The organism is Curtobacterium sp. NPDC087080 (genome assembly GCF_044745105.1).
GTDB lineage: Bacteria > Actinomycetota > Actinomycetes > Actinomycetales > Microbacteriaceae > Curtobacterium.
This window is the reverse complement of the sequence record NZ_JBIUZP010000005.1, coordinates 123,693-178,162: the sequence shown is the minus strand read 5'-3', so window position 1 is coordinate 178,162 and position 54,470 is coordinate 123,693. Positions and strand designations below refer to the sequence as shown.

Here is a 54,470-nt window from a genome sequence, read left to right as displayed (position 1 = left end):
TCGTTCCAGCGTGCTCCCCCGACCACCGGTGCGACCCAGGGTCGCGGGATCAGACCTCGATCGACGAACCGACGGGCAGGATCGATGCCGGGACACCACCGAGGCCCTCGGTGCCGAACATCCGGACGTTCATCTCCTGACCGCCCTCGCTGAGGAGCAGCTCGTGGATCTGCACCACGCGCTCCGGTGCGACCGCGCGGACGTAGTCGACGCCCTCGCCGGTCTTCGCCCACGGCCCGCTCGTCGGGACGAGCAGGGTCCGGACCGGGACGTCGGGCACGAGGTAGGCGTCGCCCGGGTGGAAGACGGCGTCGTTCACGAGGTAGCCCACGTTCGCGATGGTCGGGATGTCGCGGTGGATGACCGCGTGCTCCTCCCCGAAGACCCGGGCTCGGAAGGGTCCGACCTCGATCGTGTCGCCCGCAGCGACCGTGCGGACGCGGCCGTCGTGGTCGCCGAGCTGCTCGACGACCGACGCCGGGCCGTGGACGACGACGTCGGCGCTGCGCTCGAGACCCGCACGGATCGCGTCGACGGCGAAGTGGTCGGCGTGCTCGTGGGTGACGAGGACGACCGTGGCCCCGGCGACGAGGTCGGCGGACTCGGGCGTGAACGAGCCCGGGTCGATGACGAGCGAGGCGCCGTCCTGCTCGAGGACGACCGTGGCGTGGTTGTACTTCGTCAACTGCATGACACCAGTCAACGCCGGCCGCACCGGACCGCATGCCCTCGCGTCCTGAGGGCACGCTCAGTCCCGGCGGGCCGGACGACGGACGGGAGGCCCGTGGCGGCGTCGCCACGGGCCTCCCGTCCGTCAGGTGGTGACGTCAGCCGTTGCGCACGTCGTCGGCCGCGCTCTTCGCGTGGTCCTGGACGTCGGACGCGGCGCCCTGCGCCTCGTCCTTCACGGTCTGCGCGGCGTCCTGCGCGGTCCCCTTGAGGTCCTGCGCGTGCTCCTTCGCCACGTCGCCCAGCTGCGAGCCGACGTCCTTCGCCTGGGACTTCACGTCCTCGACGAGGGGCGCCGCCTTGTCCTTGAGGTCGCCGGCGAGCTGCTCCTCCTTGTCGGACGTCGGGATGAGCGACGAGGCGAGCCACCCGGCACCGAAGGCGATGAGCCCGACGGCGAGCGGGTTGCCCTTCGCCTTCTCGACGCCCTTGTGCGCGACGTCCTTCGCCTGGTCGGTCGCACCCGACGCCGACCCCGAGACGCTCGAACCGGCGGAGTGTGCCGAGCCCATCACCGAGTCGCGCACGTCCTGGAACCGCGTCCTCACCTTGTCGGTCTGACGGTGCGCGATCGAGGACGGGTTGACCTTGTCGGCCAGGGCGTCGACGTCGGAACCGAGGGTCCCGCGGGTGCGCTCGATGTCGGCGCGGATCTCTTCTGGGGTGCTCATGGCTTCCTCCCGGTGTTCGGCTTGAGTGCTTCGGGGACTTCCTTGACGGTCTCGACCGTCTGCGGGGCCCCCGTGATGTCCCGCATCTCCTTGCGCCCGCGGACCGCGAGGACCGCGGCGACGATCGCGTAGACCACCGCGATCACGACTGCGGACCACGCGTTGCCGATGAGGTACCCGAGGCCCCACCACGCTGCGATCGACAGGAACAGCAGGGCGAACAGTGCCGTCAGGCCGGCGCCGCCGAACATCCCGCCGGCCTTGCCCGCCTTCTTCGCGGACTCGGTCAGCTCCGCCTTGGCGAGTGCGACCTCCTGACGGAAGAGGCTCGAGAGGTCACGGGAGACGTCGGAGAGCAGTTCGCCCAGCGGGGTCGTGGCGGCGCGTTCCTCGGGCGTCGGCTCGCCCAGCGGGGTCGCGCCGGGGACCGACTGGCTCATACGCCGCTCCCGGTTCCGGTCCCGGTCCCGGTCGACGGGCCGTCGGCCTCCTTCTCGTGCTTGATCTCGGTCGCGAGTGCCTTGGTCAGGCGTCCGGCGAGGATGCCGGCACCCGCGGCGAGCGCGATGAAGGTCCCGGGCTTGCGCGCGGCGAAGGACTTGACCTCGTCGAGGAGCGAGCCCGGGTCACGGTTCTCGAGGTACCCGGCAGCGGAACCCGCGCGCTGCGACAGGTCACGGACGACCTTCGCGGCGAGGCCCTGCTCGTCGTCCTTGTCGGCCATGCGGCCGAGCTGCTCGCCCAGGGTGCGGAGCCCTCCGGCGGCGCGCTCCTGCTGGCCCGCGGCCTGCTCCTTGAGCGTGTCGCTGGCCTGCGAGTAGAGCTGCTTGGCGTGCTCGGTCGCCTCGGAGGCGACGTTCGACGCCTGCTCCTTGGCGGTGCCGGCGACGTCCGCGGCCTTGTCCTTCGCGTCGCCGGCGACGTCCTGCGCGGCACCCTTCGCGGCGTCGGCCTTGCCGCCGCCGGTGCTGTCGGAGCCACCGACGCTGCCGACGCCCGTGGACGAGGCAGCGGACGAGCCCGCGCTCGGGACGTACCCGGCGGAGGTGCTCGTGGAGTCGACCAGCGGTGCCGAGGCACCTGCGGCCGACGGGGTCGCGTGGACCTGCTCGTCGGCGGGCAGCGCGTCGAGCGGCTCGACGTCGTCGAAGCCCTCGGGGCGGGTGGCCGGCGTGTCACCGGCGTACGACGGCACGGTCACGCCCGGGTACACCTCGTGTCCCTCGGCAGCCGCCGTGCGGTCGTGGATGGGCGTCCCGGAGTCGTTCCCGGGTGGGTTCGTGGTCATGGTCGGCCTTCCGGTTCGGTCGCGGCGGGTACGGCACCCGTCGCGTGGACCGGACCGTGCGCGAGCACCGCTGCGCTGCGGCACAGGAACGTCGGAAGGCGCGGCCGGACCGTCCACGGAACGCGGCGGGACCGCGGTGGAGGCCTGCGAGCACCGAGCCCGACGGTCCCTCCAGCGCGGCTCCGGCAGGATCGGCAGGGTGCTCCTGGTCTCCGTCGTCGTCCCCGTGCTCGACGACGCCGAGCACCTCGCCCGCTGCCTCGACGCCCTGGCCGCGCAGACCCATCCCGTGCACGAGGTCATCGTCGTCGACAACGGCAGCACCGACGACAGCGCCGAGGTCGCCCGCGCCGCCGCGGCCGTCGTGCTGCACGAACCGGTGCGCGGGATCGCACGGGCCTCGGCACGCGGCTACGACCATGCATCGGGCGACGTCATCGCCCGGCTCGACGCGGACTCGGTCCCGCCACCCGGCTGGATCGCCGAGGCCGTCCGGCTGCTGGCTCGACCGGGTGTCGTCGCGGTGACGGGACCCGGTCGCCCCCGCGACGGCGGCGCGGTCCTCCGCCGGGTGTGGAGCGGGCTCTACATGGGCCCGTACTTCGTGCTGATGTGGTCGGCACTGGGACGTCCGCCGCTGTTCGGCTCCGCGATGGCCGTGCACCGTGCCACGTGGACGGCGGTCCGGGGTCGGGCGCACCGTGACGACCCCGAGGTGCACGACGACGTCGACCTCTCCATGCAGCTCGACCCCGCCTGGCACGTGGTGGCCGCCCGGTCGCTGACCGTCGAGGTGTCGGCGAGGCCGCTGTCCGGTGCGGCGTCGATGCTCCGACGGACGCGGCGGGCCTTCCACACGTTCCGGGTGAACGGACGCCGGGCGAACCCGGTGCGGCGGTGGGCGCGACGCGGCCGGGTGGCGCTCCGAGCGCGGGCGTCCGGGTCCTGGCCGCACCGCCGCTGACCGGCTGCGCCGTCCCCGGCCCGACGGCCGGCGGATCGGCAGTCCGGTAGTCCGGCAGACCGGCAGGTCGACCTCGGACGTCACGATCGGATCGCGATCCGGTCCCGATCCGAGCACGCCCCGCCGCCCGCCTCCCGGGCACGACTAGCGTCGTGGACACGTCGACCGGCAGCCGGGCGACGCACCTGAGGGGGGACATGCCACACGTGCGCACGACGACACTGCTCACCACGGTCGGACTCGCTGTGGGCCTGGCGCTCACCGTGTCCGGGTGCACGGGCGGTGACCGCGACGCCGTGACGCCGACCCCGAGCACGAGCACGACCGCGCGTGCGACCGGCACCCCGACCCCGACGGGCAGTGCCACACCGGGCCCGACCCCGGGAGCCGGTGCGTCGAGCACCACGACCACCCCCGCGACCGCTGCGGGCAAGGTCCCGGCGACGTGCGACGACGTGGTGACGCCGGGCGCGTTCGACTTCACCGACGTGATGCCGCTGAACGACCCCGCCGTCGTCGGCGGCATGGAGATCCCCCGCACCGCACTGACCCCGGCGGGTCGGTCCGACGGACAGCGGCTGTACTGCGTCTGGCGCGACCCGCGGGCGGACGTCTCGAACCTCACCGTCCTGGTGGAGGACGTCGTCCCGTCCCGCGCGACCGAGGCGCTCCGCGGGCTGTCCGGCTTCGACTGCTCGACCGTCGACGACGGCTTCCGGTGCCAGCAGGTCAGGCAGAACCAGCAGTACCCGGTGATCGACGGCGACACCTACTTCACGCGGGGCGGCATCGGCATCCACATCCACCAGTCGAACGTGCCGACGGACGGCCTGCTCGACGACGTCGTCGGGAACGTCTTCCGCTGAGTTCAGCCGGTCGGCCGTGACCGCACGTGCGCCCGCTCCCCCTGCGGCCCGTACAGGCACAACACCTCGGCGACCGCGTCCGAGGTGTTCCCGACCCAGTGCGGCGTCCGCGTGTCGAACTCGACGACCTCGCCCGGCCCGAGGTCGAAGTCGCGCTCGCCGAGCAGCAACCGCACCCGACCGGAGAGCACGTAGAGCCACTCGTAGCCCTCGTGCGTCCCCAGGGTGCGGTCGCCGTTCGCCGGCATCGGCGGGATGAGCTGCTTGAACGACCGCACGCCCCCGGTGCGCTTCGTCAGCGGGATCACCACGCGCCCGCCGTGCTGCTCCGGCTTGAGGTGGACGCGCGGGTCGCCCGTCTGCGGCGCCCCGACGAGGTCGTCGAGCGGCACCTGGTACGCCCGCGCGAGGGGCAGCAGCAGCTCGAGGGTGGGGCGCCGCTGCCCGGACTCCAGGCGGGACAGGGTCGACACCGAGATGCCGGTCTCGGCGGCGAGCGCCGCCAGGGTGACGTCGCGTCGTTCGCGCAGCCACCGCAGGCGGGGGCCGACCGCGTCGACCACCTGGGCCGTCGTCGGCGGGGTGGGTCGTGCCTCCAGAGCGTCCATGCCGCGATCTTGCCAGACCGGCAACGGATGTTGCCACCGACGGCTGGGCCGCCGCAGGATGCCGCCATGTCCGATCACTTCGACGTCATCGTCATCGGCGGCTCGGCCGCCGGCCTGTCCGCCGCACTCATCCTCGGACGCTCACGGCGCTCCGTCCTGGTCGTCGACAGCGGCGAGCCCCGGAACGCGCCCGCCGAGGGCGCCCACAACTACCTCGGACGCGAGGGCGTCGCGCCCGCCGAGCTGACCCGCATCGGCCGTGACGAGGTGGCCGCCTACGGCGTCGAGGTGACAGCCGGGAGGGTCGTGGCCACGTCCGCCACCGACGGTGACGGCACCGACCCGGTCGGCTTCTCGGTCGCGCTCGACTCCGGCAGGGCCGTCACCGCGCGCAGGCTGGTCGTCGCCTCCGGCGCCGTCGACGTCCTGCCCGACGTGCCGGGGCTCGCCGAGCAGTGGGGGCGCGGGGTCGTGCACTGCCCGTTCTGCCACGGGTGGGAGGTCCGCGACCAGCGCATCGGAATCCTCGTCACCACACCCAACGGGGCGCACCACGCGCAGATGTTCCGCGCGTTGAGCGACCGGGTGACGGCGTTCGTCACCGACCCCTCGCGGGTCGACGACACCGCCCGCGCCGGTCTCCGTGCCCGCGGCGTCGAGGTGGTCGAGGGAGCGGTGTCCCGTGTGCTGTCCTCGGACGGCGTCCTGACCGGTGTCGAGCTCGGCTCGGGGCAGGTCGTCGCGCTCGATGCGCTCGCGGCGGCGAGCACGGCGGAGCCGCGCGTCGGGTTCCTCGAGGGGCTCGGGCTGCGCGCGGAGGACGTCGTCGTGAACGGCTTCCGGTTCGGCGGTGGGCTCACGGTCGACGCCGTCGGCCAGACGGGTGTCCGCGGGGTGTACGCCGCGGGCAACGTCACGTCACCGATGGCCACCGTCATCGCGTCGGCAGCTGCGGGGACACAGGCCGGTGCCGCGGTGCACGGTGACCTCGTGCAGGCGGACATCGCGGCGGCGCTGGCCGTCGTTGCCGAGCCGGTGGGTCAGTCGACGCGGTAGCCGGCCTGCGCTGCCAGGAGCGGCGCGAGGGCGAACAGCTGGTCGGTGCCGATCGTCGCCCCGCGGAGGCCCTCGAGCCGCTCCACCCGGTCGAGGTCGGCGTCGCGCAGGTCCACGTGCTCGATGCGGGTGTCCGTACCCTCGACGGAGCGGATCCGCGTTCCGGGGAACGCCACGCGCAGCAGTCGGGCGTCGGCGACGTCGAGCTCGTCGACCACGCAGTCCCGGAACACCACGTCGGTGAGCGTCGAGCCGCGCAGGTTCACGAACCCGAGCTTCATCCCGACGAACTCGACACCGTTCAGCGTCGCGTCGTACAGCTCGGCGGAGCCCACCCGGCCGCCCGCGACCCGGACCTCGCGCCAGGCGCTGCTCGACGCGCGGAGCACCGGGGCGTCGAGCGTCTCGACGACCGAATCACGGATGCGCAGCCCGCGCAGGTCGGTGCCGTCCGCCCGGAGGGTGTCGACCACGCACTCCTCGAGCTCGAGGTCGGGCAGGCGCTCACCCGCCACGTCGAGCGTCTCGATGCGCTTGCCCTCGATCCGGTCCCCGGTCAGGACGTCACCGGGTGCCGGCGCCCAGTCCTCGAGGTCCCGCGGGTCGATCGGGGCGATGCGGGGGGCGGCGGTACCGGTCGAGGAGCGTGCCATGTGCTCAGTCTGCCGTGGCGGACCGACGCTCGAGCACGCTGTCGAGCCGGTGGTCCTTCGCCGGGCCGCGGGCCTCCCACCGGACCGTCCAGCGCTCGGCGTCGCCGGCGAGCACTCCGGCGTAGTGGTCCGGGGCGCAGGGGTGCTCGACCGCGACGCCCCAGACCCAGGGGTGGAAGACGCGGCCGTCGGCGAAGTGCACCGTCCAGCGGCCGTCCGGGCCCCGCCGGACGAACAGCGTCCGGGACACCGGGGTGACGAGGTCACCGAGGTGCATCGTGCCGGACTCGTCCCAACGCACCTCGTCCGGGGTCGTCAACGTCAGGCTCGTGGTCCCGGTGACGGTGCCGGTGACGCGCGCGAGCCGGTCGTCGATCGTGCGGCGGAGCGTCCAGTCCCCGAGCAGGTCGGTCGGCAGCGGTGGGTCCGTCGGCAGCACGGGCCCAGGCTACGCGCGGAGTGCCTCGGCCCGGGCGTCGCGGTGCTCGTCGTCGGAGATGACGCCGCGGCGGTGCAGGTCGTCGAGCTCGGCGAGCCGCTGCTCTCGTGACACCGTCGGGGCGAGCACCCCGCTCTGCATCGCCCGGTACGCCAGGTCCTCCTGCATCGTCCACGGGTCCTGTCCCCGGGCCGTCATCCGCCTCGCACGCAGGACCGAGACGACGACGATCGCGGTGATGCCGAGGAGCGTGACGATGCCGCCGACGGCCACGAGGGTCCAGACCAGGTCGTACACCGGCGGGATCAGCGGGTTGTGGGTCTCCCCGCCAGGAGCCCCGAAGTCGTCGATCGCCACGCCGCCCCTCCCCTGCCGGGCACGCTCGCGCCCTGGCCTGGAGCGTAGCGCGCCCGGTGCTTCCCAGAACAGGTGCGATTGCAGGCGTTTCCGGGCGTACTTGGTCGAACCGACGCACCAGGTACGCCCGGTTCCACCAGGCACGTCCGGTTCCGCCGGGTACGCCCGGTTCCACCAGGGATCCCCGAGCACGTCGAGCCCGCGCGGAGCCCGTCAGCCCCGCAGCGGCCCCGACGCCTCGACGTTCGCCCCGTCCGCGAACCCGCCCACGAGCTCGCGCAGCGCCTCCTCCGCCGTGTGCTGCGGCTCCCACCCGAGTTCGCGTCGGGCCCGGTCCGTCCGCATGATCGGCACACCGGCTGCGATGTCGAGCCACCCGGCGTCCGTCGGTTGGAGCCGGAGCCGCCAGGTGAGCGTGACGATCCCGCGCAGCAGCCGCATCGGCACCCGCACCGCCCCGAGCATCCCGGCCGCCCGCGCCATCCTCGGCGGGGTGAGCACCGGCGACGCGGCGATGTTGAACGCCCCGGCGGCCCGCCGGTCGATCGCCCGCCAGAACGCGTCGGCGAGGTCGTCGGCGTGCACGGCCTGGAACACGAACGGCAGTGGCAGCGGCAGGACCGCGAACCGGGCCGCCCGCACGATGGACATCGGCACGAGGTGCCCGAGGAACAGCCCCCGGAGCTCGGCCGCGACCCCGCGCTGGAACACCAGGCCGGGCCGGAGCCGGGTCACCACGACCTCCGGGTGCTGCGACGCGAAGCGGTCGAGAGCGGCTTCGTTCTCGGCCTTGTGGATCGAGTACGTCGCCGTCGGGATGCCGGTCGCCGGGAACGACTCGTCGACCGGGGTCCGCTTCCCCTCGACGTCGACGCCCCGGTAGGCCCCGACCGACGACGACACGACGACCTGCCCGACACCGGCGCGGGCGACCGCCGCGAGCACGTTCGCCGTGCCGGTGACGTTGGTGCGGTGCTGCGCCGGGATGTCGTGCGTCGGCTGCAGCGCCCACGCCAGGTGCACCACGGCGTCGGCGCCCTGGAACACCGCCGTCAACTCGTCGACCGCGCGCGGACCGCCGACGTCGACCGCGTGCCAGACGGCCACGTCGTACGGTGCGACGCGCGCGTCCGGCACCCGTCGGGCGACGCCGACGACCTGCAGGCCGTCCTCGTCGCCCGCGCAGCCGTCACCGGTGAGCCGTGCCGCCGCGAGCCGCCGCAGCACCGCGGTGCCGACGTTGCCGGTCGCCCCGACCACGACGACCCGCATCAGCGCGACCGTCCCGGACGCCGGCCGACGAGCGGCGACGGCCCGGTCATCAGGCGGCGGCCATCGACGGGTCGAGCACGACCTTGATGCAGCCGTCCTCCTTCTTCTGGAAGACCGAGTACATGTGCGGGGCGTCCTCGAGCGACACCCGGTGCGTGGTGAGGTCGAGCGTGCCGAGCGGGTCCGAGGGGTCGGACACGAGCGGCATGAGGTCGTCGACCCAGCGGCGGACGTTGCACTGTCCCTCGCGGATCGTGATCTGCTTGTCGAAGAGGGTCATCATCGGCATCGGGTCGGCCATGCCGCCGTAGACGCCGGAGAGCGACACCGTGCCACCGCGGCGGACGAGGTCGATCGCCGCGTGCACGGCTGCGAGCCGGTCGACGCCGGCGGTCTCGATGGCCTTCTGCGCGAGCTTGTCGGGCAGCAGGCCGGCCGCGCGCTGGGCGAACCCGGCGACGGGGTTGCCGTGCGCCTCCATGCCGACCGCGTCGACGACGCCGTCGGGTCCACGCCCGTCGGTGAGGTCGACGAGCTTCGACACCATGTCGTCGTCGAGGTCGAACACCTCGATGCCGTGCTTCTCCCCGAGGTCACGGCGGACCTGCTCCGGGTCGACGGCGAGCACCCGGTAGCCGAGGTGCTTGCCGATCCGCGCGGCGAACTGTCCGACCGGGCCGAGGCCGAGCACCGCGAGCGTGCCGCCCTCGGGGACCTCGGCGTACTGCACGGCCTGCCAGGCGGTCGGGATGATGTCGCTCATGAACAGCCACTGGTCGTCCGCGCCGGTGTCCGGCACCTTGATGGGGCCGTAGTCGGCGTGCGGCACGCGGAGGTACTCGGCCTGGCCGCCGGGGACCTGGCCGTACATCTTCGTGTACCCGAAGAGCGAGGCGCCGGTGCCGTACTCCTTCACCTGGGTGGTCTCGCACTGCGACTGGAAGCCGTGCTGGCACATCCAGCAGTGCCCGCAGGAGATGTTGAACGGGACGACGACGCGGTCGCCGACCTTCAGGTTCGTGACGGCGGAGCCGACCTCCTCGACGATGCCCATCGGCTCGTGGCCGAGGACGTCGCCCTTGTCGATGTAGGGGCCGAGCACCCGGTACAGGTGCAGGTCGGAGCCGCAGATCGCCGTGGAGGTGATCCGCACGATCGCGTCGGTCGGCTCCTGGATGGTCGGGTCGGGGACGGTCTCGACGGACACCTTCTCGGTGCCCTGCCAGGTCAGTGCGCGCACGTCGCGTTCCTCTCGTGGTCGCTTCGCGGCCGGCCGGGAGGCACGGCTCACGTGACCTCATCGCTACGCGCCCGCCCCGTGGTGCCCTCCCAGCCCCGTCCGCGGTGCGCGCTGCGGGCGGCGGTGGCGCGGGCCTCCCGTCCGCACCAGATCCGCGCGGAGGATGCCGATCAGCGCGAAGGATGCCGTTCCGCGCGAAGGATGCCGATCCGCGCGACGGATGCCGTTCCTTCCTGCTCCCGACGCGCGGAACGGTCCCCACTGCACGCGTGACGGGTCGGAAGGATGGCCGATCGGCCAGCCGGAGGTCCGTCCGACCGCCGATGCGCCGGCCCCGGTACCGCCGCCAGGCTCGGAGCGATGGACCACAGCACCACGCGCAGGGCACTCCTCGTCGGCGCGACCGGCTCCCTGGCGGCCGGGCTCCTCGCAGCCTGCACGCCCGGCGTCGACGCACCCCGGGGCTCCGCGACCCCGACCGCGACGTCAGCTCCGACACACAGCCCGACACCGACACCGACGCCGACACCCACCCCGACACCGACGCGACCCGCGCTGACGAAGGTGCCCGTGCCGCACGGGACCGTGACGGGACTGCCGGCGGGGACGCCGGGGATCGCGTGGACCGTGGACGACGGGGCCTCGTCCGAGGTCGTCGAGGCCTACGCCCGCTTCGCCGCCGAGACCGGCACGCGCCTGACGTTCTTCGTCAACGGGGTCCGGCCGTCGTGGACCGAGCACGCCGACCTGCTGCGCCCGCTCGTCGACTCCGGGCAGGTGCAGCTCGGCAACCACACGTGGGACCACCCGGCGCTGACGAAGCTGGGCGACCAGGCGATCCAGGACGAGCTGATGCGGAACCACGAGTTCCTCGAGCGCACGTTCGGGATCGACGCCCGTCCGTACTTCCGACCGCCGTACGGCTACCACGACGCCCGGGTCGACCGGGCCGCCGCCGCGGTCGGGTACACCACGCCGACGCTCTGGTACGGCTCACTGGCCGACTCGGGGGACATCTCCTCGGACCAGATCGTGGGGTTCGCGGAGCAGTGGTTCCAGCCGGCGCACGTCGTCATCGGGCACGCGAACTTCCCGGGGACGATCGGTGCGCTGCCCCGGCTGCACGCCCTGCTCGAGCAGCGCGGCCTGGCGACCTTCACGCTCGACGACGTCTTCACGCGCTGACGTCCGGCCGGCTTCCGGGTTCCGGGTCCGCCGGTCCCGCAAGACGCAACGTCGGCGGCTGCTCGCAGCGCTGTACCGCTGCGAGCCGTCGCCACGGTTGCGTCTTGCGGGGAACGGGGGCGGGGTGGGGCAGAGGCGGGGTCAGGCGGGCTCGGCCAGGGCGAGGAGTGCGTCGCGCGCGACCGCGAGCTCGCGGGCGTCGAGGTAGGGCGGGACGGACGATGCGGCTGCGAGCCCCTCGGCGGCGTGCCGCACGACGAGCGAGCGACCCTCGGGCAGTCCGTCCCGGGCGAACAGGGTCCGCCAGTGCTCGGCGTCCGCCGCCACCACCGGTTCGATCCCCGGCACCGACATCAGGCCCGACCACAGCGTGTTCGGCGAGCACACCGCCATCGCCCGTTCGCTCCCACCGCACAGCGTCCTGACGTAGGCGCGGAGGACCTTGCCGGGGCGGTTCTCGGCGAGGTCGACGTGCCGCACCACCTCGTCGACGAAGGTCTGCAGGCCGTGCTCGGCGACCGCCACGAGCAGGGCGTCCTTCGACGGGAAGTGGTGCAGCAGTCCGCTCTTCGACACCCCCGCGGCCGCGGCCACCTCTGCGACGCTCACCCGGGTGCCGCGTTCGCCGAGCAGCCGCTCCGCAGCCTCGAGCACGGCCGCCCGGGTGCGCTCGCGGTCACGGGTGCCGTCAGTGCTCACGGGGACCATCCTGCCGGTTCGGGATCACCCGCAGGGCCACGACCGACGCGACCGCGAGCAGGACGGCGGCACAGACCGAGGCGAGCTGCATGCCCCCGGTGAACGCGTGCTGCGCCTGCGCGAACGTCGGCGACGACGGGTCGAGCACCTGGGCGGCGCCGGCGAGCGACTCGCGCACCCGGTCCGGCGCACCGGCGTCGAGGTTCGCCCGGTAGAACGCGGTCTGGAGCGACCCGAGGACCGCGATGCCCATCGCCACGCCGAGCTCGTACCCGGTCTCCGAGATGGCGCTGGCCGCACCGGCTCGCTCGCGCGGCGCCGCGGCGACGACCGCGTCGGTGGCGAGCGTCATCGAAACCCCGACGCCGAGCCCGACCACCGCCAGGGCGATCGCGATCCCGACGTAGGTCGGCAGCCCCTCGGCGAACGCCAGACCCGCCATGCCGACCGCGGCGACCGCGAGACCGAGCCCGATCGAGCGACCGGCTCCGACGCGACGGGTGAGCAGCCCGATCACGGCGATGACCGCGATGGACGCCACCGTGGCCGGGAGCTCCGCGGCTCCGGCGAGCAGGGGCGAGAACCCGCGCACGAGCTGCAGGTACTGCGAGAAGAAGAACAGCAGCCCGGTCAGGGCGAACACCGAGAGCGAGTTCGCCACGACGGCACCGGAGAACGCCGGGATCCGGAAGAGCTGCAGGTCGATCAACGGCGTCGTGAGCCGACGCTGCCGACGCACGAACCACCAGCCGGCGCCGATGCCGGCGACCGCCGCGACGGGGACGGTCCAGTCGGCGCCGTGCCCGACGAGGTGCTTCACGGCGTACACCACGGGGACGATCGCGGCGACGGAGAGCACCGCCGAGAGCAGGTCGATCGGGGTCCGGCCCCCACCCTTCGACTCGGGCAGCAGGACCGTACCGGCGACGACGATCACGACGATGACGGGGATGTTGATGAGGAAGACCGAGCCCCACCAGAAGTGCTCGAGCAGTGCCCCGCCCACCAGCGGACCGGCGGCGGCTCCACCGGTCGCACCGGCCGACCACACGGCGATCGCCCGCGTGCGCTGCCGGGGGTCCCGGAAGATCCCCCGCACGAGCGAGAGCGTCGACGGCATGAGGGTGGCGCCGGCGATCCCGAGCAGCGCCCGCGCGGCGATGAGCGCCTCCGGGCTCGGAGCGAAGGCGGCACCGGCCGAGGCGATCCCGAACGCGACCGAGCCGATGAGCAGCAGGCGCTTCCTGCCGATCCGGTCGGCGACGTTGCCCATCGTGACGAGCAGGCCCGCGAGTGCGAACGAGTACACGTCGCCGATCCAGAGCACCTGCGTGGCCGTCGGCGCGAGGTCCGCGGTCAGGGCGGGCACGGCGAGGGCGAGGACGGTGCCGTCGATCGCGAGCAGCACGACGGCGAGGGTGAGGACCCCGAGGGCCGCCCACTCCCGCGGGGTCGCACGGTGGGTCGAGGTGACCGTGGTCTGCGTCATGCCCCGACCCTAACCGACCGAACGGTCGGTCGCGCCGACTGCACAGTCAGTGCGCAGGACCACCCCACACGAGTCAGGCGCGGAGGCGGTCCCGTTCGACCGGTGGCAGGTGCTCGGTCGCGGTCGCGCGCGCTGCCGGGCTCAGGAAGCGTCCGTTCCGCTCGAGGAAGGTCACGAGCGCCGCCTCGGACGCGCGCTTCCCGGTCTCGCGCAGCACCCAGCCGAGAGCGGACTGCACGGTCTCACCCCGTTCGCGGACCAGGCGTCCGGCGATCGCGAGCGGCACCTCGGCATCGCCCTGCTTGGCGAAGGCGAGCGTGGCCACGACGGCGATCCGACGGACCATCGACACGTCGGACTTCGCGAGCGCGAACAGCGGTCCGGTCGAGCCGCCGAGGAGCGGGGCACCGACGAGCTCCTCGGCTGCGACGTCGACCAGCACCGTGTCCTCGAACCGCTCGGTCTTCGCCGCGGCGAGGTACTCGTCGGTCAGCTCCGGATCGGGGTGCGCGCGCATCGCCTGCACCAGGAGCACGACGGCGACCAGCCGCGCCCCTGCGTCCTCGCTCCAGAGCAACGCCGAGCGCTCCCCCTCGTCGAGGTCGGCGAACTGCCGCGCGACCCGGCGTGCCCCTGCGACGTCGCCGGGAGTGCGGGCGAAGGCTGCCAGCACCGCCTCGGCACCGTGGACCTGCATCGGGCCAGCCTACGGCGACGGATGCTCGGACCGGTTTCACACGATCGAAACACGATGTGTACAAAGCAGCGCTGACACCTGTGATTGTATGCAATCACCGCACTCCTGAGCGTGACTCCACAAGAGTCACCACGCACACCAGCAGCTCCAGGAACACGATGTCCCAGACCTCCGCTCGACGCCGCCGGACACTCCTCGCCGTGCCCGCCGTCGCCCTGGCCGCCTCGCTCGCGCTCACCGCCTGCGTGCCGGTCCAACGCTCGAAGGCCGGCGGCGCGACCGCCGGCACCGTCACCACCGTCGCGATCGGCGACCAGCAGGTCCGCGAGGGCGGTGACCTCGTCATGGCCCTCTCCGCCGAACCAGACCGCCTCGACCCCACCACGTCGTCGTCGCTCTACACCCGGTACGTCATGGAGACGATGTGCCAGAAGCTCTACGACATCGACGCCGAGGGCACGGTCGTCCCGATGCTCGCCACCGAGCTACCGACGGTGTCCGACGGCGGGAAGACCGTCACGTTCCCGGTGCACACCGGCTACCGCTTCGCCGACGGGACGCCGTTCGACGCAGACGCCGTCGTGACGACGCTCGAGCGCAACCTGACGAAGGACGACTCGAGCCGGAAGAGCGAGATGGGTCCGGTGTCGAGCATCGAGGCGGTCGACGACCACACCGTGCGACTGCACTACGCGACCCCCTTCGCCCCGATCACCGCGGCACTGGCCGACCGCGCGGGCATGGTCATGTCGCCGACCGCACTGGAGCAGGAGGGCGACGGGTTCGGCGACCACCCGGTCTGCATCGGCCCGTACAAGTTCGTCGAGCGGGTGCCGCAGACCTCGATCACCGTCGAACGCGACCCGCAGTACCACGACCCGGCGAGCGCGCACTTCGACCGGATCACCTACCGGATCATCACCGACGCCAGCATCCGCGCGCAGAACCTGAAGTCCGGGGACGTCCAGGTCGCCGACACGATCTCCACGCAGGACGTCGACGAGCTCCGGAAGCGGAAGGACCTCAGCGTCCTGCGCACCGGTTCCCTCGGCTACCAGGGCATCACGATCAACCTCGCGAACCAGGACGGCGTCGGCACCGACCCGAAGCCGCTCGACACGCCGCTCGCCACGCAGCGGAAGGTCCGGCAGGCCCTGTCGATGTCGATCAACCGCGCCGAACTCGTGCAGAGCGTGTTCCGGGGCTGGGCGGACGTCGCGTGCTCCCCGATCCCGGACACGAGCGCGTTCGCCACCGACGCGAGCAAGGCCTGCCCGGAGTACGACCCCGAGCGGGCGAAGGCGCTCCTCGAGGAGGCCGGCGTCGAGCAGCCCTTCCCGATCGAGATGGAGGTGACGAACACCCCCGACACCGTCCGGTTCGCCCAGGCGCTGCAGGCACAGGCCCGCGCAGGGGGCTTCGCGATCACGATCACCCCGGTCGAGTACACGACCCTGCTCGACGACCAGACCCGCGGCGACTTCCAGGCGCTGCAGCTGGGCTGGTCCGGCCGGGTCGACCCGCACGGCAACATCGGTTCGTTCCTCGGCACCGGCGGCGGCAACAACTACCCCGGGTACAGCGACCCCGAGGTCGACGACCTGATCAGCCGCGCGGCGCAGGCCACCGACCAGCAGGAACGCGCCGACCTGTACGGCCAGCTCGTCACCAAGGTGCAGCAGGACGACCCGATCATCTACCTCTACCGGACCCGCAGCATCACCGGCGTCAGCACGGACGTCGCCGGGGTCTCCACCTACGCCGACGGCGTGGTCCGACTCAGCCAGGCGGCGTTCGTGGAAGGCGGCGACAAGTGATCCGGTACGTCCTGACCCGGCTCTGGCAGGCGGCGCTCACGCTCGTCCTCGCCTCGATCGTGGTGTTCTTCGGGGTCCGGCAGCTGCCGGGCGACCCGGCCCTGGCCCTGGCGGGCGAGGAGGCCAGCCCCGAGCGGCTCGCCGCCGTGCGCGCCGACCTCGGCCTCGACGACTCCCTGGTCGTGCAGTACTGGCGCTTCGTCGTGAACGCGCTGCAGGGCGACCTCGGGCAGTCCACCCGCACCGGCACCCCGGTCACGGAGCTGCTCGGCGCGACGCTCCCCGTGACGCTCTGGCTCGCGCTCTACGCGATCGTCGTCGCCGTCGTCGTGGGGGTCGCCCTCGGCACCCTGGCCGAGCGCTACCGCGGGCAGTGGCCCGAGTGGATGGCGAACGCCGCGGCCCTGGTCGGGCTGAGCGTGCCGAACTTCTGGCTCGGCATCCTGGCGATCGTCTGGCTCGCCGCGGGCCTCGGCTGGTTCCCGGCCTCGGGCTACGTCCCGGTGACGCGCGACCCGCTCGGCGCACTGCACCACCTGACGCTCCCGGCGCTCATCCTCGGCACGTCACTCGCCGCCGTCATCATGCGGCAGACCCGCGCGTCGATGATCGAGACGATGAAGACCGACTTCGTCCGGACCGCCCGCGCGAAGGGGCTCAGCCGTCCGCGGGTGCTGTTCCGCTACGGGCTCCGGAACTCGATGATCGTCGTCGTCACGATCGTCGGCCTGCAGCTCGGCGGCCTCATCTCGGGCGCGGTCGTCACGGAGCGCATCTTCGCCCTGCCCGGCTTCGGCAAGCTCACGCTCGACGCCGTGTTCACCCGCGACTACCCGGTGATCCAGGCCGTCGTGCTCGTGATCACCCTGGGCTACGTGCTCATCAACTTCGCCGTGGACGTCCTGTACTCGGTCATCAACCCGAAGATCCGCGTCGGAGGCGCCGCATGACCACCATCACAGCCCCCTTCGACCTGGGCTCGAGCCGCGGGCGCATCTGGAAGCAGGTCCGGACGAACCGGCTCGGCATGACGGGCGGCATCATGCTCGCCGTCGTCGTGCTCGCCGGGGTCACCGCCCCGCTCGTCGCTCCGCACGACCCGACCGCGACGCACTTCGACCTGCCGTTCCAGGTCCCGTTCACCGTCGGCTTCGGGTTCGGCACCGACGACCTCGGCCGCGACATCCTGTCCCGCACGCTGTACGGCATCCAGGTCTCGCTCGTCGTGGGCGTGCTGTCGGTGCTGCTCGCGGTCGTCGTCGGCACCCCGCTCGGGCTCCTCGCCGGGTACTGGCGCTGGCTCGACGCGGTCATCTCCCGCCTGACCGACGTCGCGCTGGCGTTCCCGTTCCTCATCATCGCGGTGGGGCTCGCGGCGATCAGCGGTCCGAGCCTGACGAACGCCGTCATCGCGATCGGCATCTCGCACGTGCCGGCGATGATCCGGATCGTACGCGGCGAGACCCTGCGGATCACGAGCGCGGACTTCGTCACGAGCGCGAAGACACTGGACGCCGGCGGCGCACGCATCATCGCGCAGCACGTCCTGCCGAACTGCGTCTCGGCGATCATCGTGCAGGCCACCGTGATCATGCCGGTCGCGGTGATCGGCGAGGCCCTGCTGTCCTTCCTCGGCCTCGGCATCCAGCCGCCCACCCCGAGCCTCGGCATCATGCTCTCGGACGCACAGCAGTACCTCGGCCAGGCGCCGTGGGCCGCCGTCGTGCCGGGTGTCGCGATCGCCGTGATCTGCCTCGGCTTCAACCTGTTCGGCGACGCCCTGCGCGACGCCCTCGACCCCACCGCCTCGGACCGCTGAGGAGCACCAGCACCATGAGCACCAGCACCAAGAGCACCACAACCGACCCCGCCTTCACCACGCCCCCGGCGGAGACCACCCGACCGGACCTGCAGGGCACCTTCGGCATGGCCGCGTCGACGCACTGGACCGCGACCGCGACGGCGCAGGCCGTCCTGGAGCGCGGTGGCAACGCCTTCGACGCCGCCGTCGCCGGCGCCTTCGTCCTGCACGTCGTCGAACCGCACCTGAACGGCCCCGGCGGCGACGTGACCGCGGTCTTCGCGACGGCGTCCGACAAGGCCCCGACCGTCCTGATGGGCCAGGGCCCGGCACCCGCGGGTGCGACGCCGGAGCACTTCCGCTCCGAGGGCCTCGACCTCGTCCCGGGAGCGGGCGCGCTGGCGGCCGCCGTGCCCGGTGCCGTCGACGCGTGGCTGCTGCTCCTCGCCGAGCACGGGACGTGGGAGCTCGCCGACGTGCTCGCCCCCGCGATCGGGTACGCCCGCGACGGCCACCCGGTCGCACCCCGGGTGGTCGCCACCATCGCGACCGTGCAGGACCTGTTCCGCGACCACTGGCCGTCCTCCGCCGAGCGGTGGCTGCCGGGAGGCTCGGTGCCGGTCGCCGGGGCGATGGTGCGCAACGAGACCTACGCCTCGGTCCTGGAACGGCTCGTGCAGGCCGGGTCCGGGGTCACGTCGGGTGCCGACACCGCCGACGCGCGCGTCGCGCGCATCGAGGCCGCCCGCACCGAGTGGGCCGAGGGCTCCGTCGCGCAGGCGATCGACGCGTTCGTCCGCACCCCGCACCGGCACGCGTCGGGCACCGACCACGCCGGCGTGGTCCGGGCGAGCGACCTGGCGGCGTTCCGTGCGTCGACCGAACCCGCGACGACCGCCGAGTTCCGCGGGCACACGATCGCGAAGACCGGGCCGTGGGGCCAGGGTCCGGCGCTCCTGCAGACCCTCCGCCTGCTCGACCCGCTGGACGACGAGCGGCTCGACCCGTCGACCGTGCTCGGAGCCCACACGATCGTCGAGGCGCAGAAGCTCGCCCTCGCCGACCGCGAGGCGTACTACGGCGACGGCGACGTCCCGATGGCCGAGCTGCTCTCGGACGCGTACTCCGACGAGCGCCGCGCCCTGATCGGTCACCGGGCGTCGCACGAGCTGCGCCCGGGCACGGTCTCGGTGCCGGCCGGTGCGCTGCCGCCGCTCCGCGTGACCTACACGCCGGGCGGCGAGCCGATCGCGGGCGTCGGCGAGCCGACCGTGCCGGGCGCCCGAGGGGACGCTCCGGCGCCCGACGCCGCGGCCGTCCCCGCCGAGGACGACGCCGTGCACGAGGACCGCGGCGAGCCGATCGTGATGGCGACGGGCGAGACCCGCGGCGACACGTGCCACATCGACGTCGTCGACCGCTGGGGCAACATCGTCAGCGCGACGCCGTCCGGCGGCTGGCTGCAGTCCTCGCCGACGATCCCCGAGCTGGGGTTCTGCCTCGGCACCCGCATGCAGATGACCTGGCTCGAGGAGGGCACCGCGTCCACGCTGACCCCCGGCGCCCGGCCCCGCACGACCCTCACCCCGACGCTCGTGCTCCGCGACGGCGAACCCGTCGTCGCGATGGGCAGCCCGGGCGGCGACCAGCAGGACCAGTGGCAGCTGCTGTTCCTGCTCCGCACCATCGTCGGCGGGTGGACCCCGCAGCAGGCGATCGACGCCCCGGCGCTGCACACCACGTCGTTCCCGGGGTCGTTCTGGCCCCGCACCTGGACCCCGGGCGGCCTCGTCGTCGAGGACCGTCTCGGCGACGACGTCATCGCCGGGCTCGAGGAGCTCGGCCACGTCGTCGCCCGCGCCGGCGACTGGTCGCTCGGCCGCCTGTCGTGCGTGACGCGCGACCCCGACACCGGCGTCATGGGCGCCGCCGCCAACCCGCGAGGAGCACAGGGCTATGCCGCAGGACGTTGAGGACCGGACCATGCACGACGGCGACACGACCACCGGGGGCGAGCCGCGCCTCCAGACCGACCAGACCGACCGGACCGACACCCTGCTGTCCGTCCGCGACCTGCGGGTCGCCTTCGGCGACCGCGAGGTCCTGCACGGCGTCGACCTCGACGTCCGACGCGGCGAGCGCGTCGCGATCGTCGGGCAGTCCGGATCGGGCAAGTCCACGCTCATCGCGGCCCTGCTGCGGCTGCTGCCCGGCGCGGGGCACATCACGGGTGGCACGATCCGCCTCGGGGACGACGACATCGCCCACGCCGACGAGGCGCTCATGCGGCGCGTGCGGGGCGGACGGATCGGGCTCGTGCCGCAGGACCCGTCGACGAACCTCAACCCGTCGATGCGGGTCGGTGCACAGATCGCCGACGCGCTGCGGGCCGGTGGGCTCCGGGGGCGGGCGGCGATCCGGAGCCGGGTCGTGGCGCTGATGACCGAGGCAGGCATCCCCGAGGCCTCCCGTCGGGCCGACCAGTTCCCGCACGAGTTCTCCGGCGGCATGCGCCAGCGCATCCTCATCGCGGTGGCGCTCGCCCGGCAACCCGAGCTGCTCATCGCCGACGAGCCGACCAGCGCCCTCGACGTGACCGTGCAGCGGCAGATCCTCGACCACCTGCAGACCCTGGTCGACCAGCACGGCACGACGCTGCTGTTCGTGACGCACGACCTCGGGGTCGCGGCCGACCGGACCGACCGCGTCGTCGTGATGCTCGACGGCGAGATCGTCGAGCAGGGTGCGCCCGAGGCGATCCTCCGCGACCCGCAGCACGAGTACACGAAGCGGCTCATCGCGGCGGCCCCCGCGGTGTCCGGGGTCGCGCCGGAGCCCGTGGCCGCGGGCGAGCCGATCCTCGTCGTGTCCGACCTGGTGAAGGAGTACCGGCTCCGCGGTCGTGGTGCCGGAACGCTCAAGGCTGCCGACGGGGTGTCGTTCGCGGTGCGTCGCGGCACGACCACCGCGGTCGTCGGCGAGTCCGGCTCGGGCAAGACGACCGTGGCGCGGATCGTGCTCGGGCTCGAGACGCCGACGTCGGGCACCGCCCTCGTGGACGGGAAGTCCATCGGGGCCGCCCGTGGCGCCGAGCGGCGGGAGATCCGACGCCGGGTGCAGCCGGTGTTCCAGGACCCGTACGGGTCGCTCGACCCGACCTCGACCATCGAGCGGATCATCGACGAACCCCTGCGGGTGTTCGGCATCGGTGACCGGGCGTCGCGCACCGAACGGGTCGCGACGCTCCTCGACCAGGTGGCCCTCCCCCGCGAGGTCGCGCAGCTCCGGCCGAACGAGCTGTCCGGTGGGCAGCGGCAGCGGGTGGCGATCGCCCGGGCGCTGGCGCTCGAACCCGAGCTGATCATCCTCGACGAGGCGGTGTCCGCGCTCGACGTGCTCGTGCAGGAGCAGATCCTCGCGCTGCTCGAGGAACTGCAGGACCGGCTCGGGCTGAGCTACCTGTTCATCACCCACGACCTCGGGGTGGTCCGGCGGATCGCCGACGACGTCGTGGTGATGCGGCGGGGCGAGGTCGTCGAACGGGGATCGGTCGCCGCGGTGTTCGACGACCCGCAGGAGCAGTACACGAAGGACCTGCTCGACGCCATCCCGGGAAAGCGTCTCGCCGAGGCGGCTGCGTGACGGGGTCCCGGGTGGCCGACCGACAGGGTGTGGCACGATCGGCTCCGTGCTGAACGGGACGAGCGTCATCGACGCCATCCGCCACGACATCGTGACCGGTGCCCTGCAACCGGGCACCCGGGTGACCGAGGCGTTCCTCGCGGAGCGGTACGGGGTCTCCCGGGTGCCGGTGCGCGAGGCCCTGCGGGGCCTCGAGGGCGAGGGCTTCGTCGTCTCCCGCCCGAACGTCGGCTCCCGCATCGCCGCGATCCCCTTCGACGAGGCCGACGACCTGTTCGCCGTGCGGGAGGCGCTCGAGACCGCCACCGCCCGCCGCGCTGCGACCCGAGCACGGACGCTGTTCGACGCCGACGCCCCGCCCGAGGACTGGTGGCGTGTGCGCCGCGAGCTCGGCGTCGTCCTCGACGACGGGGACACGGCCGTCGAGCGGGACGAGCTCGAGCTGCTCGTCGACCTCAACGAGCGCTTCCACCTGCTCGTCGCCGAGCTCTCCGGCAGCTCGACGCTCGCGACCCTGCTCCGCCAGCTCTCGCGGAAGATCGAGTGGCTGTACGCGCTCGACACCTCGTCGCGCGGCAAGCGGCTGTGGCCCGACCACCGGCGCATCCTCGCCGCGATCGACGCGGGGGACGTCGAGGCGGCGGCCGAGCGGATGGCGTGGCACGTGCGGGAGAGCCGCATCGGGTACGCGGCGCGCTCGTCCCCGGAGCAGGCGACCCTGCTGCGCAAGGCGGGCCCCGCCCTCTGACGCCGAGGCCGCCGCCGCACGGCCGGCCGGACGTGCCCCGAGTCTCGTGCTCAGCGACGACCCTCGCGCCGATGAGCCCGAGGACGGTCGCTCAGCTCGAGACTCGCTCAGGCGTCCGTTCTGCCGGCGCCTCCGACCTGCGTACTCACCGAGAGCCGGTTGCGAGAACGACCGTTCTCCGATTGACTCGGACACGTCGGCCCGCAGCGGGTCGACTCCCCGACGAAAGGAGCGGACATGCCCACGCGCACCGCACGCACCGCCTGGCACGGCGGCCTCAACGACGGTTCCGGCCAGGTCGAGCTGTCGAGCTCGAAGGTCGGCACGTACGACGTCTCCTTCCCGAAGCGCGCCGCCGACGAGGCCGGTGGCACCACCAGCCCCGAGGAGCTCATCGCTGCAGCCCACTCGGCCTGCTACGCGATGCAGTTCTCGGCGATCCTCGGCGAGGCCGGCGGCACGGTCGAGGCCCTCGACGTCAAGGCCGACGTCTCGCTCGGCCCGGACAGCGCGGGTGGCTTCAAGCTCACCGGCATCACCCTCACCGTGAACGGCGAGGTCTCCGGCATCGACGAGGCCGCCTTCCTCAAGGCGGCCGACGAGGCCAAGGCGACCTGCCCGGTCTCCAAGGCGCTCACCGGCGTCGACATCGAGCTCAAGGCGACCTTCGAGCAGTAGTCGTCACGGACGGACGGGAGGCGCGGTGCCAGCTGGCACCGCGCCTCCCGTCCGTCCGTCGGTTCCATCGGCGCGTGCGGGCGCGGTCGTGGCCGCGTTCGCGGCCGGACGACTCAGCGCACAGCGCCGACACTGAAGCGTCATCGGCAGCGTCCAGCCGACGTCCGGACTCGGGCGCGAGCGGCTGGCACCATGGTCTGATGGCCGAGCAGTTCCTCCCCGGCGTCCCGCGGCCCGGGCGTCCACCCCGGCCGCGTGTCCGCAACCTCGCACAGCACGACATCCGCGACGCCCGCGCCCGGCTGCGCGGCACGATCTACGAGGACGTCACCCCCGACACCCGCCCGCGCGAGCAGTACTCGCCCGTGCAGATCGTGGACTTCTGCCTGGACCTGGCGGAGGTCATGCTCGCCTCGGGGGCCGACACCCGCAGCGTCGAGACCGCCGTCGTCGCGGTGTCGACGAAGTGGAACCTCGCGCCCCTCGACCTCGACTTCTCCGGCAGTTCGGTCACGCTCCAGTACGCCCCGGCCGACCACCCGCCGCTCGTCAAGGTGCGGACCGTGCAGTCGGACGGCTCGGACCTCGACCGGCTCGCCCGTGCGAACCAGATCGTCGACGACCTGGTCCACGGCGAACGCGACATGACGAGTGCCGTGAGCGCCCTGGTGGCGGTGCTGCGGCTGCCGAGTCGCTGGCCGTCCTGGCTCGCCGACGTCGGGCTCTCCGTGCTCGGCACCTCGATCGCGATGCAGGCCGGCGGCGGCTGGCGCGCCGGCGCGGGGGCCTTCGTGCTCATGTTCGGGATCATCCTGTCCGGCCGCTGGCTGACCGGCAGGGGCTTCCCGCAGTTCTTCGTCTCCGGTGCGCAGGCAGCCGTCGCCTCGGCCATCGGCACCCTGGCGATCTGGGCCGACGTCCTCACCGCGACCGGTGCGGCCACGATGGTCGCCGCGCTCGTGGTCCTGCTGCTGCCGCACGTGTCCCTCGTCACCTGGGCACAGGACGCCATCTCGGGCTTCCGGGCGATGGCCGTCGCCCGGGCCTTCTACATCGTGCTCGTGATCGCCGCGATCGTCGTCGGGGTGCCCGCGGGCATCGCCGTGCTGCAGTGGCTCCGGATCGAGGTCGACCCGTCCGGCATCGTCCTGCAGCCGCTGCCGCTCTGGGCCTCGTTGTCGCTGACGGTCGTGTCCGCGGCGGCGAACTGCTTCGTGCAGCAGGCCAGCGCGCGGGTGATCCCGGTCGCGGTGGTGTTCTCGGTCGCGGCGGGGGCGTTCCTCTGGGAGCTCCGGCACCTCGGGATGCCGCTCCTCGGAGCGACGTTCATCGCGTCGGTGCTGCTCGGCGTGCTGTCGACCATCGCGGCCGCCCGGATGCGCACGGCCGTGGCGGCGATCGCGGTGCCGGCGTTCTGCGGCGCGCTCCTGCCCGGTGTCGCGGTGTCGAACGCACTGCTCAACTTCATGTCCGGGTCGTCCGGCGCCGCACTGGACTTCGTGGCGGCGGTCTCGGTGGCGCTCGGCATCGGCGCCGGACTCGTGCTCGGTGGCCTCGTGGCGACCCCGGGCGCGCGAAGGGCGCTGCGGCGTGCGCGTCGGGTGACGGTGCACTCGGTCCACAACGACACGACGGCGATCCCCGTGCTGCGGGACACCGGGTACGACCCGGGCAACGGCTCGGTGCCGCGGGGCCACCGCCCGCGCTGAGACGCCCCGGACGCGAGACTCGGGCTGGGCGACCGTTCTCGTGCCCTGGAGCACGAGGAACGTCGCGCAGCCCGAGTCTCGGGTACGCCTGGGTGCCGCTCAGCCCTTGTCGGAGACGGCCTTCGTCACCGCGGTGGGAGCGTCGTAGTCGCCGTCCGGGATGTTCTTCAGCGCGTCGAGGACGTCACCGGGGGCGTCCTCCTTCTCGGCGGTCGCCACGATGTCGTCCTTCGAGGCCGGGTAGTCGATGCCGCTGAGGTACTTCTGGACCTGGATCGGGTTCGGTGCTGCCATGTCGGTTCCTTCCGTCGGAGCCTCCACGACTACGCCTGCGCGGCTCCGCGTCGGTCCGGCCGACGCGCGTTGCGGCCAGGCCTCAGATCTCCCAGCTCCCGCTGTCGCTCCACTGCGAGAAGCGCTGCGCAGCCTGCGGCTCGTACCGTTCCATCCACCCGCGTTCGAGCCGCGCGACGGCACGGTCGAACGCCGGCACGAGGTCGAGGTCCGGACGCAGCATCGCCTGCAGCTGGAGCCCCTCGTACAGCGCGATGAGCTGCTCGGCGCCGCGTCGCGGGTCCATCGTGTGCGGCGCACGGCCGACGGCGATGTCGTGCTCGAGCCCGCGTCGGACCTGCGAGAAGAAGAGCTGGTAGCGCGAGCGCAGGTAGGTCGACATCGGGTGCGCGGGGTTGCCGGCGACGGAGAGCAGCGCGACGAGCAGCCGCATGAGCGCGGGGTCCTCGGCGTTCGAGGCGACGATCGCCCGCAACAGGTCGACCGTCGGGCCGTCGCCGACCTCGTGGGCGACCTCCTCCAGACGGGCGCCGTTCCACCGGTCGACCGCGGCGAGCACGAGGCCGTCCCAGGAGGGGAAGTGCTGACGGAGCTCCGCGGTGGTGATGCCCATCCGCTCGGCGACCATGCCGACGTGGGCCTCGTGGAAGGGCACGTCGCGGAGCACGTCGACCGTGGCGCCCACGATGGTGATCCGCAGGTGCAGGGAGGCGGCCGCGGCGGCTGCCGCCTGCGTGTCCGCGCTGGTGTGTTCGAGCATCGTGCCCTCCGTCGTGCGGCGGACGTCCTGTCCGCACCCCTGATCCAACCGCAGTGTCGGGGGACACGACATCCCCGGTACGGGTGTCGGCATGTCGGGGGACAAGTGTCCGACCCCAGCGCAGACGGAGCGTTCCGTGCGACCATGCCGGGATGGACCCGCAGGACCCCGTCGCGCAGGGACTCGCCACGATGGCCTCGGCCGGTTTCGAGTTCGGCGGCGACGACGCACAGGTGGCGCACGACGTGCGGACCATGTGGGAGCAGCTCGGCTCCCCCGCCGGTGCCTTCGACGCCGCGGCACGGGCGATCGCGCGCCTGCCGCAGCGTCCCGAGGTCCCGGTCGCCGACCAGGCCCGTCGCCGCGCGTTCGAGCGGGCGATCGGGATCAACCCGGTCGAGGTCGAGCTGACCGCGGCGATGTCGGCACGCGAGCTGCTGGAGCGCATGGCGCGGTCCGTCGCCTGCTGACCGTCGACGGTCGACCCGGCCACGTGACGGACGGGAGGCACGGTGCCAGCCGGCACCGTGCCTCCCGTCCGCTGCTGGTCGCGACTACGGCGTCGGCATGCCGCCGTCGACGTGCAGCGTCTCGCCGACCACGTAGGACGACTCGCCGCTCGCCAGGAAGACGAACGCCGGCGCGAGCTCGGCGGGCTGGCCCCAGCGGCCCAGGTAGGTCTGCTCGCCCGCGGACGGCAGCGCCTCCGGCGGCTGGCCACCGGCCGGCTGCAGCGGCGTCCAGATCGGGCCGGGCGCCACCGCGTTGACGCGGATGCCCTTCGGCGCGAGCTGTGCCGCGAGGCCCTTCGCCATGTTGTTCACGGTCGCCTTCGTGGCGGCGTAGTGCACGAGGTGCGGCGACGGCGCGTACGCCTGGATCGACGTGGTGTTGATGATCGTCGAGCCGGGCTGCAGGTGCGGCACGGCGGCCTTCGTGATGCGGAACGTCGCGTACGCGTTCGTCTTGAAGGTCTCGTCGAACTCCTCGTCCGAGATCTTCGTGATGTCGTCGACGTTCTGCTGCTTGCCGGCGTTGTTGACGAGGATGTCGAGCCCGCCGAGACCGTCGACGGCCCGCTGCACGAGCTCCTCGCAGAACGCGAGGTCCTTGATGTCACCGGGGATCGCGACGGCCTTGCGACCGGCTGCCTCGATGAGCCCGACGATGCGGTCGGCGTCCTCCTGCTCCTCGGGCAGGTACACGATCGCGACGTCGGCACCCTCGCGGGCGTACGCGATCGCGACGGCGGCACCGATGCCCGAGTCGCCACCGGTGACGAGCGCCTTGCGGCCCTGCAGACGCCCCGAGCCGCGGTAGGTGTCCTCGCCGTGGTCAGCGGGGACGTTCTCCGCCATCTCCTCGTCGGTGCCGGCACCCTGCAGGTACTGCTCGTCCGGCTTCTTGTCCGCGTACATCTTCGTGGGGTCCTGCATCGAGTACTGGTCGTGCCCCGTCTGGCCGTTCTGCTGCTCCGTCATGGCCTGAACGGTACGCACCCGGACAGGCTCGGCCGTCCAGCCGACTGTCCCCCGCACCGTCTTTCGTGACACATCCCCAAGATCACGAACACGTGACGAGCGGGCTGCGATTCGGTAACACCTGTCGTCCTGCGAGGCTGGGGGTCGTACGGTCGACTGGTGACTCCCCGTACCCTGCTCGCGCTCGGCGCAGCCGCGCTCGCCTTCGCGGCCGGCACGGTCGGGTCCGACGTCCTGGTTCCCGGGGGTGCGGCACCGGCTGCGGCTGCCGAGGACCGCAGCGACGTCGCGAGCTCGGCGCAACCGCTGGTCCGGGTGACCGACCGCGACCTGCGCCGCGTCGACACCGTCGAGCTGGACGCCGAGTCACTCGTGCTCCGTCGCGGCGACGCCACCGTCGCCGACGTGTCCATGCGCGACGCGCGGTCGACCGTCACGCTGCTCAACCGACTGTTCGGCACCCCGTCGCGCACGCAGACCGCGGCCGGCGACGGCGGCGCGTGCTTCCCGTCGGGCACCACCTACACGTGGGGCGGCGCGGTCCGCGTCGCCGCGCTCGACACACCGTCCTCCGTCGGCAACGCGGTCGAGATCCGGGTCCTCCGGGACTCCGTGCGGAGCCGGACCGGTGAGCGGGTCGAGCTGACGGGGCCCGACGGCGTCCAGGTCGGCGACGACGTGGCGGACGCGATCCAGGCCGCGCCGCGCTCCGACAAGGTCTCCTTCGGGTCCGGCGACTCCCAGGCGTGGCAGCTGCTGCTCGAGTCCGGCTGGGCACCGGACGACGCCCCGTCCGCAGGCGACCCGCGCGCCGAGCACGACGGCACCACCGCCGGCTCCGCGCCCACGGGCGACCAGTCCGCCGACAGCAGCGGCGACGGCGCGGACGACGACGCACAGGGCACGAACGGTGTCTCGGCGCTGACCGACGACACCGAGGTCACCGTCATCGGCTCCCCGATGCCGGTGCACGCGCGCCGCTCCTGCTGAGGCGACCCGCTCGCGGCTGCGGTCAGCGCACCGTCCGGCGGCTCAGGCCACGCGCAGCGTCGCCACGACCGGGAAGTGGTCGCTCGCGGCCCACGTCTCGGGTCCGTCGTGGTCCATCACCACGCGCTCGGCCGTGACGTCGCCGCGGGTCAGCACCCAGTCGATCCGCTCGCCCGAGTCCACCGGCGCCTGCCAGCCGTTGAAGGACGCCGTACGGTCGGCGGGGTCACCGGCATCGGTCCAGGTGTCCCGGTACCCGGCGTCGGTGAACACGCGGGACGCCGGGCCCGCGCCCCACGGCTCGTTGCAGTCGCCCGCGAAGACGACCGGACCGTCGACCGGAGCGAGCCGCTCGACGACGAGGACTGCGCTGCGCCGACGCACCTCGTCCCCGTGCTCGTTCTCCTCGTGGTCGAAGTGTGCGGTGAGGAGCGTGAACGCGGGCCCGTCGGTGTCGACGAACCGCGTGTGGTTGGCGACCCGGGGGTACAGGCTCCCCCAGGTGTTCGACACCGGCTCGTCCGGGGTGTCGGAGAACCAGAAGGTCCCGACGTCGACGGGGCGCAGCCGGTCGCGGCGGAAGAAGATCGCGGCGTGCTCGCCCGCGGTGCCGCCCTCGCGACCCTGCCCGACGGCGTCGTGGTCGGGCAGCCCGTGCCGCAGGGCGTCCATCTGGTGGTCGAACGCCTCCTGCACGCAGAGCACGTCGGGGTCGTGCCGTCGGATGACGTCCAGCACCAGCGGCAGCCGTGCGGGCCAGTCGTGCCGCGGGTCCGGGTTCTTCACGTTGTAGGTCATCAGGGTGATCGGACGTGCGGCGTGGGTCACCGGTCGAACCTACCGACACGCTCCCGCCGAGGACCCCAGGGTGGTGTCGGCTGCGTCAGTTGATGCAGACGCCTTCCTCGCCGTAGTTCTTCACGTCGGTCGAGCTCGGCGCGGGCTCCGGCTCCGCCGGCTGCGACGCCTCGGCCTCGGGTGCCTCCTCCGCCGGAGCGGACGTCCCGTCGGCGGGAGCAGCCGGGGCGCTGACGGTGATGCCGTCGGTCCCGAGGACGAGCGTGACGCCCGACACCGTGGTGGACCGGACGACGACCGCACCCGGCACCAGCGCGGCGACGGCCTTGGCCTGCGCCTCCTGTCCGGCGGGGTACTGCACCTGCGTCTTCTGCGTCGTGTCCGAGGAACCCGGGGTCCCGACCTGGAAGCCGCGCGCGGTCAGGTTCGCGGTGGCGGTCGCGGCGGCACCGGACGCCCCGCTGCCGTTCAGCACGGTGGCGGTCGTCGCGGCGGGCTCGGCGGCCGTGGCCTTCGTGTACTCCTCCGGCTCGCCCACGAGTCCCTGGACGAAGGCGGGCAGTCCGACGGTGTCGATCTCGACGATGGACAGCGGACGGCCGCCCACCGTGATGGTCGGGGTGCCGAGCGTCGGGATCGTCGCCGACTGGATGTTCCCGGGCCGCAGGTTCCGCATCTGCGTCGCGAGCGAGACCAGGTCGGTGTCCGTCTGGATCGAGCCACCGACGGCACTGAGGATGTTGTTCATCTTGATCGGGTTCAGCAGCGTGCCCGCCGAGAGCACCTTTCGGGCCTCCTGCGACAGGAAGTACTGCTGCCGCACGTTGCGGTCGAGGTCGCCGTTCGGCAGCCCGTGCCGCTGCCGGACGAACGACAGCGCCTGCTTGGCGTCGAGTTCCGAGGTCCCCGCCGGCAGGTCGACGCCGGAGTAGGGGTCGTTCACGGCGTTGTTCAGGCAGACCTCGACCGGCCCGAGCTCCTTGACCACCTGGTAGAAGCCGAGCAGCGACACCCGGACGTAGTGGTCGATCGTCAGGCCGCTGAGGTCCTGGATCGTCTGGATGAGCAGCTTCGCGCCGCCGGTGTCGCCGCCGCCGTTGAGCGTGCCGTAGTAGAACGCACTGTTGAGCTTGCCCTTGCCGACGCCGGGGATCGGCACGTACGAGTCACGCGGGAACGAGATCATCGTCGCCCGGGACCCGTCGGCGCTGATGTGCAGGACGATCATCGTGTCGGTGTTCGTCGCGCCGCCGTCGTCCTCGGTGCTCAGCTCGGCCATCTGCTCGGGCGTCGCGTTGTCCGGGCGGTGGTCGTCGCCGACGAGCAGGATGTTCTGCGCCTGGCCGTCCACGTCGTCGCTGTCGTCGTCGCTCGAGCGCGGGCTGATCGCATCGATCTTCGTCACGCCGCTGTTCAGGCTCGTGAAGGCGAAGGCCGCGTAGCCTCCGGTCAGCACGAGGCCCATGGCCAGCACACCGGCCACCGCCGGCAGGACCACCCCTCCCCCGCGCTTCTGGCGCCCGTGGCGCGGCGGCACGTGGCCGCGGCGGGCACGGCGCGTCGTCTGCTCGGGTTCGATGCTCACCCGGAAACCATAACGGCACAGCGTGGATCGGACAGGGAGATCCCTGAGGGTCCGCGGCCGACGCTGTACGCGCCCGACGTGCTCAGTCGCGCGTGGGCAGGAGGTGGATCGCCTCCATCGCGAGCTCCGCGGCGATGGGTTCACCCGCGGCGACCGCGTCGCGGAGCTTCACGAGCTCGGGACGCACGACGTCGGTGGGGACGAGCTCGGCGAGCTCCGGGACCCGGAGCCGGAACGCGAGGCCGTCGGTGGTCGAGCGGCACAGCTGCGCGAGCGAGGCGTTGCCGCAGGCGTCGGCCCACATCGAGTAGACGTCCGCACCCTCACGCGCGAGGTCGGACTGCTGGTCGGCGTCGAGGCGTGTCAACACGTCGTCGAGCACCCCGAGGACGCGCTCGCGCTCGGCGTCCGAGAACCGCGGGACGGCCAGCCGGACGACCCCGCCGTAGATGACGCCGAGGGTGCGGTAGGCGTCGAGCATCTCGTCCTTCGTCGGGGCGGCGACGCGCGTGTAGCGGTTCGGCGCCATCTCGATCAGTCCGGCCCGTGCGAGTTCTGCCAGTGCCTCGCGGATCGGGGTCCGCGAGACCCCGAGCCACGCGATCAGGTCGTCGTCGTTCAGGCGCTCGCCCGGCTCGAGCGTGCCGTCCATGATCGCGTCGCGGATCTTGTCCTGCACGGTGTCACGGAGCAGCTTGCGCTCTGCGGCCGGCTGCGTGGAGGGGACTGGCATGCCACCAGCGTGTCACATGTGACGGGCTGCGCGCGAGAGGCGCGACGGCCACCACGCGCGGCGGCCCAGGTCGATCACGAGCGCCGGGACGAGCAGCGACCGGACCACGACGGTGTCGAGCAGCACCCCGAACGCCACCACGAAGGCGATCTGCGCCAGGAACAGGATCGGGATCACCCCGAGCGCCGCGAAGGTCGCCGCCAGCACGATGCCGGCCGACGTGATGACACCGCCGGTCGCAGCCAGCCCGCGGAGCACCCCTTCCCGCGGACCGTGTCGCAGCGACTCCTCGCGCACCCGGGTCATGAGGAAGATGTTGTAGTCCACCCCGAGCGCCACGAGGAACACGAACGCGAACAGGGGCACGGACGGGTCGGCCCCGGGGAACCGGAACACGTGGTCGAAGACCAGGGCGCCGACACCGAGGGCGGCCGCGAAGGACACGACGACGCTGCCGACGAGCACGAGCGGGGCCACCACGCTGCGGAGCAGCAGCACGAGGATCAGGAGGATGACGGCCAGCACCACGGGGATGATGACCGACCGGTCCCGGATGCCGGTGTCGTTCGTGTCGACGGCGGTCGCCGTGACGCCGCCGACGACGGCTCCCGGGTCGATCCGCTCGACGGCGATTCGGAGGTCGCGCACGGTCTGCTCGGCGGCGGCGGAGTCGGCGGGGTCGGCGAGGGTCGCCTCGAGCAGGACGTCGCCGCGCGACACCGTCGGCTCCGCCGCACCCGCGGTGTTCCCGGCGGCGGCGTCCGCACCGGCGACTCCCGTGCCGGCGGCTCCCCCGCCGACGGGGACCGTGCCCGACGGTGCGTCGGTCGAGGCGGCGACCACCCCGTCGACCCCGCGGACCGAGCGGACGGCGTCGACGAGGGCGTCCAGGTCGCGCTCCGCACCGATGACCTGCGCCGGGCTCCCCGATCCGCCGGGGAAGTGGTCGGCGAGGACCCGCTGGCCGTCCCGGGCCTGGGATGCACCGATCACGAGGTCGCTCTGCGGGACGCCGTCGGCACGGAGCCCGATCAGGCCGCTGCCCATCGCCAGGAGCGCGACCGTGCAGACGATCCAGACCGTGCGGGACCGACGCGCGACGAGGCGCCCGACCCGCGCCCAGAGCCCGGTCGCCTCCGGACCGGTGGTCGGACGACCACCGGAACCGAAGGTCGGTCGCAGGGGCCAGAACGCCGCCCGGCGGAACGCCAGCAGCAGGGCCGGCAGCAGGGTGAGGGCGGCGAGCAGGCTGAAGGCGATCCCGATCGCCGCGACCGGGCCGAGCGCCTTGTTCGAGTTCAGGTCCGACAGGAGCAGGCAGAGCACCCCGACGATGACGGTGCCGCCCGAGGCGACGATCGGCTCGAACGCTCCCCGGAGTGCGGCCCGCGTCGCCTCCCAGCCGGTGCGGTGCTCGCGCAGCGCCTCGCGGTAGCGCGCCGTGTAGAGGAGCGCGTAGTCCGTCGCCGCACCGATCACCAGGATCGACAGGATGCCCTGCACCTGCCCGTTGACGGTCACCACGCCCGCCTTCGCCAGCGCGTACACGACGAGGATCGAGGCGCACAGGGCGAAGGTGGCCGTGCCGAGCACCAGGAACGGCAGCAGCGGCGAGCGGTAGACCACGACCAGGATGACGAACACCGCGGCGAGCGCCACCCCGAGCAGCAGGCCGTCGATGCCCGCGAACGCCTCGGTCAGGTCGGCCGTGAAGCCCGCCGGGCCGGTGACGTACCCGGCCACACCGGAGGGCAGCGCGTCGTCCACCGCGCCCCGGATCGCCGTGACCGCGTCGCCGGTGTCCGCGTCCTCGGTCAGCGTCGCGACGATCTCGGCCGCGTCGCCGTCCTCGCTCGGGATCACCGGGCTCGTGCCCTGCACGTCGTCGCGCTGGTCGAGGGTCTCGGCGATCCGGGTGGCCGTCGCGAGGTCGTCGCGGGTCAGTCCGCCGTCGCGCTCGAGCACGACGATCGCGGGCGCTCCCGATGCCTGTCGGAACTCCGCGGCGCGCTCCTGCACCTTCGTCGCGTCGGCCGACGCCGGCAGGAACGACGTCTGGTCGTTCGTGGCGACCTCGGAGATCTTCCCGAAGACGGGGCCGCCCACCCCGGCCACGACGAGCCAGACGAGGATGACGAGGGCGGGCAGGACGACGCGCAGGAACCGGGGCACGACGGCGAGCGTACACCGATCATCAGCATGCTGACGATCTCGTCCCGAGCGGTGCGCGCGAGGTCCGGCCGTAGACTCCCACCATGCACGAACCCGCGGAGCAGTGGCCCCTCGGACGCCTGCTCTCCGCCGCCGCACGTGCCGTCGAGCGCGAGTGGGACGAGCGACTACGGGCGGTCGGGCTGACCCACGCCGCCCTCGTCGCGATCGACATCCTGCTGCGGACCGGCCCGACCGGAGCCGACACGATCGCCAGGACCGCGCGCGTGCAGCCCCAGACCATGTCGCGGACCCTCGAGCGAGCGGAGCGGGACGGCCTGGTCGAGCGGACGTCCCACCCCGAGGACCGACGGCGCCGCGTGGTGTCCGTCACCGACGAGGGCCGCCGAGCCTGGGAGACCGCGCAGCACATCGAGCGCGAGGTCCTGCCCGAGGACGTCGAGCTGCGGCGACGCCTGACCGCCGTCCTCCACCGCCCGTGACACTGGAATACCAGATGTAGTAGACTCCCCCGGTCGGCACAGGGCCGACCCGACTGGCAGGAGTCCCGATGTCCGAGCGTCGTGCTGCCCGAGCCGCGGCCGAGGCAGCAGCATCCCGTACTCGACGGAAGCACCCGGTGCTCGTCGCACTGCTCGCCACCGTCGGCGCCCTGGTCGGCGTCGCCACCGTGCTCGCGGTCGTCGCAGCAGCCTTCGTCGGGAGCCTCGCGCGGAGCTTCGACATCCACGCCGAAGCGATCGCCGACCCGTTCCCCGCCGGCGCCCGCCCCGCGCCCTCCGGCAACGCCGTGAACGTGCTGCTCATCGGCTCCGACTCCCGCGCCGGCCTCGACGCCGACGGTGACCGTGCTGTCGGCGGGCGATCGGACACGCTCATGCTGGCCCACGTGCCCGCGGACCGTGAGCACGTGTACCTCATGTCGATCATGCGCGACTCGTGGGTCGACGTCCCCGGCCACGGCCAGGCGAAGATCAACGGCGCGTACTCCTGGGGCGGCGTCCCGCTCACGGTGCAGACGGTGGAGCAGCTGCTCGACGTGCGGATCGACCACGTGGCCGAGGTCGACCTCGCCGGGTTCGCGGACATGACGGATGCGCTCGGCGGGGTGACGGTGCAGTCCCCGCAGGACTTCACGGCGCGGGGCCACCGGTTCGTCCGCGGCGCGAACCGGCTCGACGGCGAGCAGGCCCTGGCCTTCGTGCGGGAGCGGTACGCCTTCGTCGAAGCCGACCACACCCGCGTCCGGAACCAGCAGGCGTTCCTGCGCGGGGTCCTCGACCAGGTCGTCTCCCGCGGCACCCTGACGAACCCGGGCCGGCTGCAGGAGTTCGTCACCGCGACGAGCAGCCACCTGGCGGTCGACCCCGGCCTCGACGCCGCGACGATCGCACGTCTCGGGTGGTCGTTGCGCGGGATCGGGCCGGACGACCTCGTCACGTTCACGATGCCGACCGCGGGCGGCGGGACCGCACCCGACGGCCAGTCCTTCGTCGGTCTCGCCGAGCACGACCGCGCCGCGATCTCCACCGCGCTGCGGTCGGACGACCTGCAGCGGTGGCTCGACGACCGGCCGCGCTGACCGTCGTGCCGGCGGGCTCGGACAGCACGAGACCCCCGTGGCGCGTGTGCACGGGGGTCTCGTGTCGGATCGGGAGGTCGATCAGGCGGGGAGCTGGAGCTCCTGGCCGGCGTAGATCAGGTTCGCGTCGTCGATGGTCGACGTGTTCGCGGCCCAGAGCTTCATGTAGCCGCCGTCGATGTTCAGCTTCGTCGCGATCGTGTCGAGCGTGTCGCCCGACTGGATCGTGTAAGTCTTCCCGCTGGTCGGCACGGCGGCGGGCTTGCTCGAAACGGCCGCCTTCGGAGCGGCCGGCGCGACTGCCTTCGGAGCGGCCTGCGTGGTCGCCTTCGGCGCCGCCTGCTGCGGTGCGGCCTGCTGCTGCGGTGCGGCGGGGGCCGCGGCCTGCGGAGCCGCACCCGTGGTGCCGCTCAGACCGAGCTTGGCGGAGCAGGCCGGCCAGGCGCCCCACCCCTGCGAGGCGAGGACGCGCTCGGCCACGGCGATCTGGGCCTCGCGGCTCGCGGACGCCGGGTTGCCGGAGCCACCGTTCGCCTGCCAGGTGCCGAGGTTGAACTGCAGGCCGCCGTAGTAGCCGTTGCCGGTGTTGATGGCCCAGTTGCCGCCGGACTCGCACTGCGCGAGGGCGTCCCAGGTCGAGCCGGACGCAGCGTTCGCGGGTGCTGCCGCGAGGCCGACACCGGTCGCGGCGATGCCGGCGAAGGCCAGGCCACCGACGATGGTGCGGGTACGGGAAAGCTTCTTCATGGTTGATCGCTCCACCGGGACCACGGACCTGGCGCCCGCCTGAGCGGACCCGGTCGCCACTGCCCGTCCCGACCGATCGCGGTCATGTCGTGGGGTGCGCCGCCGGGGGCAGTGGTCTCGTGCCGGTGGCGCTGGTCGGCAACCATAGGAAATTCGCGACTGTTATCAAACCGAGACAATGAGTTCTACCCGTGAGTGCTATGTCCCCCACCGGTCTTCCTGAGTGCCTCGATCACCATGGGCATGCAGATCGACCTGTACCCGGGTACGTGACCTTGGCAGTTTCCTGGCAATGCCGCGGACGGGAGGCCCGTGGCGGCCTGGCAGCGAGCCTCCCGACCGCCGCCTGGTCGCGTCCTGGTCATCGCCTGGACAGCAGCGTCACGGCCTCCAGGTGGCCAGTCTGCGGGAACATGTCGAGCACGCGCGCCCGCCGCAGGCGGAGCGACGGCATGCGCGCGAGGTCCTTCGCGAGGGTGACCGGGTTGCAGCTCGAGTAGACGACGTGCTCGACGTCGGACTCCTCGAGCCACGTCGCGAGCGTCTCGCCGATCCCCCGGCGCGGCGGGTTCACGACGACCAGCTCGGGCAGCGCGTCGGACCGTGCGCGGAGGGCGTGCTCGGTCGCGTCGTCGGCGGCGAAGCGGACGTCGGTCAGCCCGGCCTCACGGGCGGACTGCTTCGCGGAACGGATGGCCTCACGGCTCGTCTCGATCCCGGTGACGGCACGGCCCGGGCGCGCTGCGTGCAGGGCGAAGCCACCGACACCGCAGTAGAGGTCCCACATCGAGGCCGGCCCGACCTCGTCGATCCACGCCGACGCCTGGTCGTACAGCTGGCGGGCGACGCTCGTGTTCGTCTGGAAGAAGCTCTGCGGTCGCAGGTGCATCGTGATCGAGCCGAACCGCATCGGCAGCGTCTCCTGCTCGGTCAGCACGACCTCGCGGTCCCCCTCGGTCACGGCCTTGTGCTCCGGGAGCAGGTTCGCGGTGACCACGACCGCCTCGGGCAGCACCCGCCGCAGGTCGTCGAGGCGCTCACGCAGTCGTGGCAGCTGCCCCTCGGAGCGCAGCACGAAGCGCACCATGAGCTCGCCGTCCGGGGACTCGGTCACGAGCACGAACTTGAGCTCGCCCCGACGGGCGGCGACGTCGTACGGGATGAGCCCGGCGTCGGCGATGAACTCCGCCAGGACCGGGAGCGCCCGCTGGATGCCCGGCGTGCAGATGCCGCAGTGCCGCAGGTCCACGCCGCGCTGCCGGTGGTCCAGGATCCCCACCGTGGGACGCTGCACCGTCCCACCGACGACCATCTTCGCCTTGTTGCGGTAGCCGGACTCCGGGCTGGTGATCGCCGGCAGCCACTCGACCGACCCCGGCCCCCCGGCAGCGTCGACGGCGTCGCGCAGGAGTTCGCGCGTGCGGATCTCCTTGTCGAGCACCTGGTCGCCGTAGGGCTGGCCCATGAGCGTGCACGACCGGCACACCCCCCGGTCGAAGTAGTCGCACTGCATGGCCGGGTCAGGATACGGCAGCCGCATCCCTCGTCGTGGTCGCGATGCGGTAGAGCGAGGTCGTCGCGGTGACGAACAGGGTGGTGCCGTCGTCGCCGCCGAAGCACAGGTTGGCCACGACCTCGGGGACCGGGACGTCGCCGATGCGGTCGCCGTCGGGCGCGAACACCGTCACACCCCGGTGCGTCGACGACCAGACGTTGCCACGGACGTCGACCCGGATGCCGTCCGGCACACCCTCGCCCTCGCCGAGCCGGGCGAACACACGACCGTTCTTCACCCGCGCCCCATCGACGTCGTAGGCGCGGACGACCGGCTCCTCCGACGAGGAGCTCGCCACGTACAGCACGCGCTCGTCGGGCGAGAAGGCGAGGCCGTTCGGCTCGTCGACGTCGAGCACCACGGGGCGCAGGTCTCCGCCGTCCGGACCGCACCGGAACACCCAGTGGTCGCCGTACTCCCGCTCCCCCGGGTGTCCTTCGCGCGGCTGCGTGATGCCGTACGCCGGGTCGGTGAACCAGATCGCACCGTCCCGGGCGACCACGACGTCGTTCGGCGAGTTCAGCCGCGCGTCCGCCCAGCCGTCGACGACCGCGCTGACCACGCCGTCGCGGTCGCGCTCGACCCGTCGCCGGCCGTGCGAGCACTGCACGACGGAACCGTCACGGTCGAGGGTCCGGCCGTTCGTGTACTCGACGCCCGACGCGTACACGGTCGTCTCGCCGGACTCCTGGTGCCACTGGAGGATCCGGTCGCCCGGGATGTCCGACCACCGCACCGTGCGGGTCGACGGGATCCAGCACGGCCCCTCGGCCCACGTGCTGCCCGTGGCGATCCGCTCGAGCGCATCGGGGTCGGGGACGAGTTCGGTCAGGCTCGGCACGTGTCCTCCTCCGGACGGTGCCCTCCACGCTACGACGTCAGGCGGGTGCAGCGGCCTCGGCGCGGCGACGCAGGGCCTTCTCGACCGCGGAGATCCCGAGGCCGAGCAGGATCGACGCCACGACCGCGAGGGTCGTCACGAGGAAGGGCTGGTCGCGACTCCAGCTCCCGGTGGCCGCGGCGATGCCGACGCAGTACGCCGCCCAGACCACGTCGGCGACGAGGCAGGTGACGAGGAAGCGCCGGAGGTCGAGGCCGCTGTCCGCACCGACCAGGTTCGTGGTGAGCCGGCCCATCGGGATGAACCGACCGAGGACGGCGATCCGCCCCGGGGCCTTGCGGTACCGGGCGTCGATCGACTCCCGCGCCTTCCGGACCTTCGGGCGGCTGAACCACGAGCGCGAGCCGAGGTCGACCGTCCGTGCGAGGTGCCACAGCGCGACGTCGCCGAGCACCATGCCGACCGTCGCCGCGACGACGAGGACGAGGACCGGCAGGAGTCCGCCGTCGCCCCCGACCAGCAGGGTGCCGACGGCCACGACGAGCGCCTGGCTCGGGAGGAAGACCGCGACGCTGCCCGCGGCGAGCACGAGCCCGACGACGAGGAAGGCCCAGGGCGTGCCGACGAGCTGGAGCACCATCTCCTGTGCTGCGTCCACCGGTCACCTCCGTCGGCGCGGGCACGCCGGACTCGATCATCCCAGGTCGTGCCCCGGTCGGTGCTCGGTGCGGCGCACGATCTCGCGCATCACGGCGGCGGCCTCGTCCGGCCGACCCTCGGCGACCGCCTGCACGAGCGTGCGGTGCAGTCCGACGTCGTGGCGGTCCAGACGGATGCTGCCGCGCTCGCGGAGCGTCTCGCCCACGACGTGGTGCAGGCGTCGGTACAGCGCGTTGCCGGACAGTTCCAGCACGAGGGAGTGCAACCGGACGTCCGCGATCGTGAAGTCGACGCGACGGTCGTCGGCCGCAGCGGACGCGAGCTCGTCCGCGGTGGCGAGCAGTGCCTCCCGTCCGGCCGCGCACTCCTCGCGTGACGCCCGCCGGGCCGCCGCGGCGGCTGCTGCCGGTTCGACGGCGGCGCGCAGCTCGCGGAGTTCGACGGCGACCTGCGCCGCGTCGGGCCCCTGGAGGCGCCAGCGGACGACGCGCGGATCGAGGACGTCCCATTCCGAGGGGTGGGCGACGACCACACCGACCCGGGGTCGCGCACGCAGCATGCCGAGGGCGGCGAGGACCCGGACGGCCTCGCGCACGATGCTGCGGCTCGCGCCCGACCACGCCACCAGGTCATCGGTGCTCCGGCGGCTCCCCGGGGCGAAGGCGCCGCCGACGACGGCGGCACCGATCCCGTCGAGCACCCGGTCGAAGGCGCTGGTCACCGCTGCGCGATGGGCGACAGGACCAGCTCGTCGATCCGCACGTGCGCGGGCTGTCCGAGCACGAAGGCGACGGTCCGGCCGACGTCCTCCGGCTGCAGCATCCGGGCGCGCGCCGCCGCGTCGGGGACCTCGGGTCGCTGGTCGAGGAAGTCCGTGGCGACGTCACCCGGGCACAGGTGGGTGGCGCGCACGCCGTGCTCGGCCTCCTGCTGGTTCAGCGTCCGGACGATCGACCCCAGGGCGGTCTTGCTCGCCGAGTACGCGACGCCGGCCCCGGGCTGGAAGGACCAGCCCGCGTAGGACGACACCACCACGACCACGCCGCCCGACTCCCGGAGCGTCGGGAGCGCCGCGTCGACGACCGTCACCACCGCCGTCGTGTTCGTGGCGAGGACGGCACGGACGCCGGCGAGCGACTGGTCGTCCCAGCGCCGCGCCGGCGTGTTCAGCCCCGCCGCCAGCACCAGGCCGTCGACCCGGCCGTGCCGGTCGAGCACGGCATCGCGCGCGGCGGACACGGCGTCGGCGTCGGTCACGTCGAGCGGCAGCACCTCCGCCGTGCCGCCGACCGCCCTGACCTCGTCCGCGACCTGCTCGAGCCGGTCCGGGCGTCGACCGCTGAGCACCACCGTCCACCCGTCGCGGGCCGCGGCGACCGCGCTCGCCGCCCCCATCCCGCTGCCGCCACCCGAGACCCAGAGCACCTTCGCCGTCATGCTCGAATAGTATGACCATTGGAGGCACCGGCGCCCGTCGGTCCTCGTCAGCGCCGACGACGGGATCCCAGATGCACCTCGACCTGACCGACCGCGTGGTGGTCGTCACCGGAGCCGGTCGGGGGATCGGCCGGACCCTTGCGGCGCGCTTCGCCACCGAGGGGTGCCGCGTCGTCGCGTTCGACCTCGCCTTCGACGACGAAGACGGAACGGCGGCAGGCACGCGCGCCGTCGACCGGATCGTGTGCGACGTCGCCGACCCGGGCTCCGTCCGGGCTGCCGTGGACGAGGTCGTGCGCCGACACGGCACCGTCGACGTGCTCGTCAACAACGCGGGCATCAAGGTCACCGGGACCGTCGCCGAGCTCGGGTGGGCCGAGTGGCGGCGCTGCATGGACGTCAACCTCGGCGGCACGTTCCTGGTCAGCCAGGCGGTCGCGCCGGTGATGCAGGCGGCCGGACGCGGGCGGATCGTCAACGCTGCGTCGTTCGCGGCGATCGTGCCGAGCGTCGGGAGCGCGGCCTACGCGGCGTCGAAGGCCGCGGTCGTCTCGTTCACGCGGGTGCTCGCGTCGGAGCTCGGCCCGTGGGGCATCACCGTCAACGCCTACGCCCCCGGGATGGTGCCGACCGCGATGAACGGGTTCGCCGGGATGCCGCAGGCCGACCAGGACCGACTCCTGGACACGCTGTCGCTCCGGCGGTGGGAGACGCCGGACGACGTCGCCGACCTGCTGGTCTTCCTGGCGAGCGATGCGTCCGCGTACATCACGGGCACGCTCCTCGACGTGTCCGGCGGCAAGCTCGCGACACAGATACCGGCGCGCGCGCACGGTCGCTGAGGTCGAGCCCGCGCGCAGTGCTCCAGTGCGGAGCAGAGTGGAGGGAGCGCTCGCGTCAGCTGTCCGGTCGTTCAGGAAGTTGCCATCCGCCTCTCCGTAGGCTGTGAGGGCCCAGTGAGCCGGACTGCAGCCCGACCCCGAGGAGGTGCCCGATGGTCTCCGTCCTCGTCGCGTTCGCGATCGTCGCCCTGATCGTCCCCGCCCTGACCCCGCTGATGGGGCGCCGCGTGTTCTACGTCGCCGCCCTCGCTCCGGCCGCCGCCGCGGTGCTGACCGTCGCGCAGACCGATGCCGCCCTCCACGGCGGGGTCACGAGTCGGTGGCAGTGGATCCCGGAGCTGGACCTCGCGCTGTCCCTGCGGATGGACGCGCTGTCGTGGGTCCTCGCCCTGGTCGTCTCCGTCGTCGGGGCGCTCGTACTCGTCTACTGCGCGTCCTACTTCGAGCGGGACGAGCCCGGACTGGGCCGGTTCGCGTCCGTCCTGACCGCGTTCGCCGGGTCGATGTACGGCCTGGTCGTCGCGGACGACGTGATCGTGCTCTTCGTGCTGTGGGAGGCCACGACGGTCTTCTCGTACCTGCTCATCGGGCAGGACGCCGACAAGCGCGCGAGCCGGGCCGCCGCCATGCAGGCCCTCGTCGTGACGACCGCCGGCGGCCTGGCGATGCTCGCCGGCCTGGTCGCCCTGTCGGTCACCGCGGGCACCACGAGCCTGTCGGGGATCATCGCGCAGGCGCCGGAGCTCGTCGACCGTCCCGGGCCGCTCGTGCCCGTCGCGGTCGTCCTCGTGCTCCTCGGCGCACTGACGAAGTCGGCGATCGTCCCCTTCCACTTCTGGCTCCCGGCAGCGATGGCCGCTCCGACCCCGGTCAGCGCCTACCTGCACGCGGCCGCGATGGTCAAGGCCGGCATCTACCTGGTCGCACGACTGGCCCCGGCGTTCGCGCTGCTGACCGGCTGGCGCGAGACGATCACGGTGCTCGGCGTGCTCGGCATGCTGATCGGCGGCTACCGCGCGCTGCGACAGACCGACGTCAAACTGCTGCTCGCCTACGGCACGGTCGCCCAGCTCGGCTTCCTCGTGCTCGCGGCGGGCTGGGGCGCACCGGCCGTCGCCCTGGGCGGGGTCGCGCTGCTCGTCGCCCACGCCACCTTCAAGTCGACGCTGTTCCTGGTCGTCGGTGCGGTCGACCACGTGACGGGCACCCGCGACCTGCGGAAGCTCAGCGGACTCGGGCGGAAGCTGCCCTGGCTGGTCGTCGTGGCCGTCCTCGCGCTCGCGTCGATGGCCGGCATCCCGCCGACGATCGGGTTCGTCGCGAAGGAGGCCGTCCTGACCGGCTTCGTCGAGGAGCTCCACGGACCGCAGGCCGCCTGGGCGTGGATCGCGCTCGTCGGGGTGACCCTCGGCTCGGTGCTCACCGTCGCGTACTCGCTCCGGTTCCTCTGGGGCACCTTCGCCCGGAAGCCCGGCGTGCCGGACACCGAGGCGCACGGCCTGCACGGGCTGGGTGTCGTGCCGTCCGTCCTCGCCGTCGCCGGCCTGGCGCTGGGCGTGCTCACCCCCGTCGTCGCGCACGGCATCGAGCCCGCCGCCACCGCGGCCGCACTGCCCGAGGGCGAGGTCCCGCACCTGGCGCTCTGGCACGGGCTCGAGCCCGCACTCGGCCTCTCCGCGATCACCCTCGTCGGCGGTGTCCTCCTGTTCCTCGCACGACGCCGGGTGGAGGCCGTGCAGCACCGGCTCTCCGGGTCGCCGAGCGCGGCGGACACCTACCGGAAGACCATGCGTGGGCTCGACCGCCTGGCGACCGGGCTCACCGCCGGCGTCCAGCGCGGCTCGCTCCCCTACTACCTGACCGTGATCCTGTCGGTGTTCGTCGCCGGTGCGCTGGCGAACCTCGTGCTCGGCGGCCCGTGGGCGTTCCGCGTGCGCTTCGCCGACTCGTGGGGCCAGGTGCCGGTCGTCGCCGTGATGGCCGTCGCCGCGATCGCGGTGCTGACCGCGAAGACCCGGTTCGCCGCCGCGGTGCTCGTCGGCGTCACCGGCTACGGGATGTCCGTGCTCTTCGTCCTGCACGGTGCCGTCGACCTCGCGCTCACCCAGCTCGTGGTCGAGACCGTCACGCTCATCGCGTTCGTGCTGGTGCTCCGCCGGCTCCCCCCGCGGATCGCAACGGCCAATCCGTCGCGCTTCCGGATCGTGCGGGCCCTGTTCGCCGGTCTCGCAGGGGCCACGCTCGCCGTCGTCGTGGTCGTCGCGGCGTCGGCACGGAACAGCACCCCGATCTGGCCGGACATCCCGGCGCTCACGAAGTCCTTCGGCCACGGCCTGAACGTCGTGAACGTCGCCCTGGTCGACCTGCGCGGCTGGGACACCCTCGGCGAGCTGACCGTCGTCGTCGCCGCGGCCACGGGTGTCGCGAGCCTGATCTTCCTCGACTCGCGCGAGGACACCCTGCCGCGACTGCGCGACCTGCCCGCGAGCGTGACGAGCGACAAGCACCGCCCGGACGGCGAGCCCCGCGCCTGGCTGCCGACGAGTGCGGCGATCCCGACCGGCCGCTCGGCCCTGCTCGACGTGGTCGTGCGCCTGCTCTTCCACGGCCTCGTCGTGCTCTCGCTCTACCTGCTCTTCGCCGGGCACAACACGGCGGGCGGCGGGTTCGCCGGCGGCCTCGTCGCGGGCATCGCGCTGGCCGGTCGGTACCTGGCCGGCGGTCCCGCGGAGCTCGGCGCCGCCGCACCGGTCCGTGCCGGACGCCTGCTCGGACTCGGTGTCGCGACCGCGGCCACCACCGCGATCGTCCCGCTGTTCTTCGGGAAGGAGGCCCTGTACTCCGCGTTCTTCGAGGCGACCGTCCCCGTGCTCGGCCACGTGGAGTTCGTCACCGCGACGTTCTTCGACATCGGCGTCTACCTGGTCGTGGTCGGGCTCGTCCTCGACGTGCTCCGGAGCCTGGGGGCCGAGGTCGACCGACAGCGCCTCGAGGACTCGCGGGCACGCATCACCGACACCACGGAGGGCGACGTCGACGACAACGCCGCCGCCGCGACCCCGGAGGGGAGTGCCGTATGACCATCACCCTGGTCCTCGTCATCGCGATGGCGGTGCTGTTCTCGTGCGGCGTGTACCTGCTGCTCGAGCGGTCGCTGACCCGGATGCTGCTCGGTTTCCTGCTGCTCGGCAACTCCCTCAACCTGCTGCTCCTCATCATGTCCGGCGCCGCGGGCAAGCCCCCGATCGGCGGCTCGTCCGAGGGCATCACCGACCCGCTCCCCCAGGCGTTCGCCCTGACCGCGATCGTCATCACCTTCGCGGTGAGCGCGTTCCTGCTCGCACTCATCCACCGCTCGTGGAAGCTGTCCCGCGCCGACGAGGTCGAGGTCGACGAGGCCGACGTCGCGATCGGCAAGGACCGCGACGACGACCCCGCGGACGACGACCCCGAGATCGACACCGACCCCGAAGCGGTCCAGAACGAGGAGGCCTCGCGATGACCTGGCTCGTCCCCCTGCTCGTCCTCGTCCCGCTGCTCGGCGCCGCCATCGCGCTCGGCCTGCTCCGGCACCAGAAGCTCCAGCGCGCCATCACGGTCGCGGTGCTCGCCGTCGCCGTGGTCGTCGCAGCAACGCTCATGGTGCTCGTCGACCAGCACGGCACCATCGTCGTGCAGGTCGGCGGGTGGCAGGCGCCGTACGGCATCTCGCTCGTCGTCGACCGGCTGAGCGCCCTGCTCCTCACGGTGAGCGCGAGCGTGCTCCTGCTCGTGCTGCTCTTCTCGATCGGCCAGGGGCTCGCGGCCGACGACGAGGACGCCCCCGTCACCATCTACTACCCGACCTACCTGGTGCTGGCAGCCGGTGTGCTCGACGCGTTCCTGGCCGGCGACCTCTTCAACCTCTACGTCGCGTTCGAGATGCTCCTCGTGGCGAGCTACGTGCTCATCACCCTGGGCGGCAGCGAACAGCGCGTCCGTGCCGGCACGACGTACATCATCACGAGCCTGATCGCCTCGGCGCTGTTCCTCGCGTCCATCGGTCTGGTCTACGGCGCGACCGGAACCGTGAACATCGCGCAGATCTCGGAGCGCGTCGCCGGGCTCCCCGAGCACGTGCAGCTCCTGCTCCACACGATGCTGCTCATCGCCTTCGGCATCAAGGCCGCGGTGTTCCCGCTCGCCTTCTGGCTGCCCGACTCCTACCCGACCGCACCGGCGCCGGTCACCGCGGTGTTCGCCGGGCTGCTCACCAAGGTCGGCATCTACGCGATCATCCGGCTCGAGACGATCATCTTCCCCAGGCCGCAGCTCAACACGGTGCTGCTCGTGGTCGCGGTGCTCACGATGATCGTCGGCGTGCTCGGGGCCGTGTCGCAGACCGACGTCAAACGCCTGCTGTCCTTCACGCTCATCAGTCACATCGGCTTCATGGTGATGGGCGTCGGGCTCGGCTCCGTCGTCGGCACCGCCGCGGCCGTCTTCTACACGGTGCACCACATCGTCGTGCAGACCACGCTGTTCCTGGTGTCAGGGGTGATGGAACGCGTGGGCGGGACGACCTCGACCCGGTCGCTCGGCGGACTGCTCAAGGCCGCTCCGCTCCTCGCTGCCCTCTACCTGGTGCCGGCGTTCAACCTCGGCGGCATCCCGCCGTTCTCCGGCTTCATCGGCAAGCTCGGCCTGTTCCGCGCCGCGGCCGAGGACGGCTCCCCGATGGCCTGGGTGACGATCGCTGCCGGGGTGGTCACGAGCCTCCTGACCCTGTACGCGCTGATGCGCGTCTGGGACGCCGCGTTCTGGCGGCCGAAGCCCGCCGCCGAGGCGGCGGCCCCGCACGCCAGCACGGCGGAGCCGCACGCGCACCTGCGGTCGCCGGAACCGGCGCCGCTGACCGTGTCCGAGGAGACCGGCGAGGCGTACCACCCGGGAGGCTCGACCACCGTCACCGACGCGGCGCACGCGAGCAGTGCCTCCCGTCCGGCCACCGGCCAGACCCCGGCCGTCGAGCCGTCGGTCCACACGCCGCTGCCGCGGATGCTCGTCGCCGTCACGACCGTGGCGGTCCTCGGGTCGGTCGCGCTGACCGTCGTCGCCGGGCCGCTCTACGGGTACGCGACCCGCGCGGCCGAGTCGCTGGAGTCGCCGGCGCGCTACGTGCAGGCGGTCCTGGGCATCACGGACGGAGGCACCCGATGAGCGACACCCGCCGCATCACCAACGCCCGACGGATCGCCGTCGCCTGGCGGTACGACGTGCCGCTCGTCGCCGGGCTGACCGTGCTCTGGGCGCTGCTGTGGGGGTCGTGGAGCGTCCTGACGCTGCTGTGCGGCGTCGTCGTCGCCCTCCTCGTGACGCAGCTGCTCCCGCTGCCGCCGGTCCCCCTGTCGAAGCGGTTCTCGCTGCCGCGCGCGCTCTGGTTCCTCGTGGTCTGGGCCGGGCACGTCGTCGTCGCCTCGTTCAAGGTGGCCTGGGCCGCGATCCGACCCCGCGGCGTCCGGCAGAGCTCGATCGTCCTCGTGCAGCTGCACACCACGTCGGAGATGACCTTCACGCTCGCCACCCTGGCGATCTCCCTCGTGCCCGGGTCGTACGTCGCCGACGTCGACCTCCCCCGCCGACGCCTGCTCGTCCACGTGCTCGACACCGAGCGCCGCGAGCAGGTCGACCAGGAGCGACGGACCGTCGCCCGCATCGAGGAGCTCGTCATCCGCGCCATCGGGTCGAAGCAGGACGTCTCCGAACTCGCCGAGCCGCTGCCGGAGGTGACCCGGTGAGCGCCGCGGTCGTCGTCATGGCCGTCGGGATCGCCCTCGTGCTCGTCCTGCTCGGCGCCACGCTCGCACTGGCCGTCGGTCGGATCGTCCGCGGTCCGACGATCCTCGACCGGATGATCGGTTCCGACATGGTGCTGACCACCGCGCTCGTCGTGATCGCCGCGGCCATGATGATCCGCCGCGACCTCACCGCCGTACCCGTGCTGGTCGTCATCGCGGCGACGAGCGTCTTCGCGACCATCGCCGTCGCACGGATCGTCACACCCTCGTCGGACCCGTCCGACGAGGGGATCGACGTGACCACGCCGGAGCACGCCGTCGAGGAGGAGTCGAAGTGATCGAGATCCTGGAGTCCTTCGTCGACGGCGCCGGCGTCCGTGCGTGGATCGCCCTCGGGTTGATGCTGATCGCCGCGGCGCTGTCGCTCGGCGCCGCCGTCGGCATCGTGCGCTTCCGGGACCCGCTCGTCCGGCTGCACGCGATGGCGAAGCCGCAGGTGCTCGGCCTGGCGCTCGCCCTGGCCGCCGTCGTCGTGGCGGTGTGGACCTGGACGGCGTTCTGGGTGGTGCTGCCGGTGCTCGTGTTCCAGCTCTTCCTGGTGCCGGTGTCGACGCACATGATCGCCCGTGCCGGGCTGCGGTCGAACGACTACCGGCACGAGGACCTGCTGGTCGACGACACCGAGGACTGACTCACCCGGCAGCGCGGACGGCAGCCTCGTCGTCGTCCGAGAGTCCTGCGCCGTGCGGGTGGACCGGTTGCCGCTGCTCCCACGCGACCACGTCCGCCAGCGTCTCGGCGAGTGGGCGCCGCCTCAGGCCAGCCGAACGTGCGCGGTCTGCCGGTCGGTCGTTCATGCCCTGGTGGTCGTCGTCGGGGATCCACAGCGGCAGGGACCGCTCCCCTGCCCACGGTGCCACCCCGCGCGCGAGGAGCACCTCGTCCGACAGCGGCTCGACCGGGACGTCCACGGCCGCTGCGGCCCGTGATGCCTCGAGGTGCTGCCCCAGCGTGACGACCTCGCCGGTGACGTCGTGGACGCCCGCTCGGCCGCCCTCGGCCGCTCCGACGAGCCACTCCGCGAGGTCGCGGACGTCGATCACGGAGGTCGGCCGATCGGTGCGCGCCGGGACGACCACCGCGCGGCCGCTTGCCGCGGCGCGGGCGAACCGCCACGGCCAGTAGCCGGAACGTCCGGTGTGGTCGCCCGGACCGCCGACGAGTCCGGCCCGCGCGATCGAGGCGCGCTCGGGGCCGAAGGCGTCGAGGACCGCACGTTCGCACGCCACCTTGGCAGCGCCGTACTCGGCGGGGTCGTCGGACGGCTCGACGACGGCGGCGTCCTCGTCGGCACCGCGCTCGGCCTGGGAGGCGTAGACGCTCACGGTCGACACGAGGACGTACCGGTCGGCAACGGGCTCGAGGTCACGGGCTGCGCGACGGACGTGTTCCGGGGAGCGGGAGACGTCGACGACCGCATCCCATCGCTCGCCGGCGACCCCGGTCAGGGCGTCGTCGCTGTCGCGGTCGGCCCGCACGAGTCGGGCGCCGGTCGGGATGTCCGCGCCACGAGCGACGCACGTCACGTCGTGCCCGGCGTCGAGGGCGTACTGCACGACGGTCCGACCGAGCCAGGCGGTGCCGCCGAGGACGAGGATGCGCATGCAGTCCAGCCTGCACCGGGCGGCGACCGGGCGTCGCGCAGCGCCGGGGGTCAGGCGGTCACGGCGACCGCGGTGCCCTCGCGCCGAGCGAGCAGCAGGTCCGCCACGGCGGCGACGACGACCAGCGCGGCGGCGTACGCGGGGAACGCCATCGCGGCACCGGTCCCGAACCGCTCCGCGACCTCGCCGACCACGGCCGACGCGACGGACTGCCCGACGATGACCGCCGAGCCGAGGATCGTCATCGTCGTCGCCGAGCGTCCGACGGGCGACCGGTCCGATCCCAGGCTGTACTGCGCCACGAGCGTCGGACCGATGCCGATGCCCATGATGCCGAGCACGAGGACGACCGACCCGACGGAGTCCGCCCGGCTGAAGGCGATCGCGCCGCCGAGCAGCACGACGCCGAACACGAGCCAGCGCCAGGCGACGCCGAACCGCTGCGGGAACGCCGCCGAACCGAGGGCGAGCGCCGCGGACCCGATCCCCATCACGCCGTAGAGCAGGCCCGCCCGGGACGCCTCGCCCTGCTGCTCCGTGAAGGCCGTGAGCGAGGTCAGCGTCGACCCGAAGAAGAGTCCGATGCCGAGGATCCCGACGACGACCACGAGGAGCCGCGGACGGAGCAGCTGCCGGACCGGGGCACGCGTCTCCTGCGCCGGCCCACCGACGACGAGGGCGCCGGTCGGGTGCAGGGCGAAGGCGGTGACGAACACGAAGGTCAGCGCCGAGGCTCCCGCGACGGCCACCCACGGCGCGATCGTGCTCGCGAGCAGACCGACCAGGAACGGTCCGACGATGAAGACGGTCTCGTCCGCGGCGGACTCGTACGCCATCGTGCCGCTGAACACCTTGTCCCGTCGGGCCCCGGACATGCGCTGCCGGATGATCGCGACGAGCCGCGTGCGGGACATCGGCGCGACCTGGGGCGCGGTCGCACCGATCAGGAACGACATCGCCAGGACCGCGAGGTCGGGCGCGGTGCTCGCGACGACGAGCGGCAGGACTCCGAGGAGCACGGCGTTCGCGAGTCCGACCGGCACGAGGACGGCGCGCTGACCGAAGCGGTCGGCTGCGGCACCGACGAGCGGCCCGAAGATCGCCGAGCCGATGCCGACGAACGCGGAGTTGATGCCGCCGAGGGCGACGGAGTCACGGGACGCGACGACGAGGGTGAGGACACCGACGACCATCATCGCGAACGGCAGACGGGCGACGAAGGCGATCGGGAAGTACCACCGGCCGGCGAGGGAGACGAGGGACGCGTCGGAGCGTCGGGGTTGGAGCATGAGGGGGTGTGCCTTCTGGGGCCCGGCCTGTCGGGCAGCGGGCCCATCGGGTGCCGCCGCTGTCCGTCGGTGGGGCCGACGGCCGGTAGATACACACTGCTTGCTGTTGTGTCCGTCCAGGGTACCAAGGCCGTCCGGACGGCACACGGGGTCGGGTCGGGACGCACCACGGGTCGGCCGGGAGGCGCGTGGCGGGCCCGCCACGCGCCTCCCGGCCGTCGTCAGCCGCGTCGCAGGCCGTCGTCGATGCGTGCCAGCAGGTCGGCGGCGGCGCCGAGGCCGCCCTCGTCGCCACCGAGGGCGGTGCGGAGCCGGCCTGCCCAGTGCGCGTGCAACCGCGCGATGCTGTCGTCGGCGAGGGCGGTGGGGTGCAGCTGCACGGTCCGGGCGTCGTCCGGGTCCGTGCGACGCTCGACCATGCCCTTCGCGACGAGGGAGCGGAGCGCGACGCTGCAGTTGCTGCGCTGCAGCGCCGTGGCGTCGGCCACGGCACTCGGGGACGCACCCGGGTTCCGGTGCACCCACCGCATCACGAGCGCCTCGGTGCCGGTCAGCGGGACGATGTCGAGCGCGTGCGGGCCGTGCGGGTCGACCTCGCGACCGATGCGCAGGACGACGTCGGCGAACTCGGCGAGGGCGTCGTCGGAGACCGCTGGTGCCATGCCGTCACTGTACCGTCCTGGGTCAATGAGTTATGGTTTCATAACCATGACGACGGACACCGGATCCATCCGCGCCACCACGGCGACGCCCTCCACCCGCCCCACGGGCATCACGACACCCCTGCTGCTCGTGCTCGGCCTGCTCAGCGCGGTCGCCCCCTTCGCGACCGACCTCTACCTGCCGGCGTTCCCCCGGATGACCACGGAGCTGTCCACCTCGGCGACGACCGTGCAGCTCACCCTGACCGCGTTCCTGGTCGGCGTGACCGCGGGGCAGCTCGTGTTCGGACCGCTGTCGGACCGCTTCGGCCGGGTACCCCCGCTCCTTGCCGGGGCAGCGCTCTGCGTCCTCGCGAGCGCCGCAGCGGTGCTCGCGCCGAACGTGGCGGTGCTGATCGTCGCCCGGCTGCTGCAGGGCCTCGGCGGCGCGGCCGGCATGGTGATCGGCCGCGCCGTGATCTCCGACCTGGCGACCGGCAGGCCCGCCGCCCGCGCCTTCTCGCTCATGATGATCGTCGGCGGGGTCGCACCCGTCGTGGCACCGCTCCTCGGCGGGCTGCTCACCGGACCGATCGGGTGGCGCGGACTGCTGACGATCGTGCTCGGCCTCTCGGTGCTGATGCTCGTCGCCGTGCTCGCCGTCGTGCGGGAGACGCACCTGCGCTCACGTCGTGACGCCCTCCGGGCCGAGCGCACGGCGTCCGGCTCCCCGCTGCGAGCCCTGCGGTCGCGCACCTTCGTCGGGTACACGTCGGTCTTCGGCTTCGCGTTCGCGGTCATGATGGCGTACATCTCGGCGTCGCCGTTCCTGTACCAGGGCATGCTCGGGCTCGACACCGTCGGCTACGGACTCGCCTTCGGCCTGAACGCACTGGCGCTGATGGGCGTGAGCATCCTGTCGGCGAAGCTCACCGCGACCCGCTCGGTCGAGGGCGTGCTGACATCGGGCATCGTCCTGGTGACGGCCTCCACCGTGGCGTTCGCGCTGCTCGTCGCGACCGGGGCACCCGTCCTCTGGCTCGCGGTGCCGCTCTTCACCGCGGTCGGGTCGCTCGGCCTCGTGCTCGGCAACGCCACCGCGCTGGCGCTCGGTGCGGTGCCCGGGGTCGCCGGCAGCGCGTCGGCGGTGCTCGGCGCCCTGCAGTTCGGGCTCGCGGCGCTCGTGTCGCCGCTCGTCAGCATCGGGGGCGAGGGCACGGCGGCACCGCTCGCGGTCGTGATGCTCGCGGCCGCGGTGGTCGCCGTCGTCGCGCTCGTGGCGGCGCGGTGCAGCCGGGCCTAGCGGCGCGCGGTCAGCGGCGGACGCGGAGCGGCACCGCGGCTCCCTCGCGCGGGCGGAGGAACGGGATGCGCGGCATCGCCCAGTCCACCCACACCACCCGGGCGGCCGGTGCCACGGCGAGCGCCCAGAGGATCGAGGCCGCGGCGTCGGTCGGGTAGTGCACGGCGTCGATCGACACCGACAGGAAGACGACCACGATCGCCACGACGCCGACGACCCGCGCAACCTGGTGCCACCGGGTCTCGCGGACGACCCACACGAGCGCGATGACGAACGCGGTGATGTAGACCGTGTGCCCACTCGGGTACCCGGGGTCGGGCTGGACGGGGAACGGGTGCGGCAGCAGCGCCACGTCGGGCCGGGCGCGGTGGACGATCTCCTTCACCACGGCCGACGGCAGCCACGTGATCGCGATCGTCATCCCGAAGCCCAGGGCCGGTCGGAGATCCCTGGCCCGCCACCAGATGATGCCCGCGACGACGAACGTGATCGCGATCGCCGGCACCGGACTGATGACGTGGTAGACGGCCGTCGTGAACGCTCCGACCGCGCCGGTGTGCAGCGTGTTGAACGCCTTCGCGAGACCTATGTCGACCGAACCGAGGAAGAACCCGATCACCGTCAGCACGACCACGGCTCCGATGCCGATCGTGACGGTCGCCAGCGGGTGGGGATTCGGCTCGAGGATGCCGACGACGTCGGCCCTCCTGCGGCGGCGCTCGGGCTCGGTGCTCATCAGCCCATCGTCCCAGGAGGACCCGCTCGTGCCCGGCACGGACGGCCCCCGCAGATCAGAGAGCACTCAGTCTGCCTGGCCCTGGTCCGCATGCGGCATCCACAGGGCCGACGGGCGACGCGCCCCACGTGCCAGGCTCGTCGGATGCTGGTGGCCTACGTCGACGAGTCGTACGACCGAGAGCGGTACTACGTCGCTGCGGCGATCGCCACGCTCGACCAGTGGGACGCCGTCACGGAGCGGATGACGGGGGTCCGCAGGCGAACCGCTGTCGAACACGGAACCGATCCGGCGATCGAGTTCCACGGCCACGAACTCATGGGCGGTGCCGGCTCGTGGCGATCGTTGCGAGGCAGGCATCGTGAGGCTGCGGGCATCTCCCTGGCGGTTCTCCGGGCTGCACTCGACTGCGGAGTCCGGTACGTCCTGTGCGGAGTGGACACTGCACAGCTCAAGGCCCGGTCCCACGATCCACGGACGCCGCACGCAGTCGCCTTCGGGCACGTCCTCGAGCAGATCGATCGGTACACGGGTGCGTGCGGCGACGGGGAGCAGGCGATCGTCGTCGCCGACGAGATCGCGACGCAGGCAGAACACCAGCGCGCGTTCGCCGGGTACCAGGAGTTCGGCACACCGGGTTCGCAGTCGTCCAGGCTCCGGAACATCTCGTCCCCGATCAACTTCGCGTGCTCCCGGTTCGCCGACGGGCTGCAGGTCGTGGACCTCGCCGTCTCCGTGCACTACCGCCGGGAGCGCGTCCGCAATCCGCACCCGGCCGCTCGCAGGACGCTTGCACAGCAGTGGGCCGCGATCGCACCGGCAGTCGTCCACCGGGAGACGTGGCCGACCGACGGAGGTGCCGACGACTCCGACGAGGAAGAACGAAGGCCCCGGTGACGGGGCCTTCGGCTGGCGACGTTCCGAGAACCGGCCCGTCGTGCTTCCACGGTAGCTCAGGACGGCCGTCGTCGCGACCCCTCGCCCTGCAGCTCGACGCGCTCGAGCAGCCCGGCTCAGTCCTCGACGTCGAACACGACGACGCGACTGCTCCCCGCGCCGATGTGGTCGGCGACCGGGCGGTGCTCCGGGTGCGGCAGGTAGCCGGCGAGTGCCTCGCGGTCGCGGAAGCGCACCGTGAGCATCCAGTCGAACCCGCCCTCGAGACCCTCGGTGCTGATGCTCGGCCCCGAGTGCACCGACTCCACCCCGTCGATGCGGGGAAGGTGCTCGCGGCACAGGTCGTCCGCTCGCGCGGCGTGCTCGACGGCCCCGTCCCGCGCTGCGTCCCACTGCACCAGCACCACGTGCGTCACACCGGCCATGTCCTGCTCCCGTCGTCGTCGCCCACACTGCCCCCCGGGCACTGGGACACCACCCTGCCTGTGTGCGCACGCGGGCACGCGACCTACCGTCGGCCGGGTACGAGACGACAGGGCACGACGAGAGGAACACCATGGCAAGCGGAGTGGCAGCGGTCTGGGTACCGGTCAGTGACATGCAGCGCGCGGTCGCGTTCTACCGCGACGCGCTCGGCCTGACGGTCGCGAGCGAGGACGACGACTGGAGCGAGATCGACGCGAACGGGCTGCGCATCGGCCTGAACGCCCGGGAGTCGGCGAGCCCGTCGAGCGGGGGCGGCGCGGTCGTGTCGTTCCAGCCGGACGGGAGCATCGAGGACGAGGTCGCCGACCTCCGGTCGAAGGGCGTCGAGTTCGCGGGTGACGTCAGCGAGCACCCGTGGGGCAAGATCGTCCCCTTCAAGGACAGCGAGGGCAACGACCTGCAGCTGTACGCACCGCCGCAGGGCTGACGTGCGCGGGTCGCGGACGCGACCCGATGACGGACGGGAGGCGCGGTGGCACCTGGCACCCCGCCACCCCTCCGTCAGCCGGCCCGCCCGGCGCAGCGGCGTAAGGAGTCGATTGTGTCCCCGCGCTGCGGTCCGGGCGAGCCGGGCGCGGACTCGGAGCGCGGC

Annotated in this window: 58 protein-coding genes (1 of these 58 only partly in view); 26 read left to right on the top strand and 32 right to left on the bottom strand. The window is 72.8% G+C overall.

What is annotated here, in order from left to right; genetic code table 11:
- From ACIPEQ_RS14830 to ACIPEQ_RS14810, 5 genes are all read right to left on the bottom strand, one after another.
- Position 1, bottom strand: a 1-nt sliver of a protein-coding gene (locus tag ACIPEQ_RS14830; protein WP_402715760.1) for an HAD family hydrolase. It extends 680 nt beyond the left edge of the window; a 1-nt sliver of its 681-nt coding sequence is all that appears in the window; its start codon straddles the left edge of the window (only 1 of its three bases is visible, at position 1); the stop codon falls past the left edge of the window.
- 48 nt (positions 2-49) lie between these two features.
- Positions 50-691 carry an MBL fold metallo-hydrolase gene (locus ACIPEQ_RS14825; RefSeq protein ID WP_209676170.1) on the bottom strand — a complete coding sequence of 214 codons (642 nt, stop codon included), beginning with the start codon at positions 689-691 and terminating at the stop codon, positions 50-52.
- A gap of 136 nt (positions 692-827) precedes the next feature.
- Positions 828-1,400: a DUF3618 domain-containing protein gene (locus tag ACIPEQ_RS14820; RefSeq protein ID WP_402715759.1), complete on the bottom strand. Its 573-nt coding sequence runs from the start codon at positions 1,398-1,400 to the stop codon at positions 828-830.
- On the bottom strand, positions 1,397-1,840 hold the full coding sequence (locus ACIPEQ_RS14815; RefSeq protein ID WP_402715758.1) for a phage holin family protein: 444 nt from the start codon (positions 1,838-1,840) through the stop codon (positions 1,397-1,399). The genes ACIPEQ_RS14820 and ACIPEQ_RS14815 overlap by 4 nt, the downstream gene beginning before the upstream one ends.
- Positions 1,837-2,688 (bottom strand): hypothetical protein, encoded by an 852-nt coding sequence (locus tag ACIPEQ_RS14810; protein ID WP_402715757.1) that lies wholly within the window; start codon positions 2,686-2,688, stop codon positions 1,837-1,839. Before ACIPEQ_RS14810 ends, ACIPEQ_RS14815 begins: the two co-directional genes overlap by 4 nt.
- Before the next feature lie 199 nt (positions 2,689-2,887).
- Between ACIPEQ_RS14810 and ACIPEQ_RS14805 the strand changes: the two genes are divergently transcribed.
- Positions 2,888-3,652, top strand: coding sequence for a glycosyltransferase (locus ACIPEQ_RS14805; protein ID WP_402715756.1), 765 nt, complete (start codon positions 2,888-2,890; stop codon positions 3,650-3,652).
- Between the two features lie 197 nt (positions 3,653-3,849).
- Positions 3,850-4,518 carry a hypothetical protein gene (locus ACIPEQ_RS14800; RefSeq protein ID WP_402715755.1) on the top strand — a complete coding sequence of 223 codons (669 nt, stop codon included), beginning with the start codon at positions 3,850-3,852 and terminating at the stop codon, positions 4,516-4,518.
- A gap of 2 nt (positions 4,519-4,520) precedes the next feature.
- Here the strand turns inward: ACIPEQ_RS14800 and ACIPEQ_RS14795 are convergent, their stop codons facing one another.
- On the bottom strand, positions 4,521-5,126 hold the full coding sequence (locus ACIPEQ_RS14795) for a helix-turn-helix domain-containing protein (protein ID WP_402715754.1): 606 nt from the start codon (positions 5,124-5,126) through the stop codon (positions 4,521-4,523).
- 66 nt (positions 5,127-5,192) lie between these two features.
- Here ACIPEQ_RS14795 and ACIPEQ_RS14790 point away from each other — a divergent pair, with 66 nt between their 5' ends.
- A complete protein-coding gene (locus tag ACIPEQ_RS14790) occupies positions 5,193-6,182 on the top strand; it encodes an NAD(P)/FAD-dependent oxidoreductase (RefSeq protein ID WP_402715753.1) in 990 nt (329 codons plus the stop codon).
- Here ACIPEQ_RS14790 and ACIPEQ_RS14785 read toward each other — a convergent pair.
- The 5 genes from ACIPEQ_RS14785 to ACIPEQ_RS14765 all read right to left on the bottom strand — a co-directional run bounded on the left by ACIPEQ_RS14785 (position 6,167) and on the right by ACIPEQ_RS14765 (position 10,143).
- A complete protein-coding gene (locus tag ACIPEQ_RS14785; protein ID WP_402715752.1) occupies positions 6,167-6,835 on the bottom strand; it encodes a pentapeptide repeat-containing protein in 669 nt (222 codons plus the stop codon). The two genes, ACIPEQ_RS14790 and ACIPEQ_RS14785, sit on opposite strands and share 16 nt — an antisense overlap.
- A gap of 4 nt (positions 6,836-6,839) precedes the next feature.
- Positions 6,840-7,274 (bottom strand): DUF6314 family protein, encoded by a 435-nt coding sequence (locus ACIPEQ_RS14780; protein WP_250367777.1) that lies wholly within the window; start codon positions 7,272-7,274, stop codon positions 6,840-6,842.
- Between the two features lie 9 nt (positions 7,275-7,283).
- Positions 7,284-7,631 carry an SHOCT domain-containing protein gene (locus tag ACIPEQ_RS14775; RefSeq protein WP_402715751.1) on the bottom strand — a complete coding sequence of 116 codons (348 nt, stop codon included), beginning with the start codon at positions 7,629-7,631 and terminating at the stop codon, positions 7,284-7,286.
- A gap of 213 nt (positions 7,632-7,844) precedes the next feature.
- Positions 7,845-8,903 carry an NAD-dependent epimerase/dehydratase family protein gene (locus tag ACIPEQ_RS14770; RefSeq protein ID WP_402715750.1) on the bottom strand — a complete coding sequence of 353 codons (1,059 nt, stop codon included), beginning with the start codon at positions 8,901-8,903 and terminating at the stop codon, positions 7,845-7,847.
- A gap of 49 nt (positions 8,904-8,952) precedes the next feature.
- On the bottom strand, positions 8,953-10,143 hold the full coding sequence (locus ACIPEQ_RS14765; RefSeq protein WP_402715749.1) for a zinc-dependent alcohol dehydrogenase: 1,191 nt from the start codon (positions 10,141-10,143) through the stop codon (positions 8,953-8,955).
- 360 nt (positions 10,144-10,503) lie between these two features.
- Between ACIPEQ_RS14765 and ACIPEQ_RS14760 the strand changes: the two genes are divergently transcribed.
- Positions 10,504-11,328, top strand: a complete 825-nt coding sequence (locus ACIPEQ_RS14760; RefSeq protein ID WP_402715748.1) for a polysaccharide deacetylase family protein — start codon at positions 10,504-10,506, stop codon at positions 11,326-11,328.
- Positions 11,329-11,469: 141 nt separating this feature from the next.
- Here the strand turns inward: ACIPEQ_RS14760 and ACIPEQ_RS14755 are convergent, their stop codons facing one another.
- From ACIPEQ_RS14755 to ACIPEQ_RS14745, 3 genes are all read right to left on the bottom strand, one after another.
- Entirely contained in the window at positions 11,470-12,027 is a 558-nt protein-coding gene (locus tag ACIPEQ_RS14755; protein WP_402715747.1) for a TetR/AcrR family transcriptional regulator, read from the bottom strand.
- The gene (locus tag ACIPEQ_RS14750) at positions 12,017-13,516 is read right to left on the bottom strand and encodes an MFS transporter (protein ID WP_402715746.1); all 1,500 of its coding nucleotides are present in this window, start codon (positions 13,514-13,516) and stop codon (positions 12,017-12,019) included. Before ACIPEQ_RS14750 ends, ACIPEQ_RS14755 begins: the two co-directional genes overlap by 11 nt.
- Before the next feature lie 73 nt (positions 13,517-13,589).
- The gene (locus ACIPEQ_RS14745) at positions 13,590-14,213 is read right to left on the bottom strand and encodes a DNA alkylation repair protein (RefSeq protein ID WP_402715745.1); all 624 of its coding nucleotides are present in this window, start codon (positions 14,211-14,213) and stop codon (positions 13,590-13,592) included.
- Positions 14,214-14,371: 158 nt separating this feature from the next.
- On the opposite strand from ACIPEQ_RS14745, the gene ACIPEQ_RS14740 reads away from it, so the two are divergent.
- From ACIPEQ_RS14740 to ACIPEQ_RS14705, 8 genes are all read left to right on the top strand, one after another.
- A complete protein-coding gene (locus ACIPEQ_RS14740) occupies positions 14,372-16,030 on the top strand; it encodes an ABC transporter substrate-binding protein (RefSeq protein WP_402715744.1) in 1,659 nt (552 codons plus the stop codon).
- A complete protein-coding gene (locus ACIPEQ_RS14735; RefSeq protein ID WP_402715743.1) occupies positions 16,027-16,980 on the top strand; it encodes an ABC transporter permease in 954 nt (317 codons plus the stop codon). Before ACIPEQ_RS14740 ends, ACIPEQ_RS14735 begins: the two co-directional genes overlap by 4 nt.
- Entirely contained in the window at positions 16,977-17,849 is an 873-nt protein-coding gene (locus ACIPEQ_RS14730) for an ABC transporter permease (RefSeq protein WP_209676138.1), read from the top strand. Before ACIPEQ_RS14735 ends, ACIPEQ_RS14730 begins: the two co-directional genes overlap by 4 nt.
- 14 nt (positions 17,850-17,863) lie before the next feature.
- A complete protein-coding gene (locus ACIPEQ_RS14725) occupies positions 17,864-19,804 on the top strand; it encodes a gamma-glutamyltransferase family protein (RefSeq protein ID WP_402715742.1) in 1,941 nt (646 codons plus the stop codon).
- A gap of 10 nt (positions 19,805-19,814) precedes the next feature.
- Positions 19,815-21,473, top strand: coding sequence for a dipeptide ABC transporter ATP-binding protein (locus tag ACIPEQ_RS14720; RefSeq protein ID WP_402715741.1), 1,659 nt, complete (start codon positions 19,815-19,817; stop codon positions 21,471-21,473).
- 46 nt (positions 21,474-21,519) lie between these two features.
- A complete protein-coding gene (locus ACIPEQ_RS14715; protein WP_238638124.1) occupies positions 21,520-22,221 on the top strand; it encodes a GntR family transcriptional regulator in 702 nt (233 codons plus the stop codon).
- 237 nt (positions 22,222-22,458) lie between these two features.
- The gene (locus tag ACIPEQ_RS14710) at positions 22,459-22,899 is read left to right on the top strand and encodes an OsmC family peroxiredoxin (RefSeq protein WP_058727514.1); all 441 of its coding nucleotides are present in this window, start codon (positions 22,459-22,461) and stop codon (positions 22,897-22,899) included.
- Positions 22,900-23,099: 200 nt separating this feature from the next.
- On the top strand, positions 23,100-24,608 hold the full coding sequence (locus tag ACIPEQ_RS14705) for a threonine/serine exporter ThrE family protein (RefSeq protein WP_402715740.1): 1,509 nt from the start codon (positions 23,100-23,102) through the stop codon (positions 24,606-24,608).
- Between the two features lie 99 nt (positions 24,609-24,707).
- Here the strand turns inward: ACIPEQ_RS14705 and ACIPEQ_RS14700 are convergent, their stop codons facing one another.
- Positions 24,708-24,902 carry a DUF2795 domain-containing protein gene (locus ACIPEQ_RS14700; protein WP_126891118.1) on the bottom strand — a complete coding sequence of 65 codons (195 nt, stop codon included), beginning with the start codon at positions 24,900-24,902 and terminating at the stop codon, positions 24,708-24,710.
- An 82-nt stretch (positions 24,903-24,984) separates the two neighbouring features.
- On the bottom strand, positions 24,985-25,662 hold the full coding sequence (locus tag ACIPEQ_RS14695) for a TetR/AcrR family transcriptional regulator (RefSeq protein WP_402715739.1): 678 nt from the start codon (positions 25,660-25,662) through the stop codon (positions 24,985-24,987).
- Between the two features lie 152 nt (positions 25,663-25,814).
- On the opposite strand from ACIPEQ_RS14695, the gene ACIPEQ_RS14690 reads away from it, so the two are divergent.
- On the top strand, positions 25,815-26,132 hold the full coding sequence (locus ACIPEQ_RS14690; RefSeq protein ID WP_354027307.1) for a hypothetical protein: 318 nt from the start codon (positions 25,815-25,817) through the stop codon (positions 26,130-26,132).
- Positions 26,133-26,216: 84 nt separating this feature from the next.
- Here ACIPEQ_RS14690 and ACIPEQ_RS14685 read toward each other — a convergent pair whose 3' ends face one another.
- Positions 26,217-27,143 (bottom strand): SDR family oxidoreductase, encoded by a 927-nt coding sequence (locus ACIPEQ_RS14685; RefSeq protein WP_402715738.1) that lies wholly within the window; start codon positions 27,141-27,143, stop codon positions 26,217-26,219.
- 159 nt (positions 27,144-27,302) lie between these two features.
- Here ACIPEQ_RS14685 and ACIPEQ_RS14680 point away from each other — a divergent pair, with 159 nt between their 5' ends.
- Positions 27,303-28,133, top strand: a complete 831-nt coding sequence (locus ACIPEQ_RS14680) for a hypothetical protein (protein ID WP_402715737.1) — start codon at positions 27,303-27,305, stop codon at positions 28,131-28,133.
- A gap of 42 nt (positions 28,134-28,175) precedes the next feature.
- Here ACIPEQ_RS14680 and ACIPEQ_RS14675 read toward each other — a convergent pair whose 3' ends face one another.
- From ACIPEQ_RS14675 to ACIPEQ_RS14660, 4 genes are all read right to left on the bottom strand, one after another.
- The gene (locus ACIPEQ_RS14675) at positions 28,176-28,961 is read right to left on the bottom strand and encodes an endonuclease/exonuclease/phosphatase family protein (protein ID WP_402715736.1); all 786 of its coding nucleotides are present in this window, start codon (positions 28,959-28,961) and stop codon (positions 28,176-28,178) included.
- Positions 28,962-29,016: 55 nt separating this feature from the next.
- On the bottom strand, positions 29,017-30,516 hold the full coding sequence (locus ACIPEQ_RS14670) for an LCP family protein (RefSeq protein ID WP_209824455.1): 1,500 nt from the start codon (positions 30,514-30,516) through the stop codon (positions 29,017-29,019).
- A gap of 82 nt (positions 30,517-30,598) precedes the next feature.
- Complete coding sequence (locus ACIPEQ_RS14665) at positions 30,599-31,249, bottom strand: GntR family transcriptional regulator (RefSeq protein WP_402715735.1); 651 nt, start codon at positions 31,247-31,249, stop codon at positions 30,599-30,601.
- Positions 31,250-31,261: 12 nt separating this feature from the next.
- Complete coding sequence (locus ACIPEQ_RS14660) at positions 31,262-33,421, bottom strand: efflux RND transporter permease subunit (RefSeq protein ID WP_250367761.1); 2,160 nt, start codon at positions 33,419-33,421, stop codon at positions 31,262-31,264.
- Positions 33,422-33,504: 83 nt separating this feature from the next.
- Here ACIPEQ_RS14660 and ACIPEQ_RS14655 point away from each other — a divergent pair, with 83 nt between their 5' ends.
- Positions 33,505-33,903 (top strand): MarR family winged helix-turn-helix transcriptional regulator, encoded by a 399-nt coding sequence (locus ACIPEQ_RS14655; protein ID WP_402715734.1) that lies wholly within the window; start codon positions 33,505-33,507, stop codon positions 33,901-33,903.
- 68 nt (positions 33,904-33,971) lie between these two features.
- Entirely contained in the window at positions 33,972-35,003 is a 1,032-nt protein-coding gene (locus tag ACIPEQ_RS14650; protein WP_402715733.1) for an LCP family protein, read from the top strand.
- Between the two features lie 81 nt (positions 35,004-35,084).
- On the opposite strand, the gene ACIPEQ_RS14645 is transcribed toward ACIPEQ_RS14650, so the two are convergent.
- The 6 genes from ACIPEQ_RS14645 to ACIPEQ_RS14620 form a co-directional block, all read right to left on the bottom strand.
- Positions 35,085-35,750 carry a transglycosylase family protein gene (locus ACIPEQ_RS14645; RefSeq protein ID WP_126891742.1) on the bottom strand — a complete coding sequence of 222 codons (666 nt, stop codon included), beginning with the start codon at positions 35,748-35,750 and terminating at the stop codon, positions 35,085-35,087.
- Between the two features lie 361 nt (positions 35,751-36,111).
- A complete protein-coding gene (gene rlmC / locus ACIPEQ_RS14640) occupies positions 36,112-37,263 on the bottom strand; it encodes a 23S rRNA (uracil(747)-C(5))-methyltransferase RlmC (protein WP_402715732.1) in 1,152 nt (383 codons plus the stop codon).
- A gap of 7 nt (positions 37,264-37,270) precedes the next feature.
- Positions 37,271-38,146 carry an SMP-30/gluconolactonase/LRE family protein gene (locus ACIPEQ_RS14635; RefSeq protein WP_402715731.1) on the bottom strand — a complete coding sequence of 292 codons (876 nt, stop codon included), beginning with the start codon at positions 38,144-38,146 and terminating at the stop codon, positions 37,271-37,273.
- Positions 38,147-38,183: 37 nt separating this feature from the next.
- A complete protein-coding gene (locus ACIPEQ_RS14630) occupies positions 38,184-38,804 on the bottom strand; it encodes a DedA family protein (RefSeq protein WP_402715730.1) in 621 nt (206 codons plus the stop codon).
- Between the two features lie 36 nt (positions 38,805-38,840).
- Positions 38,841-39,527 carry a FadR/GntR family transcriptional regulator gene (locus tag ACIPEQ_RS14625; protein ID WP_402715729.1) on the bottom strand — a complete coding sequence of 229 codons (687 nt, stop codon included), beginning with the start codon at positions 39,525-39,527 and terminating at the stop codon, positions 38,841-38,843.
- Positions 39,524-40,243, bottom strand: a complete 720-nt coding sequence (locus ACIPEQ_RS14620) for an SDR family oxidoreductase (RefSeq protein ID WP_402715728.1) — start codon at positions 40,241-40,243, stop codon at positions 39,524-39,526. The genes ACIPEQ_RS14625 and ACIPEQ_RS14620 overlap by 4 nt, the downstream gene beginning before the upstream one ends.
- A 71-nt stretch (positions 40,244-40,314) precedes the next feature.
- Between ACIPEQ_RS14620 and ACIPEQ_RS14615 the strand changes: the two genes are divergently transcribed.
- From ACIPEQ_RS14615 to ACIPEQ_RS14585, 7 genes are all read left to right on the top strand, one after another.
- The gene (locus ACIPEQ_RS14615; RefSeq protein ID WP_402715727.1) at positions 40,315-41,085 is read left to right on the top strand and encodes an SDR family NAD(P)-dependent oxidoreductase; all 771 of its coding nucleotides are present in this window, start codon (positions 40,315-40,317) and stop codon (positions 41,083-41,085) included.
- 152 nt (positions 41,086-41,237) lie between these two features.
- Positions 41,238-44,165: a Na+/H+ antiporter subunit A gene (locus ACIPEQ_RS14610; RefSeq protein WP_402715726.1), complete on the top strand. Its 2,928-nt coding sequence runs from the start codon at positions 41,238-41,240 to the stop codon at positions 44,163-44,165.
- The gene (locus tag ACIPEQ_RS14605; protein ID WP_209684376.1) at positions 44,162-44,587 is read left to right on the top strand and encodes a Na(+)/H(+) antiporter subunit C; all 426 of its coding nucleotides are present in this window, start codon (positions 44,162-44,164) and stop codon (positions 44,585-44,587) included. The genes ACIPEQ_RS14610 and ACIPEQ_RS14605 overlap by 4 nt, the downstream gene beginning before the upstream one ends.
- The gene (locus ACIPEQ_RS14600) at positions 44,584-46,284 is read left to right on the top strand and encodes a Na+/H+ antiporter subunit D (protein WP_402715725.1); all 1,701 of its coding nucleotides are present in this window, start codon (positions 44,584-44,586) and stop codon (positions 46,282-46,284) included. Before ACIPEQ_RS14605 ends, ACIPEQ_RS14600 begins: the two co-directional genes overlap by 4 nt.
- Entirely contained in the window at positions 46,281-46,862 is a 582-nt protein-coding gene (locus tag ACIPEQ_RS14595) for a Na+/H+ antiporter subunit E (RefSeq protein WP_402715724.1), read from the top strand. Before ACIPEQ_RS14600 ends, ACIPEQ_RS14595 begins: the two co-directional genes overlap by 4 nt.
- The gene (locus tag ACIPEQ_RS14590; RefSeq protein ID WP_126891751.1) at positions 46,859-47,200 is read left to right on the top strand and encodes a sodium:proton antiporter; all 342 of its coding nucleotides are present in this window, start codon (positions 46,859-46,861) and stop codon (positions 47,198-47,200) included. The genes ACIPEQ_RS14595 and ACIPEQ_RS14590 overlap by 4 nt, the downstream gene beginning before the upstream one ends.
- Positions 47,197-47,553, top strand: a complete 357-nt coding sequence (locus ACIPEQ_RS14585) for a cation:proton antiporter (RefSeq protein ID WP_402715723.1) — start codon at positions 47,197-47,199, stop codon at positions 47,551-47,553. Before ACIPEQ_RS14590 ends, ACIPEQ_RS14585 begins: the two co-directional genes overlap by 4 nt.
- Before the next feature lies 1 nt (position 47,554).
- Here the strand turns inward: ACIPEQ_RS14585 and ACIPEQ_RS14580 are convergent, their stop codons facing one another.
- From ACIPEQ_RS14580 to ACIPEQ_RS14570, 3 genes are all read right to left on the bottom strand, one after another.
- Positions 47,555-48,526, bottom strand: coding sequence for an NAD-dependent epimerase/dehydratase family protein (locus ACIPEQ_RS14580; protein WP_402715722.1), 972 nt, complete (start codon positions 48,524-48,526; stop codon positions 47,555-47,557).
- Between the two features lie 50 nt (positions 48,527-48,576).
- Positions 48,577-49,815: an MFS transporter gene (locus tag ACIPEQ_RS14575; RefSeq protein ID WP_402715721.1), complete on the bottom strand. Its 1,239-nt coding sequence runs from the start codon at positions 49,813-49,815 to the stop codon at positions 48,577-48,579.
- Between the two features lie 221 nt (positions 49,816-50,036).
- Positions 50,037-50,477: a MarR family winged helix-turn-helix transcriptional regulator gene (locus ACIPEQ_RS14570; protein WP_402715720.1), complete on the bottom strand. Its 441-nt coding sequence runs from the start codon at positions 50,475-50,477 to the stop codon at positions 50,037-50,039.
- Positions 50,478-50,523: 46 nt separating this feature from the next.
- On the opposite strand from ACIPEQ_RS14570, the gene ACIPEQ_RS14565 reads away from it, so the two are divergent.
- The gene (locus ACIPEQ_RS14565; RefSeq protein WP_402715719.1) at positions 50,524-51,759 is read left to right on the top strand and encodes a multidrug effflux MFS transporter; all 1,236 of its coding nucleotides are present in this window, start codon (positions 50,524-50,526) and stop codon (positions 51,757-51,759) included.
- A gap of 10 nt (positions 51,760-51,769) precedes the next feature.
- On the opposite strand, the gene ACIPEQ_RS14560 is transcribed toward ACIPEQ_RS14565, so the two are convergent.
- Positions 51,770-52,495, bottom strand: coding sequence for a phosphatase PAP2 family protein (locus ACIPEQ_RS14560; protein WP_126891180.1), 726 nt, complete (start codon positions 52,493-52,495; stop codon positions 51,770-51,772).
- A gap of 144 nt (positions 52,496-52,639) precedes the next feature.
- Here ACIPEQ_RS14560 and ACIPEQ_RS14555 point away from each other — a divergent pair, with 144 nt between their 5' ends.
- Positions 52,640-53,392, top strand: coding sequence for a DUF3800 domain-containing protein (locus ACIPEQ_RS14555; RefSeq protein WP_402715718.1), 753 nt, complete (start codon positions 52,640-52,642; stop codon positions 53,390-53,392).
- Between the two features lie 116 nt (positions 53,393-53,508).
- Here ACIPEQ_RS14555 and ACIPEQ_RS14550 read toward each other — a convergent pair whose 3' ends face one another.
- Positions 53,509-53,817, bottom strand: a complete 309-nt coding sequence (locus tag ACIPEQ_RS14550) for a Dabb family protein (RefSeq protein ID WP_126891178.1) — start codon at positions 53,815-53,817, stop codon at positions 53,509-53,511.
- A 131-nt stretch (positions 53,818-53,948) separates the two neighbouring features.
- Here ACIPEQ_RS14550 and ACIPEQ_RS14545 point away from each other — a divergent pair, with 131 nt between their 5' ends.
- The gene (locus ACIPEQ_RS14545) at positions 53,949-54,305 is read left to right on the top strand and encodes a VOC family protein (RefSeq protein ID WP_209676094.1); all 357 of its coding nucleotides are present in this window, start codon (positions 53,949-53,951) and stop codon (positions 54,303-54,305) included.
- Positions 54,306-54,470: the final 165 nt, after the last annotated feature.

What these genes read in the sequence shown, in the direction of transcription:
- ACIPEQ_RS14810 (WP_402715757.1), bottom strand. Translation starts at nt 2,688, where the DNA reads ATGACCACGAACCCACCCGGGAACGACTCCGGGACGCCCATCCACGAC.
- ACIPEQ_RS14615 (WP_402715727.1), top strand. Translation starts at nt 40,315, where the DNA reads ATGCACCTCGACCTGACCGACCGCGTGGTGGTCGTCACCGGAGCCGGT.
- ACIPEQ_RS14560 (WP_126891180.1), bottom strand. Translation starts at nt 52,495, where the DNA reads ATGAGCACCGAGCCCGAGCGCCGCCGCAGGAGGGCCGACGTCGTCGGC.
- ACIPEQ_RS14565 (WP_402715719.1), top strand. Translation starts at nt 50,524, where the DNA reads ATGACGACGGACACCGGATCCATCCGCGCCACCACGGCGACGCCCTCC.
- ACIPEQ_RS14820 (WP_402715759.1), bottom strand. Translation starts at nt 1,400, where the DNA reads ATGAGCACCCCAGAAGAGATCCGCGCCGACATCGAGCGCACCCGCGGG.
- ACIPEQ_RS14785 (WP_402715752.1), bottom strand. Translation starts at nt 6,835, where the DNA reads ATGGCACGCTCCTCGACCGGTACCGCCGCCCCCCGCATCGCCCCGATC.
- ACIPEQ_RS14645 (WP_126891742.1), bottom strand. Translation starts at nt 35,750, where the DNA reads ATGAAGAAGCTTTCCCGTACCCGCACCATCGTCGGTGGCCTGGCCTTC.
- ACIPEQ_RS14595 (WP_402715724.1), top strand. Translation starts at nt 46,281, where the DNA reads ATGAGCGACACCCGCCGCATCACCAACGCCCGACGGATCGCCGTCGCC.
- ACIPEQ_RS14545 (WP_209676094.1), top strand. Translation starts at nt 53,949, where the DNA reads ATGGCAAGCGGAGTGGCAGCGGTCTGGGTACCGGTCAGTGACATGCAG.
- ACIPEQ_RS14800 (WP_402715755.1), top strand. Translation starts at nt 3,850, where the DNA reads ATGCCACACGTGCGCACGACGACACTGCTCACCACGGTCGGACTCGCT.
- rlmC (WP_402715732.1), bottom strand. Translation starts at nt 37,263, where the DNA reads ATGCAGTGCGACTACTTCGACCGGGGGGTGTGCCGGTCGTGCACGCTC.
- ACIPEQ_RS14760 (WP_402715748.1), top strand. Translation starts at nt 10,504, where the DNA reads ATGGACCACAGCACCACGCGCAGGGCACTCCTCGTCGGCGCGACCGGC.
- ACIPEQ_RS14650 (WP_402715733.1), top strand. Translation starts at nt 33,972, where the DNA reads ATGTCCGAGCGTCGTGCTGCCCGAGCCGCGGCCGAGGCAGCAGCATCC.
- ACIPEQ_RS14700 (WP_126891118.1), bottom strand. Translation starts at nt 24,902, where the DNA reads ATGGCAGCACCGAACCCGATCCAGGTCCAGAAGTACCTCAGCGGCATC.
- ACIPEQ_RS14575 (WP_402715721.1), bottom strand. Translation starts at nt 49,815, where the DNA reads ATGCTCCAACCCCGACGCTCCGACGCGTCCCTCGTCTCCCTCGCCGGC.
- ACIPEQ_RS14825 (WP_209676170.1), bottom strand. Translation starts at nt 691, where the DNA reads ATGCAGTTGACGAAGTACAACCACGCCACGGTCGTCCTCGAGCAGGAC.
- ACIPEQ_RS14740 (WP_402715744.1), top strand. Translation starts at nt 14,372, where the DNA reads ATGTCCCAGACCTCCGCTCGACGCCGCCGGACACTCCTCGCCGTGCCC.
- ACIPEQ_RS14550 (WP_126891178.1), bottom strand. Translation starts at nt 53,817, where the DNA reads ATGGCCGGTGTGACGCACGTGGTGCTGGTGCAGTGGGACGCAGCGCGG.
- ACIPEQ_RS14600 (WP_402715725.1), top strand. Translation starts at nt 44,584, where the DNA reads ATGACCTGGCTCGTCCCCCTGCTCGTCCTCGTCCCGCTGCTCGGCGCC.
- ACIPEQ_RS14620 (WP_402715728.1), bottom strand. Translation starts at nt 40,243, where the DNA reads ATGACGGCGAAGGTGCTCTGGGTCTCGGGTGGCGGCAGCGGGATGGGG.
- ACIPEQ_RS14795 (WP_402715754.1), bottom strand. Translation starts at nt 5,126, where the DNA reads ATGGACGCTCTGGAGGCACGACCCACCCCGCCGACGACGGCCCAGGTG.
- ACIPEQ_RS14695 (WP_402715739.1), bottom strand. Translation starts at nt 25,662, where the DNA reads ATGCTCGAACACACCAGCGCGGACACGCAGGCGGCAGCCGCCGCGGCC.
- ACIPEQ_RS14610 (WP_402715726.1), top strand. Translation starts at nt 41,238, where the DNA reads ATGGTCTCCGTCCTCGTCGCGTTCGCGATCGTCGCCCTGATCGTCCCC.
- ACIPEQ_RS14655 (WP_402715734.1), top strand. Translation starts at nt 33,505, where the DNA reads ATGCACGAACCCGCGGAGCAGTGGCCCCTCGGACGCCTGCTCTCCGCC.
- ACIPEQ_RS14570 (WP_402715720.1), bottom strand. Translation starts at nt 50,477, where the DNA reads ATGGCACCAGCGGTCTCCGACGACGCCCTCGCCGAGTTCGCCGACGTC.
- ACIPEQ_RS14605 (WP_209684376.1), top strand. Translation starts at nt 44,162, where the DNA reads ATGACCATCACCCTGGTCCTCGTCATCGCGATGGCGGTGCTGTTCTCG.
- ACIPEQ_RS14710 (WP_058727514.1), top strand. Translation starts at nt 22,459, where the DNA reads ATGCCCACGCGCACCGCACGCACCGCCTGGCACGGCGGCCTCAACGAC.
- ACIPEQ_RS14770 (WP_402715750.1), bottom strand. Translation starts at nt 8,903, where the DNA reads ATGCGGGTCGTCGTGGTCGGGGCGACCGGCAACGTCGGCACCGCGGTG.
- ACIPEQ_RS14730 (WP_209676138.1), top strand. Translation starts at nt 16,977, where the DNA reads ATGACCACCATCACAGCCCCCTTCGACCTGGGCTCGAGCCGCGGGCGC.
- ACIPEQ_RS14815 (WP_402715758.1), bottom strand. Translation starts at nt 1,840, where the DNA reads ATGAGCCAGTCGGTCCCCGGCGCGACCCCGCTGGGCGAGCCGACGCCC.
- ACIPEQ_RS14790 (WP_402715753.1), top strand. Translation starts at nt 5,193, where the DNA reads ATGTCCGATCACTTCGACGTCATCGTCATCGGCGGCTCGGCCGCCGGC.
- ACIPEQ_RS14665 (WP_402715735.1), bottom strand. Translation starts at nt 31,249, where the DNA reads ATGCCAGTCCCCTCCACGCAGCCGGCCGCAGAGCGCAAGCTGCTCCGT.
- ACIPEQ_RS14725 (WP_402715742.1), top strand. Translation starts at nt 17,864, where the DNA reads ATGAGCACCAGCACCAAGAGCACCACAACCGACCCCGCCTTCACCACG.
- ACIPEQ_RS14750 (WP_402715746.1), bottom strand. Translation starts at nt 13,516, where the DNA reads ATGACGCAGACCACGGTCACCTCGACCCACCGTGCGACCCCGCGGGAG.
- ACIPEQ_RS14555 (WP_402715718.1), top strand. Translation starts at nt 52,640, where the DNA reads ATGCTGGTGGCCTACGTCGACGAGTCGTACGACCGAGAGCGGTACTAC.
- ACIPEQ_RS14685 (WP_402715738.1), bottom strand. Translation starts at nt 27,143, where the DNA reads ATGACGGAGCAGCAGAACGGCCAGACGGGGCACGACCAGTACTCGATG.
- ACIPEQ_RS14745 (WP_402715745.1), bottom strand. Translation starts at nt 14,213, where the DNA reads ATGCAGGTCCACGGTGCCGAGGCGGTGCTGGCAGCCTTCGCCCGCACT.
- ACIPEQ_RS14690 (WP_354027307.1), top strand. Translation starts at nt 25,815, where the DNA reads ATGGACCCGCAGGACCCCGTCGCGCAGGGACTCGCCACGATGGCCTCG.
- ACIPEQ_RS14580 (WP_402715722.1), bottom strand. Translation starts at nt 48,526, where the DNA reads ATGCGCATCCTCGTCCTCGGCGGCACCGCCTGGCTCGGTCGGACCGTC.
- ACIPEQ_RS14720 (WP_402715741.1), top strand. Translation starts at nt 19,815, where the DNA reads ATGCACGACGGCGACACGACCACCGGGGGCGAGCCGCGCCTCCAGACC.
- ACIPEQ_RS14705 (WP_402715740.1), top strand. Translation starts at nt 23,100, where the DNA reads ATGGCCGAGCAGTTCCTCCCCGGCGTCCCGCGGCCCGGGCGTCCACCC.